We start from the raw sequence: 48,867 nt of genomic DNA, 5'->3' as shown, positions 1-48,867 counted from the left end.
TTAAATTTTAAATTAATTAACCATAAGAACAACTGTTTATCTATATTGAAAACATTAAGGAATAGTTATGAGAATATATAAAAATAAAGAAAAGCCAGAGATAACAAGTGGACTTACTAAAGAATTTGAACCAGGCCATATTCTATATGGCTTAAATACACCAAGGGATGAAGCGGTAAAAGATCTAGAAAAAAAGAAACTTTACCGTAAAGGCCCTGCTCCAGATTCTTCAAAAACATTACTCTCAAAATTCAGGAAGCTTTTAGAGAAAAAAGGAAAAAAAATTATAAAAAGAAATATACTTATACAAAATGATATAACCAATGCTGTCTGGGATCCCTTAGTGAACCCAACAGAATATGCTGATGATGATAGTATCAAAGAAGATTTACATGACTACGATCGTGCTATTGATTTTAGAGAATTTCTATCTAGTCACTCTAAATATAATGTTAAAGATATAATTATAAAATCAGGAATTACAAGTATACCCTCCATGAGTGAGGGAGTGCCTTTTTGGAAAAAAACAAGTAAGGCAGGATTGGAATATCAGTTAATGCAGAGAAAATTACCTGTTCATTTTACATTCAGTGACATTAGCGGTGCCTCTGATAAAGATAATATTACTCAGGCAGCAGACAAAAATGGTAAATATGGTCAGGGCGTAACATCCAGTGAATTACGCTGGTTATATCGCCATAAAAATACTGATGAAGTTAAACAAAATGTAAAATTTTGGCTAGATGGAAAAAGTGTTCCACATAGTGAAGTATTTTCTGAAGAAAAATGGAGTAATTATCAGCCTAAAAACAGGTATCCTAAAATCTCTGAGCAATAAATAAATCTGAATTTAGTTTAAAAAAGGAATTAAAGTGCCTGAGGTACGATCAATGTTTTTTTAAAGAAAATAGAATAGTGGAGTCCTCAGGCTATTTGTTTTTTATTATTGAATTAATTAAATTTAATCACTAAATTCCCATTTTTTATAAAAAAACAGGAAATAATATACCAAATTTTAAACTCTTTGATAATAAAACATAACAACCCTCTTAAATTAAAACAAAAATGCCGATTTTAAATATCGGCATTTTACTGTGAAAGAGAGCGATTGATTTAATGTTTTAACGTTTCAATTTCTTCCTGGCTCAGCCCGGTACTGGTGGCGATAATATCCAGACTGACACCATGCTGTAATAATGCGCGAGCCGTTTCCAGTTTACCTTCTATCTTACCCTGCTCGCGCCCTTTTTGCTCAAGCTGTTCTGCAATAGTCATCAACATCGTTTTATGCTCCGGAGATTGTTCAATGAGTTGATGGACAAATTGTGAGATATCCAGAGTATGCCCATTCAGTAAAATATAGCTTAACACAACATTGCGTTGTTCAACCGTATTATAACCTGCATTCAATAAGGCCACCAATTGGGGGATCCACTCCAGCATATCCCGACAACGAATGTGTTTTTGCACCAACTCCATTAAGGCAATGCTTTTATGCGTCAGGATTTCTTCATCGCTAAACGCAGTGATATCTACCAGTGGAAACGCCTGATGATATAAGCGAGCAGCCTGTTCGGGAAGTGTGAAACAATCCAGCCATCGGTTTGAGTAAGGATATGGTCGAACCTCACCATGATAAAATAGCAAGGGAACCACCAAAGGCAGTTCGGTATGTCCTTTTTTCAGGTGAGCGGCCATTGCTGACATCGCATAATACATCAATCGCCAGGCCATTAAGGGGTCAGGTGTGGATTGATGTTCAATCAGGCAGTAAATGTAACCGTCTCCCTGCGTTGTCTCAACGGAATACAACACATCACTGTGCAACTGGCGTAAATGCCGATCGACAAAACTGCCGGGTTCCAGTTTCAGTGTAGTTAAATCACACAAAGACTGAATCTCACTTGGCAGATAAAGGGATAGAAATTCCTTGGCTGTTTCAGGTTGTGTTAAAAAATGCTTGAATAACGCATCATGGTTAGGCTGTTTTTCTTTTTTTGCCACAACATATCCCTCTGTTTTATCGGTCAGTCACCGGCCTTGATTGTCAGGGCGATAATCTTTATTGAAGGCCGATAAATGTACAATATATTATCGGCTGCTCCAATATCGAAGCCGTTTAGTCAGTCCCGTATTGACTCATGATGATCCCGCTTTCAGAACCTATTTCACTCTGAGCTCAGCAAATCCTGCAAATCCCCCCAGAATTCACTTTGTCTTGCCAGTTGGCGCTGTTCTTCAATCATGTCCTCCAGTATTTCCGGCGTTGTTAGTGGATTTGCCAGCACAACGCGAAAAACAGTCGTTGGTTGTTTATTCCATTGCGCAGGTTTAATGCTGGTACGTGAAACAAATGTTTTTCCGGCAGAGCGCTGCATGGTCTGGATATTCTGATTGAGGGCATTAAGCATGTCCTGTACTTTTTGTCGTATCGACTCAGAACCCTCATGCATCAGTTTAATTGCAGTGGGTGGGGCGTAGCGGTAAGTCAACAGACAAAGCTGCGGTTCGCTGATTAGTTCGAAATCTTCCTGTTGGTGAATGAAGTCTGCAAACTGATGTGCTTTCTCAATGCCTGCATCTATCAGAGCTGCCATTCCCTGTCGCCCAAGCAGGTGAAGGTTACTGTGTAGCATCAGCGACATTGCGCTACGTGAACCTTCCAGAGTATGTCTGCCCAGATCTTTTGATCCCTTACGTAAGATGTAATTAGCATGCTGTTCAATAGCATCGGCCATAGTGGGCTGACGGAATAGCACCATCCCTGATCCCATTGGGACGTACATCTGTTTATGTGCATCAATAGTCACGCTATCCGCCCGCTCGATGCCCTTGAATAAGTGCCGATAGCGTTCTGATAACAGGCTGGCACCTCCCCATGCGGCATCGACGTGAAAATGACACTGTTCCCGTTCAGCGATATCAGCCAGCGCATCCAGCGGGTCGATAGAGCCGGTTTCGGTACTGCCAGCGATGCCGACAATCGCCATCGGTTTGATATTACGTCGGCGCAGTTCCTGTAACTGAATGAGAAGGTCATCAAGACAGATTTTCCCGTCTTTGTCAGTGGCGATTTTAACCAGCGCATCCTGCCCAAGACCCAGCACATCGACGGCTTTTTTCAGCGAATAATGCCCCAGCTCTGATACCAGAATTGCCAGTCCGCTATAGCCATAATGGATTAACCCACGGGCTAAACCTTCACGAGTCAGTCCGGCAAAGTCGCCATCTGCGGGCATAAGCTGATTCCGGCATGCCCATAATGCAGTCAGGTTAGCCACGGTTCCGCCGGAGCAGAAGCTCGCCAGCGCATGATCACCATTGTGAAGCCATTTTTGATAGAAGTTGTCATCACAGTTGTAGACGAGTTTGTGCATCATTCCCAAGACCTGACGTTCCAGCGCGGTCAGGGCGTGGGAGGTTTCCAGTTTGACAACATTTTGATTCAGCGCTGTCAGTATCTTCCCCAGCGCCGGTAAGTGCAGGGGAAGAGCGGATGTCATATGGCCCACAAAGGCAGGTGAGGAAACAGGCATAACCTGATTTAGCACATTTTCGCTCAGATACCGGGTGTATATTCCGGTATCAACCGGGCATTCCGGTATGCTCACGGAAGAGAACTGTTTTTCCAGTTCTTCAAGGCTGCATACCGGCCTGTTTAACCTATCATGACAATAGCTGACCGGGTTATCTGTGATGTCCGCTTCCAGTGCGGACAGCGCCTGCGCACCGATATTTGTCATAAATGGGTTGAGAAAATCCTGCATAGTTTGCCTCTTTAGACTTACCTGATTGTATTTGCCAGTTTCTGCCAGAGTTTACCCACCCAGAGTTTGGTTGATGGAGTGGATAACATGGTCATATGATTGCCGGGTACAGGCATCGCGTCCAGTTTTGCAACATGTGCGCGCCACTGAGTTTCACGGTTTTTTATTTCATCCGGGTTTTCGTCTTCTGCACTAATCAGGTGGACGAGCCCTTCATAACGAGCCCGGGGAATATAGCGGGTGTTCAGGTTAGCCTGCATAACGCGAATGATCCCTTGCAGTAGTGATATTGATGTTTTTGCCCGGAAAAGGCCGGCTTTTATTAAGGCATCGTGTAAAAGCTGGTGCTGCTCATCTTGTGTCAGGTTTTCAAAATCCTGTCGGGTGAGAGAAAGCGGCTGATCTAATATCATATCGTAGATATCAATCAACTCCATTATCGTCTCAGTATGGCTGACAGGCTTATGGATAGAGCCTTGCTGGTTGGGTTCGTCTGTATCAACAAGAATGAGGTCAGCTACCTGTTCGCCCTCGGCCTGTAGTTGTAAGGCGATTTCAAAGGCGATCCAGCCACCAAAAGAGTGGCCTAACAGATGATAAGGCCCGTGAGGCTGAATCTCACGAATAGTCCGGATGTAAGCTCGGGCTGCCTCTTCAACGCTGTTATGCGGGTAATTGTGCTCAGCAGTAAAACCACGGGCCTGTAAAGCATAAATGGGCAGTTGCGACGGGAATGATAACGCCAGTTCAAGCAGGCTGGACGGGCTGGCTCCTGCTCCGGGCATACAGAATAGCGGGGATACTGATTTAGAACCCAGCTGAATGATAACACGCGGGTCGAAAGCCGGAACGGCCTGTATCTGCTCAGTAATTGAATCTGCAATCTGATTAAGGAAAGGAGGCTGCATAATAGAGAAGTGCGTTCCGCCAATGGGGCAGAGTACAGAATGGTGCCCGGCGATATCGCGCCAGCCATGCCAGCGGTCACGATTGTTTGACTCATCTGCGGCATAGAGATGAACAGGCAGGGATGACTTGGGCGGAACATAGTCTTGTCCCAGTCGGGTGATCAGCTCAGCGGTATGAGTACGCGTAAGGATATCGTTCTGCGTGATATTCGCCGGTACCCATTGATGCTCAATGCAGTAATCAATAATCTGCTCCAGACTGCTGAGTTTGTACAGTGCTTCCAGCGCCTGTTCATCATCAATATTCTTCTGAGTACGCAGTGAATCAATGATTAACCCGATTTGTACAGCTGCTTTATCTTCACTTGCCTTGTCTTCATTAAGCGTATTGTTATCAGTATCGCCATTGACATAATTATAGGTGTCAATCATGCCAAGGAATTCCACGACTTCATTGTCATTGATTAACTGTTGAGCGATTTCATAGGCAATCAGGCCACCAATAGACCAGCCAGCCAGACGATACGGTCCCTCAGGCTGAATGCGGCGGATTGCCTGAATATGGCAGGCCGCAAGTTCTTCAATGGAAGTGGGTTGCTGTTGCAGAGAATGAATACCCAGCGCCTGTAGTGCGTAAACGGGAAGCTCAGCCGGCAGTAGCGTTGCTAATGGAGAATAAACCAGCGGATCGCCGGAAGTCTCGTGTATCAGGAATAGTGGAGGTAAAGAGCCAGACGGGCTTAACGGTACTGGGTTTGCATCAAACGGCGATTCTGGTACGGCAAGGTGTTTATCCACAGCGGCAGCCAGCTCACATAATGTGGGGTGAGCAAACAAAGCGGTCAGCGGAGCTTCCATTTCCTGTTCCTTCATTCGGTTTAGTAGTTGTATTGCGAGTAATGAGTGACCGCCCAGTTTAAAGAAATGGTCATAACGGCCAACACGTTTCAGTCCCAATAGATCCTGCCAAATTTGTGCCAGCGCGATCTCAGTTTCACCCATCGGGGCGGCATAATTATGTACTATCATTGCGGATAAATCAGGAGCAGGCAGTGCCTGCCGATCAAATTTACCATTAGGGGTTAATGGGAAAGCCTCCAAAGTCACAAAAGCACTGGGTAGCATGTACTCAGCAAGATGTTGGGCAAGTTGCCGGCGAAGTTCAGCCGGGACTAACTTAGCGCCCATATGTGGTAATAAGTAAGCAACCAGACGTTCTTGTCCGCCAGTTTGTTCATCAACAGTGTTTTTACGGATAATGACGACCGCTTCACGTACTCCATCACATTTTGCCAGCCGGGTTTCTATTTCACCGGGTTCAATTCTGAAGCCTCGTAGCTTAACCTGAAAATCATTACGGCCAAGATATTCGATATTGCCATCCGGCAACCAGCGCCCGAGATCGCCGGTTTTATACATCCGCTCATTCGGATAGGCAGAAAAAGGATCGGGAAGGAAGCGCTCAGCCGTCAGTTCTGGCTGATTCAAATAACCACGGGCCAATCCGGCACCGGCGATATAGATTTCACCAATGACACCAACGGGGATCAGTTGCCTGTCAGGGTTAAGAATATAACAGCGGGTATTGGCAATGGGACGCCCGATGATGGAGACATCTGGGACAACACGTGTAGCATCGTACTCATACCATGTCGCATCACCATTAATTTCAGATGAACCATAAAAATTAAGCAGCCGGATCCACGGATAATTTGTGACTATTTGTCGTGCCAGTTTGGGTGCCAGCTGTTCCCCGCTGCAAATCAGTATCCTGATAGATTTCAGGGCGTGTTCATCATTATTCTGGATTAAGATTTTCAACAGGGAAGGAACGACGACCAGTAAATTCACACCAGTATGCTGTAGGCTTGCGAGGAATCGGACAGGATCTTTCACCTCATGGTTGTCGAAAACCACCAGCCGCCCCCCTGTTAATAGGGTACTCAGCGTTTCTGTTATTGAATCAACGAAGCTGATACTGGTTTTCAGTGCTGTGATAAGCGGAAGTGTCACTCTGTCATGCACAAACCATATATCGTTCACAAACCACAGTAACCGGTTACTCAAGGCTTGGTGGCTGCTCATGACACCTTTAGGAACACCCGTTGAACCGGATGTGTAAACAACATAGGCCAGATGCTGATCTGTTATACCGGATACTTCCGGATTATGTTCTGGTTGTGTATCCATAAACGGTGTCTGGATATCTAAAAGGATGATTGGCAGAGCGTCCGCAGATTCTAAATCGCATAACATATCGGGATAAATGGCCTGATAGATTTCAGACTGAGTCAGTAATGCTACCGGAGCGGAGTCTTTGAGCATATACTTCAGCCGCTCTGCCGGATAGGCCGGATCAAGCGGAACATAAGCTCCACCGGCTTTAAGAATACCGAGTAAACCGATAACCATTTCGGGGCTGCGTTCGAGACAAACCGCAACTCGATCATCAGGGCGTACACCCTCTGCAATCAAGTAATGAGCCAGATGATTAGCCCGGCGGTTAAGTTCACGGTAACTGATGGCCTGATCTTCAAATACTACTGCAATTGCGTCAGGGGATTGCTCTGCCTGAGCTTCAAACAGCCTGTGGATCAGGGCATCTTGCGGGTTGTCTGCTGGTAAGAAAGTAGCCTGAGTTGTATTAAAATCGACCAACAGTTGCTGCTGTTCCAGTTCTGGCAGCATTGGAAGTCTCACAACTGTTTGCCTTTCATCAGCCGCTATTGCCGTCAGTACATTTGTGAAATAACCAGCCATTCGTTCAATAGTTGAATGATCGAACAGGTCAGTGGCATAGGACAGTGCGCCTGCCAGACCAGATTCAGTTTCAACCAGTGATAGAGTTAAATCAAAATGGGTGGTGTGCTGTGTCTGTTCAAATGGAGTGAACTGTAACTCAGGTAAAATCAGCTGCTGAGCTGGTGTGTTATTTAAGGCCAGCATGACCTGAAAAACAGGGCTATAGCTGAGTCTGCGTTCAGGCTGTAAGGCTTCCACCACCTGTTCAAAAGGCAATTCCTGATGAGCAAAGGCTGCCAGCGCACTTTCTCTGACCTGAGTCAGCAAATCCACGACATTAAGTTTTTCATCAAACTGAATACGCAATGCCAGTGTATTGACAAAAATACCCATTAACCCTTCGAGTTCAGGATACGGACGACCCGCAACGGGGGTGCCGATGACAATATCATCCTGACCACTGAGTCGGGCAAGGACAATGCTCCAGCCAGCCAGTACGGTCATAAACAGGGTCGAATTATGGCGCTTTCCAAGGGTTTTCAGTGAAGACAACACGCGGTTATCGAGGTGGAAAGCAACCTGATTACCAACATAGGTTTGTACTTTCGGGCGAGGCCGGTCAGTCGGTAGTGTCAGTAATACGGGAGCATCTTTAAGTTGCCTACGCCAGAAATCACGTTGTTCAGCAAGGACTGTTTCCTGCAATGATTGATGTTGCCAGACGGCGTAGTCAGCGTATTGAATGGGGAGTGGCGGCAAAACGGCAGTCTGTCCATTGAGCGCGGCACGGTAGAAAACCCCTAATTCCCGTACCAGTATCCCGATTGACCAGCCATCGGTAATAATATGGTGCAAGGTGATCAGCAGAATGTGTTCCTCATCTGCCAGTTGCAGCAATTGACCACGGATAAGTGGTCCACAGGCAAAATCGAAAGGCGTCTGTGCTTCACGTTCAGCAATTTCGGCAACCCGCTGGTTTTTCTCGGCTGTATCAAGCAGGCGCAGATCATGGCTGGATAAGTTAAAGCCGATATCGGCAGCATCAATATGCTGATAAGGCTGGTTTCCATTTGAGACAAACCGGGTGCGTAATCCCTCATGACGGGCTACAAGATTATCAAGCGCGGAACATAATGCCTGATGATGCAGTTTGCCGGTCAGGCGTAATGCCGCCGGTAGATGATAAGCAAGGCTGGCGGCAGGATCGAGCTGACCAAGAAACCATAACCGTTGTTGTGCAAAGGATAAAGGCAGCCTCTGGCTGCGATCTGCCACTGCTATCATAGTTTGGTTAGTCGTATCAGCCTCAGCAATAGTCTGTGCTAAATCCATCAGGACTGGCTGGGCAAATAATTGTTGCAGAGGTAACTCGCGTTTCAGCATTTGACGCACGCGGGCAGCCAGTTGAACGGCTAACAGCGAATGCCCGCCCAGCTCAAAAAAGTGATCATATCGCCCAACTTGTTCCAGCCTGAGTAACTCTTGCCAGATTTTCGCCAGAACAGTTTCTGTTTCACCAACCGGAGCTACATAATCACGGGTAGCAATAGCCGATGAATCCGGGGCGGGGAGTGCCTTGCGATCCAGTTTGCCGTTAGGCGTTAACGGAAGCGCATCTAATATCACAAAAGCCGTGGGCAGCATATATTCAGCAAGATGTCGGGCCAGCTGCTGGCGTAATTCAGCAGGGCTCAGGCTCACGCCTTCCTGTGGGCACAGATAAGCGACCAGCCGTTTCTGGTTATTTTCATTAACAACCTCTTCACGGGCAATCACGACAGCTTCCCGTACGCCGTGACACAACATCAGCTGAGCCTCAATTTCACCCAGTTCGATACGAAAACCACGTATTTTCACCTGAAAATCATTACGGTTGAGATATTCAATATTGCCGTCGGGTAACCAACGGGCAAGATCGCCGGTTTTATACATGCGGGCATGGGATTTCATTGAGAACGGATCAATCAGGAAGCGTTCGGCGGTAAGCTCCGGACGATTCAGATAACTCCGGGCAATATTTACGCCCGCAATATAAAGCTCACCGGCGACACCAAGAGGCGCAGGACGGCAATATTCATCAAGAATATAGATCTGAGCATTGGCGATCGGGCGCCCGATAGGCGGCAGAACCGGCCAGTGTTCAATTTCCTTGTCTAAGGTATAGGACGTGACAACGTGACTTTCCGTCGGGCCATAATGATTATGTAACCGACAATGTCCCGCACGTTGCAGAAAACGCTGGATGGTCGGGGTGATACGTAATTGTTCACCGGCAGTAATAATATGGGCCAGACAGGATATATCGCTCTCATGACTATTGCCTGCGCGATGGCTGTCGGCTTCGGCAAGGTGCTGAAGAGCAATAAAAGGAAGAAAAATGCGGTTAATCTGCTTTTGCTGAATCAACCGCAGGAGTTGCAGAGGCTCCCGACGCAGGGTTTCATCAATCAGCACCAGACAACCGCCTTCACTTAGCGTAGTGAAGATTTCCTGAAAAGCGACATCAAATCCCAGTGCCGCAAATTGCAGGGTTTTACCGTTTCTGGTGAGGCATGAATCAGCCTGACGCTGCCATTGTAGTAAATTTGACAGAGTCATCAGTGGCATTTCCACCCCTTTAGGTAATCCGGTTGATCCCGAGGTGTAAATCACATAGGCCAGATGGTGAGGCTTCAACCCCATTGATTGTGTATCTGGATTATGCTCCGGCTGCCCAGTCAGATAAGACTGCGGCTCATCAAGCAATACGATAGTACAGGATGGCGCAGGGTTTAATGTTTCCACCAGTGCCGTTCGGGTGAGTAAAACTGTTCGGGTGAGTAAAATCACCGGAGCTGAATCTTTCAGCATATAGGCCAGCCGTTCAGCCGGATAATTCGGGTCAAGGGGGACATAAGCACCGCCGGCCTTAAGAATGGCGAGTAATCCTACTACCATTTCCGGGCTGCGTTCAAGATAGATTGCTACGCGTGTATCAGGGCGGACACCTTGCGTCATCAGATAGTGCGCCAGCTGATTGGCACGGCGATTCAGTTCGCCATAACTCAGGGTTTGATCTTCGAATTCTACTGCAATTGCATCAGGGCATTGTTCTGCCTGAGTCTCAAACAGCGGATGAATTAAGGCATTTTGTGGGTAACTTACCTGTGTAGCGTTAAAATCCACCAGTAACTGCCGTTTTTCCGGTTCCGATATGATCGGCAGGGTAGCGATGGTTCTGCTTGCATTGCTTACCATCGCTGCCAGTATATTGGTGAAATAACCCGTCATACGTTCAGCCGTGGTGTGATCAAACAAATCAGCAGCATAGATTAAAGCGCCTGCCAGACCGGATTCGGTTTCTGTCAGCGACAGGGTTAAATCAAAATAAGCGCCATGATGAACCTGTTCAACCGATGAAAGCTGTAAACCGGGCAATACCAGTTTCTGAGGCGGTGTATTATTCAGCATCAGCATTACCTGAAAGATCGGGCTGTAGCTGAGGCTGCGCTCCGGCTGTAAGGTCTCCACGACCTGCTCGAACGGTAGGTTCTGATTGGCATAGGCAGCAAGCGATTGTTCACGAACCTGCGCCAGCAAATCTGTCACTTTGAGTTCGCGGCTGAATTTGACACGTAATGCCAGTGTATTCGCAAAGAAACCAATCAGGCCTTCCAGTTCTTTATGCGGGCGGTTGGCAACCGGCGTGCCGATAACAATATCATCCTGCCCGCTCAGGCGGGCGAGTACGATGCTCCATGCGCTCAGCAGGGTCATAAACAGTGTGGTGTTGTGACGCTGACCTAATTCCTTGAGCGATGTCAGTAAGCGGGCATCAAGATGGAGAGAAACCTGCCCACCGGCATAGGATTGTACTGTCGGACGCGGGTAATCAGCAGGCAGTGTCAATAAAGCCGGAATGTCAGCAAGCTGGTGACACCAGAAGTCGCGTTGTGCATTCAGCGTTGCCTGTTGTTGCTGATCGCGCTGCCAGACAGCATAGTCGGCATACTGAATAGGCAATGGCAGTAAGGGGTTATCACTCCCGTCAAGAGCAGACTGGTAAAAATCGCCCAGTTCACGCACGAGTATACCCAGTGACCAGCCGTCAGTAATGATGTGATGCAGGGTGAGTAACAATATATGCTCGTCATCAGCCAGCTGAAGTAACTGCCCACGCATAAGAGAACCCTGCGCAAAATCAAAAGGTGTCCGGGCTTCGAGATCGACAAGTTCAGTGACCCGGCGGGTCTGTAAAGCCGGATCAAGCTGGCGCAGGTCATGGCAGGGTAGAGAAAAACCGATATCAGCGGGATCGATATGCTGGTAAGGATGCCCGTCGATGGAGATAAAGCGGGTACGCAGACTTTCATGGCGGGCAATCAGATGGTTGAGTGCGCTAGTCAGTGCCTGCCGATTAAGTAAGCCGATAAGACGCAGTGCCGCCGGAAGATGGTAGGCGAGGCTGGCAGCCGGATCGAGTTGCCCCAGAAACCACAGCCGTTGTTGAGCAAAAGAGAGCGGCAGAAGCTGATTGCTGTTGGCACTGGGGATAATGACTTGTGTTGTCGTTGCCGCATCAGCAAGAGTATGTGCTAATGCCTCCAGCACTGGCTGGTCAAATATCTTCTGTATGGGTAACTCACGGCCCAGCATCTGACGAATACGGCCAGCAAGCTGAATTGCCAGCAGGGAATGACCACCGAGTTCAAAAAAATGGTCATAGCGGCCGACTCTTTCCAGCCCCAGCAGTTCTTGCCAGATTTGCGCCAGAACAGTTTCAGTTTCACCAACCGGAGCCACATAGTGCTGTGTCACTATCGCGGATGTACCCGGGGCAGGGAAGGCTTTACGATCCAGCTTACCATTCGGTGTCAGTGGGAATGTCTCTAACGTGACAAAAGCACCGGGCAACATATATTCAGCAAGATGCAGAGAAAGCTGCCGGCGCAGTTCAGCCGGGATCAGTTCGGTTCCCTCATGTGGCCGCAGATAAGCAACCAGACGTTGCTGATTGGGTTCATCTTCACGTACCAGAACCACGGCTTCCCGTACGCCGTGACACTGTAATAACTGCGTTTCAATTTCCCCCAGTTCAATGCGGAACCCGCGCAGTTTAACCTGAAAATCATTGCGTCCGAGGTACTGGATATTTCCGTCCGGCAGCCAGCGTCCCAGATCACCGGTTTTATACATTATCTCGTTCGGTTGGGACGAAAAGAGATCGGGCAGGAAACGCTCATCCGTCAGTTCCGGAAGATTCAGATAACCACGGGCTAACCCGGCACCGGCGATATAGATTTCGCCAGTGACACCAAACGGAACCAGTTGCCTGTCAGGGTTCAGAATATAGCAGCGGGTGTTGGCGATTGGACGCCCGATTACCGATACATCCGGTACGCCACGCTCAGCGTTATATTCATACCAGGTTGCGTCACCATTAATTTCAGATGAACCATAAAAATTGAACAATCGGAGCCACGGATAATTTGTCACTACTTGCTGTGCCAGTTCGGGTGCCAGCCGTTCTCCGCTGCAAATCAGTATCCTGACTGATTTCAGGGTATGCTCATTACTATCCTGTATTAGGAGTTTTAACAGGGAAGGCACGACAACCAGTAAATTCACCTCGGCATGCTGTAAACCAGCACGGAAGCGGGCAGGATCTTTGACCATAGGGTTGTCGAAAACCACGAGCCGTCCTCCTGCCAGTAATGTTCCCAGTGTTTCTGTTACCGAATCCACAAAGCTGATGCTGGTTTTCAGCGCGGTGATAAGCGGGAAGGTGACTATATCGTCCACAAACCATATATCGCGTACAAACCACAACAGCCGGTTACTCAGGGCATGGTGGCTGTTCATGACACCTTTAGGCACACCTGTTGAACCAGACGTGTAAACAACATAGGCCAGATGCTGATCCGTCATACCGGATATTTCCGGATTGTGCTCTGGTTGTTCTTCCATAAACGGCATCTGAATATCGAGCAGGACTTTCGGCAAAGATTCCGCAGACTTAGGCAGAATATCGGCGTGAATAACCTGACAGGTCGATAGCTGAACCAGTAATGCGACCGGAGCAGAGTCTTTGAGCATATAAGCCAGTCGTTCAGACGGATAGGCCGGGTCGAGCGGCACATAAGCCCCACCCGCTTTGAGAATAGCCAGTAATCCCACCACCATTTCCAGACCCCGTTCGACACAGATAGCTACCCGGTCATCCGGACGTACACCCAATGCAATTAAATGATGAGCTAAGCGGTTAGCATGGCGATTCAGCTCGCCATAACTGAGTGATTGCTGACTGTGTACCACTGCAATGTCATCGGGGTGATGCATGGCTTTGGTTTCAAATAGCTGGTGGATAAGTGCATTTTGTGGGCTGTCTGTTTGCAGGAAAAGAGCCTGAGTCTGATTGAAATCCAGCAATAATTGCTGTTGCTCAGAAGCCGGAATGACCGACAACGGTAAAATCGGTTGCTGAGGGTTATGTGTCAGGGCATCAGCCAGACCACTGACCGCGGTGAGCAGGTACTGGAGTATACGGTCAGAATCGATTCCGGTTACAGTCTGTGCCTTCAACTGGAAATCTTCGCCTAAGTCATCCACGGTGAGTGTGACAGGGTAGTTAGTCTGTTCTTCCGCTGACAGAACCCGTATGCCTTCCCAGGTTGTACTGACTGTTTCTGTTTCATCACTCTGGCTATGCCGGTAATTCAGTAAGGCGCTGAACAGGGGCATAGGCTGAGCCACGCCACTGCATTGTTGTGCCAGTGATAGCGGAGCCTGTTCATGTTCCAGCAGATGAGTCAGATTGCGATAAGTGGCCTGTACGACTTCCTGAACACTTGCTGTTTTCTGCAAATTGCGGTCAGTCAGGGAAATCCGGACTGGTAGGGTATTGATAAACATCCCCAGTATGCGCTTAACCCCGGATATTCCCTGTAAACGGCCCAGTAATACAGAGCCAAAGACAACATCGTCATGACCGCTGGTATGTGCCAGCACCTGAGCCCATGCAACGTGGAACAGTACACTGGGACTGACACCCAGATGGCGGGCCTGAGTACGGATATGCTTTGCCAGAGCCGGATCAACCGCTAGATGAGACTGATGAATAACACGGTTATCGTTTGGTATTCTGACGATGCCAAATGGCGCAGTGGGTTCAGTAAAATCGGCTAGCTGGGTACGGAAATAGTCCTCATGTACTGAAATTGGCACATTTAAAATTCGGGCGATAAAATCCCGGTAAGGTAGAGCTACTGGTAGTGATTCCGACTGCCCCTGCAATACCTGAGCGATTTCGGCAAAAATCAGTTCCAGTGTCATATGGTCGCTGACCAGATGGTGAAAACGCAGAGACAGCAGCCATTCATTCTGTGCTGCATCATAAGCAATATCAGCAGAGAATAGCGGCGCGAGGTTCAGATTGAGGCGATGATGGTGCGGATCCGTGTGAGCACTTAGCTGTGATAGCACTTCGTTTTCAGTTGTCGGTATGAAGTGATGAATATGCAGTGGTGCCCGACGCCAGACTACCTGAACAGGCTGAGCCAGATCCTGCCAGTAAGCAGAGGTGCGCAGAATATCATGACGATCGATGATGTGCTGCAATGCGGCCAGAAAAGTGTCAAGGCGTTCACGGCTGTCAAAGACCAGCAGGCTTTGCAGCAGGTAATCATCCCCATGAGTCTGCAACAAATGGTGGAACAGAACCCCTTCCTGTAGCGGTGCCAGTGGGTAAATATCCTGTATGTTGCTGACTCCGCCGGGAATGGTTGCGGCAATGGCATCTATCTCTGATTGTGACAGGGAAACCAGTGACAGCATATCCGGAGTAATCGCCGTGCAGTCTGCGGTAATGAGGTTAGGGGGGACTACAAAAGCGGGAGTATCGCGCTGATAGACTAAAATCGCCTGCGCCAGTTCGCTCAGGATAGGGGCTGCAAACACATTCCGTACATCAAGCCGTAACCCAATGTTGTGCAACCGGTCAATCATGCTGACAATCATCAGGGAATGCCCGCCTAGTTCGAAGAAGTGATCATGCCGACCAACTTTTTCCAGCCCCAGCAACGTCTGCCAGATCCGGGCTAACGCGATTTCCATTTCGCCTGCGGGGGCTTCATAGCCTCGCCTGATTACTGCTGACTGATCTGGGACAGGAAGCGCCTGACGATCCAGCTTGCCATTGGGCGTCAGCGGAAAGGCATCGAGGATGACAAAGGCACTGGGCAGCATATAATCAGCAAGATGCTGAGCGAGTTGCTGGCGTAATTGTGCAGGAGTCAGTTCAATGCCATCCTGAGCCAGCAGGTAAGCAACCAGTTGTTTCTGGCTGCCTGTTTTTTCCGCAGATGCTTTTTCGCGGGCGATGACTACGGCTTCGCGCACGCCGTGACACTGCATCAGTTGTGTTTCGATTTCTCCCGGCTCGATGCGAAAACCACGTATTTTCACCTGAAAGTCATTACGACCGAGATACTCAATGTTGCCATCTGACAGCCAGCGACCCAGATCACCGGTTTTATACATACGCGCATTCGGAGCAGGGGAGAATGGATCGGCAAGGAAACGTTCTGCTGTCAGTTCGGGGCGATTCAGGTAGCCACGAGCCACTCCGGCTCCGGCAATATAAATTTCGCCAGTGACACCAGCCGGAACCAGTTGCCTGTCAGGATTCAGAATATAGCAACGGGTATTAGCAATTGGGCGTCCGATGATGGAGACATCCGGCACACCACGCGCTGCATCGTATTCATACCAGGTTGCGTCACCATTAATTTCTGCTGAACCATAGAAATTAAACAGCCGGAGCCACGGATAATTGGTGACGACCTGCTGGGCCAGTTCTGGTGCCAGCCGCTCTCCGCTGCAAATCAGTATCCTGACTGATTTCAGAGCCTGTTCATTACGATCCTGCATTAAGAGCTGTAAAAAGGAAGGAACAACGACCAGTGAATTCACACCATAATGCTGTAGACTTGCACAGAAGCGGGCAGGATCTTTCACTTCGTGGTTGTCGAAAACCACCAGCCGTCCTCCCGCCAGTAAGGTACTCAGAGTTTCTGTTACCGAATCCACAAAGCTGATACTGGTTTTCAGTGCTGTGATAAGCGGGAAGGTCACTATATCGTCCACAAACCACATATCGCGTACAAACCATAACAGCCGATTGCCCAGAGCATGGTGGCTGCTCATTACGCCTTTGGGAACGCCCGTAGAACCGGAGGTGTAAACGATATAAGCCAGATGCTGATCCGTTATGCCGGGTACCTCTGGATTATGCTCTGGTTGTTCTTCCATAAATGGCGTCTGGATATCGAGCATGATGACGGGCACGGTATCGGAATGAATGGCCTGACAGGTTGACGGCTGAACCAGTAATGCGACCGGAGCGGAATCTTTGAGCATATAAACCAGTCGTTCGGTCGGGTACGCCGGGTCAAGCGGCACATAAGCACCACCCGCCTTAAGAATAGCCAGTAATCCCACCACCATTTCCAGACCCCGATCGGCACAGATAGCAATCCGGTCATCCGGGCGTACACCCAGGGCAATCAGATGATGAGCCAGACGGTTGGCGTATTGATTCAGTTCTGCATAGCTGATTACCTGATCCCCGTGAATGATGGCTGTAGTATCAGGGTGCTGTTCTGCCTGAGCTTCAAAAAGCGTGTGGATGAGAGCATTTTGAGGGTTTTCTGTTTGAAACGTTTGTGTTGCATTAAACTCCACTAACAATTGCTGTTGCTCTGAAGCGGACAGCATCGGTAATCTGGCAACGGGTTGCATGGCATCTGCTGTCATTGCCATCAGTACCTGTTTCAGATAACCGATCATACGTTCAATGGTGGCAGCATCGAATAGATCAGTGGCATATTCCAGCTCACCCAATAATCCGGCTTTGGTTTCAGTCAGCGATAAAGTCAGATCGAAATGAGTACTGTAACGTACCTGTTCCACCGGCGTCAGTTGCAGGCCGGGCAGGGTTAATGTTTTTGCCGGTGTATTATTCAGGGCCAGCATAACCTGAAAGATCGGGTTATAACTCAGACTACGCTCGGGTTGTACTATTTCCACCACCTGCTCGAAAGGCAATTCCTGATGGGCATAGGCAGCAAGTGACCGTTCACGGATTTGCGTGAGTAACTCTGCAACTGTCGGGGATTCACTGAATGTGACCCGCAACGCCAGTGTATTGACGAAGAACCCAATTAAACTCTCAAGCTCATTTCCCGGCCGATTGGCGACCGGTGTGCCGATAACGATATCATCCTGTCCGCTCATTCGGGATAGAACGATACTCCAGCCTGCCAGCAGCGTCATAAACAGAGTAGCCTGATGGCGTTGTCCGAATAATTTCAGTGCCTCTGACAGGGATGCATCAAACTGAATCGGTACCTGTCCGGCGGTATAACCCGGAGTAGCCGGGCGTGGGCGATCGGTGGGGAGTGTCAGTAAATCCGGGGCACCTTTAAGCTGACGGCTCCAGAAATCACGTTGTTCCGCGAGAACATCACCCTGTAACCAATTCCGCTGCCAGAGCGCATAATCGGCGTATTGAATGGGCAGTGGCGGGAGTGATGTATCACTATCATTTTCGGGGTCATTATTTTCGGAGTCATTATTATCTGGATCGCATTCTATGCGGTAAAGGGCGCTCAGTTCATGTGCCAGTACACCAATTGACCAGCCATCGAAAATAATATGGTGCTGAGTGAACAACAAGACATGATCGTCATCAGCTAATTGTAATAACTGACCCCGGATCAGCGGGCCTTGGGTCAGGTCGAAGGGAGTCCGGGCTTCAAGTGCGGCAATGTCGGCAATACGCTGCATATGCGTTTCTGAATCCAGCATACGCAAATCCTGATAAGTCAGGGTAAAGCCCGTGTCAGCAGGGTCAATATGCTGGTATGGCTGACCTTCGGTAAGCATAAAACGGGTACGGAGAATTTCATGGCGGGCAACCAGCCGATTGAGGGTGGCGGTCAGGGCATGACGATTCAGTTGTCCGGTCAGGCGCAGTGACATGGGAATATGATAAGCCAGACTGGCCGCTGGTTCGAGCTGGTGAAGAAACCACAGGCGTTGCTGTGCAAAAGATAATGGCAGGGGCAGATCACGGTCAGCGTGCTGAACAGGCGGTCGTTTCTGGTGCTGCTGAGTTTGTAATTGCTCTTTAAGTTTCTTTTTCAAAACAGCCCGTTTCAGATCCTCAAGATTCATATCGCTCTTTATCATTTGTCGCTGTCTCCACCTAACATGGCCATTAATTCCTCTGCGGACATTGAATCCAGTGTGTCCTGAAGGGAGTCAATATTGTTTTGTCCCACCGCTTCCTTTTGTGCTGCGAAAATTATTTCTGCCTGATCCGCCAGTCTGGGGGAAAGGAACAGTGAAGCGATGGGGATCTCAACCAAAAATTCATTCTGAATGCGGGTTGCGAGCTGACCTACCATCAGAGAGTGACCGCCCAGTTCAAAAAAGTGATCAAAGCGGCCTACACGCTCCAGCCCCAGCAGGCTTTGCCAGATTTTTGCCAGTGTTTCCTCTTCTTCATCGTTCGGTGCTTCATACTGGCGCGTAACAATCGCTGACATATCAGGCGCTGGCAGAGCCTGACGATCCAGTTTGCCATTAGGAGTCAGCGGGAAAGATTCAAGCGTGACAAAAGCGCTGGGCAGCATATAGTCGGCAAGGTGTCGGGAAAGCTGCCGGCGCAGTTCAGTTGGGGTTAGTTCAATGCCATCCTGAGCAATCAGATAGGCAACCAGTTGTTTCTGTCCGGCCCCGTCTTCGCGGCTCAGAACAATCGCCTCACGCACACCATGACACTGCATCAGTCCGGCTTCAATTTCGCCCGGCTCAATGCGGAAACCACGCAGTTTGATCTGTTTATCCGTGCGACCGAGGTAATCGATATTGCCATCGGCACGCCAGCGCCCCAAATCACCGGTTTTGTACATACGGGCATCAGGTTCAGAAGAGAATGGATCAGTAATAAAGCGTTCCGCAGTCAGCTCGGGGCGATTCAGATAACCACGGGCAACGCCTTTGCCTGCGATATGGATTTCCCCTGTAACGCCGATAGGTACAGGTTGACCACGTGAATTAAGAATGTAGATCCGGGTACTGGCGATTGGGCGGCCAATAGGAATGGAGTGTGCGACATCAACAGGCGATTTTATCTCATAAGTTGATGCAAACGTTGTGGTTTCTGTCGGACCATAGCCATTAATCAGATGAGCAGGCTGGGATTCAGCCTGTTGTACCTGTTGTATCTTTCCGGGATCAAGCACATCCCCACCAACGAGTAAATTATGTAATTGTCCGAACAGTGGCTTGAGCGTATTAAAGTATTCATTAAACAACCCAGCGGTTAACCAAAGTGCAGTGACTTTTCCTCTAATCAGCGAATCACAGAAAAGCACCGGATCGAGCAGGACAGATTGCGGAATAATATGCAAACGCCCGCCATTCAGCAGGGTGGACCACACTTCCCATGTTGATGCGTCAAATGCAGTATTGGCACAATGAGCAACACAGTCATTCGCACCGATATCCGCATAATGATTATTAATCACCAGATGATTGACATTAATATGTTCAACCATGACCCCTTTGGGCTGTCCTGTTGAACCAGAGGTGTAAATCACATAGGCCAGATGGCGTGATGTCAGCCCCAAAGCCTGAGTATCCGGGTTATCAGTCGGCTGAGTGTCCAATGAGTTTTCTGGCGAATCAAGTACGAATACCGGTACCGTATCAGGCAACTTATCGAGCTGCGTTGTTTGTGCCAGTAATACCACGGGCGTAGCATCTTTCAGCATCAATGCCAGTCGTTCCGCCGGATAAGCCGGATCGAGAGGCACGTATGCACCACCCGCTTTAAGAATAGCGAGCAGGCCAACTATCAGTTCCGCGCTGCGTTCAACACAAATTGCGACCCGGTCATCCGGACGTACACCCAGCGCAATCAGATAATGAGCCAGACGGTTGGCGCGCTGGTTCAGCTCCTCATAGCTGAGTGTCTGATCTTCGTAAGTCAGCGCAACAGCATCAGGACGCTGTAATACCTGAGCCTCAAATAGCTGGTGGATCAGCATATCCTGTGAGAGGTCAGCCTGTCCGGTTTTACAGCTACTCGCGTTAAAATCCACCAACAGCTGTTGTCGCTCGGTTTCCGGCAGGATCGGCACATGCAGAATTAATTGCTGGGGATGATGCATCAAGGCATCAACTAAACCACAGAGGGCTGTTTGCAGATAGTGAGTCATCCGGACAGGGTCGATACCCGCTACCGCGTGGGCGGACAGGCAGAAATCTGAGCCTAAATCATCCACTGACAGAGTGATGGGATAGTTAGTGCCTTCTTTAGCCGCGATAACCCGCATACCTGACCAACTGTTTTTGGGCGTTTTTTCTTCACTGGCCTGAGAGTGGCGATAATTCAGCAAGGTGCTGAATAGTGGTATGGCGTGTTCTACACCGCTGCAACTTTGTGCCAGTGTTAACGGGGCCTGTTCATGTTCCAGCAGTGTGATTAAATCCTGATAAGTATCCTGTACCACAACCTGTACGCTGCGATCTGCGAGGGAAATCCGAATCGGCAGGGTATTAATAAACATTCCCGGTATATGGTCAGCTCCAGCTCCGCCTTGCAGACGGCCTGACAAAACGGAACCAAAAACTACATCATCGCGACTGCTGGTCTGTGCCAGTACCTGTGCCCATGCAACATGAAACAGGACACTCGGGCTGACTTTCAGTTGCCGTGCCAGCGCACGGATGGAACCCGATAATTCAGGAGAAAGCGGAAGGTGTGCTTCCGTAATAGCGTTATTCTGTTCTGCTGCTGGATTTTCGTTATTCGGTATTGGATTTTCGTTATTAGATATTGAAAGCACACCAAATGGCGCAGTTGGAGCATCAATATCAGCCAGCCGGGAACGGAAATAATCTTCATGTTCTGAGACAGGCACACTCAGCGTTCGGGCAATAAAATTGCGGTAAGGCAATACGGCGGGCAAGGCAGTTTCCTGCTTGTGCAAGATAAGTGCAATTTCATCGAAAATCAGTTCCAGTGTCACATGATCGCTGACCAGATGATGAAAACGTAATACCAGCAGCCATTCATTTTGTGCCGTATCATGAGCGATATCAGCAGTGAATAACGGAGCACGGGTCAGATCGATACGATGCTGGCGTGGGTCGGTGTGAGCCAGCAGTTGTCCCTGAATATTATTTTCCGTATTTGGAGTGAAGACGTTAATCTCCAGTGGTGCCTGACGCCAGACGACCTGAACCGGCTGCTCCAGTCCTTGCCAGAAAACACTGCTGCGCAGGATATCGTGACGGTTGATAACTTGCTGTAAAGCAGATAAAAACTGGTTAAGGCGTTCGCGGTTATCAAAAGCCAGCAAACTCTGTAACAGGTAGGTATCCCCCTCAGTCTGCATCAGATGGTGGAACAGAATTCCTTCCTGCAAGGGAGATAACGGATAAATATCCTGTACATTACCAGCGCCACCGGACACAGTTCCGACAATGGCATCAATCTGAGCCTGAGATAATGTCACCAATGGCAGCATCTCAGGAACAATCGCAGTGCAATCTTCAGGGATCAGGTTCTCAGGCACAACAAAAGAATCAGCATCACGGCGAAGAGCCTGCGCCATATCAGCGAGAACCGGCGTGGAGAATACGCTGCGGATATCAAGGTGCCAGCCAGTACGGCGTAGCTCTTCGATCAGGCTGACAATCATCAGTGAATGACCACCCAGCTCAAAGAAATGGTCATGACGACTGATCTGCTCCAGTCTTAGTAGCTGTTGCCAGATTTGTGCCAGCGAAGTTTCTGTTTCCCCTGTCGGAGATTCATAGTGGCGAACCGCGAAAGCGGAAGCCTCTGGAGCAGGAAGCGCATCACGGTCAATTTTTCCGTTAGCGGTCAGCGGGAAATTATCCAGCATGATAAAAGCACTGGGCAACATATAATCAGCAAGGTGTCTGGCAAGCTGCTGACGCAATTCGGCCGGTTCCGGTATCACTCCCTGCTGAGGCTGTATATAGGCAATCAACTGTTTCTGACTTCCTGTTTTAGCGCCTGTTTTCTCATCACCGGCTTCTTCATGGGCGAGAACCAGTGCTTTTTGCACACCATGACACAGGGAGAGGCGGCTTTCAATTTCCCCCAACTCAATGCGGAAACCGCGTATTTTGACCTGAAAATCATTGCGACCACAGTATTCAATATTGCCATCCGGCAGCCAGCGCCCCAGATCGCCGGTCTTATACATTCGTGCATCAGGCTCTGATGAAAACGGGTTAGCCAGAAAGCGTTCAGCGGTGAGTTGCGGACGGTTAAGATAACCACGGGCAACCCCTTCACCGGCAATATAAATTTCGCCCGTTACCCCAAGAGGAACAGGTTGCTTGCCGGAATCAAGAATATAGATCTGAGTGTTGGCAATCGGGCCACCAATGGGAATTTTTATCTCTTTTTCAATCTGTTCAGTATGAAACCTTTCGATAAAGGGGATTTTATAAGCGGTGGCAAAAGTAGTGACTTCCGTTGGCCCGTACATGTGCAATAAATGTTGTGGCGAATGCTCAGCCCATAACTGAATAGCCGAACGGCTATCGGCCTGTTCGCCGCCAAACAAAACATAACGCAGACCCGGTAAGGCTGGGGCAAGCAAGCCTGCATATTGGTTAAACAGGGCAGTGGTAAGAAATAAAGTTGTGATACCTGCGGATGACAGACACTGACCAAAATAAGCTGGCTGTAGCAAGGTATTTTCCGGTATTAGCAGGAGTCTGGCGCCATGTACCAACGTAGACCAGACTTCCCACGCTGCCGCATCAAATGAAATATTGGCGCAGTGGGCAACACAATCATCGGGAGTAATATCGGCAACGTTATTATTGATAAGTAAGCGAATTACGTTGCGGTGCTCAATCATCACGCCTTTAGGCTGGCCCGTTGAGCCTGACGTATAAATGATATAAGCCAGATGATGCGAGGTCAGACCTGGTGTCTGAATATCCGGATTGTGCGTGGGATAGCCAGCCAGAGGTGCTTCCTGCTCACTCAATAAATTATCCAGCAAAACGACAGGCACAAAGGTGTCCAGTTTGTCGTACCATGCTAGCTGCGTCAGCAGAGCTACAGGTCTGGCGTCCTCCAGCATATAGCTCAGCCGTTCAGCAGGGTAATGAGGATCGAGTGGCACATAGGCACCACCCGCTTTCAGTATGGCAAGCAGACCGACTATCAGCTCCGGGCTGCGTTCGGCACAGATTGCAACCGGATCGTCCGGGCGTATACCCAGTGCCAGCAGGTGATGAGCCAGACGATTGGCATGGCAGTTAAGCTCAGCATAACTCAGTGTCTGCCCTTCGTAGCTTATAGCGATAGCATCGCGGCGCTGTAACACCTGCGCTTCAACTAACTGGTGAATGAGCGCATCTTGCGGAAACGCTGTCTGAGTGGCATTGAAATCCACTAATAATTGTTGCCGCTCTGAATCTGGCAACATCGGCAATGTGTTTACGGGCTGGCTATCATCAATCACCATTGCAGTTAATATATGGGTTAAATAACCCACCATACGCTCAGCAGTTGGGTGATCGAACAGATCGGCGGCATATTCTAAATCCCCGGCTAAACCTGTTCCGATTTCGTTCAGTGACAGGGTTAAATCAAAATGCGCACCCCGATGCTTCTGCTCAATCGGTGTGAGTTGCAGTTCCGGCAGTGTAAGCTCCTGAGCCGGCGTGTTATTTAAGGCCATCATCACCTGAAAAATCGGGCTGTAGCTGAGACTACGTTCAGGTTGCAGAGCTTCCACCACCTGTTCAAAGGGCAGATCCTGATGGGCATAGGCCGCCAGTGACTGCTCCTGGATTTGAGTGAGTAAATCAGCCACACTCAGATCGTTATCGAAGGTGATACGTAAAGCCAGTGTATTGACGAAGAAGCCTATCAGCCCTTCAAGCTCACGGTGTGGACGGTTAGCAACAGGGGTACCGATAACAATATCATCCTGCCCACTAAGGCGGCTCAGTACGATACTCCATGCGGTCAGAAGGGTCATAAACAGCGTACTGTTATGGCGTTTCCCCAGCGCCTTCAGTGATGCCAGTAAAGGGGCATCAATATGAAAGGAGACTTTGCCGCCGATATAGCTCTGTACTGCCGGGCGTGGGCGATCAATAGGGAGTGTCAGCAGCGGCGGAGCATCTTTGAGTTGTTCACACCAGAAATCGCGTTGTTTCGTGAGGCTATTTCCCTGCGCTTGTTCATGTAGCCAGACCGCATAGTCAGCATATTGAACAGGTAATGGTGATAAAGAGATATCATGGCCATCAAGGGCCGCACGATAGAAATCTCCTAACTCCCGTATCAGCACACCGGTAGACCAGCCGTCGGTAATAATATGATGCAGGGTCAGTAATAAAATATGCTCTTTATCGCTGAGACGAAGCAGCTGGCCGCGAATCAGCCGTTCCTGAGTAAAATCGAACGGGGTTTGCGCTTCGGTATCAATAAACCCGGTAATGCGCTCGGCGTGCAAAACCGGAGCCAACTGGCTCAGGTCATGATAAGACAGAGTACAGCCGATATCGGTCGGATCAATGTGTTGACAGGGCTTTCCCTCCACTGACACAAAACGGGTTCTCAGGCTTTCATGGCGCTCAACCAGACGGTCGAGTGATGCACTCAGCGCATGGCGGTCAAGCTGACCGCTAAGGCGGAGTATTACCGGCAGATGATAAGCCAGACTGGCAGCCGGTTCGAACTGGCAGAGAAACCACAGCCGCTGTTGAGCAAAAGATAATGGCAGTGGCTGGTTACGATCCGCGGGTTTTATCATTGACTGCTGCTGTTGATAACCCCGTGCTTTCAGTTGCTCTTCAAGCCTTTTCTCCATAACAGCACGTTTCAGATCATCGAGATTCATAGTAGTCCTTGTCATTATTTGTTATCTCCGCCGGTATCTTTTTTACGGGTATCGTTTTCGCCTAAAATTGCCATTAACTCTTCGGCAGACATCGCATCAAGATCGCTTTGAATTGATTCAATGTCGTTGTCGCCGATTGCACTCATTTGTGCTGCAAAGATGATGTCTGCCTGTTCCATTAATTTGGGTGAAACAAACAGGGAGGTCAGGGGAATACTGACCATAAGCTGACTTTTTATGTGGTTTATCAGCCGGATAACCATCAATGAATGACCACCCAGTTCAAAGAAATTGTCATGACGACTAATGCGTGTCAGCCCTAACAGTTCTTGCCAGATTTGTGCCAGTGCTGTTTCTATCCTTCCCTGTGGCGCTTCATATTCATGTGTCACTACCGCAGAGAGTTCAGGCTCTGGCAACGCCCGGCGATCCAGTTTGCCATTCGGTGTGAGAGGGAAAGCGGTCAGCACGACATAGGCACTGGGCAGCATATATTCCGCCAGATGTTCTGCCAGCTGGCGGCGCAGAACCGCCGGCTCAAGTTCAGCGCCGTTTTGGGGCAGCAGATAGGCAACGAGGCGTTTATGTTCAGGTTTATCTTCACGAAGGATAACCACCGCTTCACGTACACCGTGACACTGTTCAAGCCTTGTCTCGATTTCACCCAGCTCAATACGGAAGCCCCGTATCTTGACCTGAAAGTCATTGCGGCCGAGATATTCGATATTGCCATCCGATGACCAGCGGCCTAAATCGCCGGTTTTATACATGCGCATACCGGGTTTACCGGAGAACGGATCGGGCAGGAAACGTTCGGTAGTCAGCTCAGGGCGGTTCAGATAACCACGGGCAACACCTGCTCCTGCAATATAAATTTCGCCTGCAACGCCCAGTGGCACCGGCTGACCATAAGCATCAAGGATATAAATGCGTAAATCATCCAGAGGCTGCCCAATCAGGCTGCCATGCTGTGCATGGATATCCGTTTCCGTCAGTTCACGATAGGTCGCATGTACGGTAATTTCCGTGATGCCATACATATTCACCAGACGGGTCTGTTCGGTAGGAGTGCGTTCAACCCACGGGGCAAGGGTATGCAGCTCTAATGCTTCACCGCCGAATATAATGCAGCGCAGTGTGTGCTGTTCATGCGGCATCATCTCCTGAGCCGCAATCAACTGGCGGAAGGCACTTGGAGTCTGGTTCAGAATAGTGACCTGATTCCGGCAAAGCAGTTCATAGAACATCTGAGGTGAGCGGGCACATTCAGTCGGGATCACCACCAGCTTGCCACCGTAAGCCAGCGCTCCCCACAATTCCCATACCGAGAAGTCGAAAGCAAAAGAGTGGAACATCGTCCAGACATCGTTGTTATCAAACCGGAACCGTGCCTGTGTCGCCGCCAGCAGACGGGTAACATTGGCGTGTTCAACCATCACCCCTTTGGGTTTACCGGTAGATCCGGAGGTATAAATCACATACGCCAGATGGTGTGGCATCACTCCCAGTGCCCGGGCATCCGGATTATCGGCTGGCTGTTCCGCCAGTAACGATGCCTGAGTGTCCAGTTCCATAATCGGGACAGTTATCACCGATGTAGAGAGGAACAATTTTTCCGCTTGTGCTGCCTGAGTCAGCAGGATCTGCGGGGATGAATTTTCCAGCATGTAGGTCAGTCGTTCTGCCGGGTAAGCAGGGTCCAGTGGGACATAACCCCCGCCAGCCTTGAGAATAGCGAGCAGGCTGATAATCAGCTCCGGACCGCGTTCGAGACAGACGGCTATCCGATCATCCGGTTGCACTCCCTGCTTAATCAGATAATGAGCCAGCTGATTAGCACGACAGTTCAGCTCGTTATAACTCAGTGTTTGTTCGGCAAATATAATGGCAGTGGCGTCAGGCGCACGGGCTGATTGTTCCTCAAACAACTGGTGTATCAGGATGTTGTGTGGGAATTCCACCTGATTAGCATTGAAATCGGTCAGCAACTGCTTGCGTTCTGTTGCAGGCAGGATTGAGATATCCCGCAGCAAATATTGTGGGTTATGTGTCAGCGCATCAATCAGGCCATTAATTGCGGTTACCAGATAAGCGGCTATCCTGTTCGGGTCAATGCCGGTTATTGTTTGTGAAATTAGCCTGAATCCGGTGCCTAAATCGTCCACTGACAACGTGACTGGGTAGTTGGTGCGTTCTTCTGCGGTCAGAATGCGAATGCCCGTCCATACAGTGTCAACCGATTCAGCAGTCTGACTATGGCGATAATTCAGCAGGGTGCTGAACAACGGCATTGACTGCGGTACACCGCTGCATTGTTGTGCCAGAACCAGAGGTGCCTGCTCATGCTCCAGCAGCAGCATTAAATTGTGGAAGGTATCCTTAACCGCTTCGTGAACGGTGCAATCACCGACAGAAACCCGCATTGGCAGGGTGTTGATGAACATCCCTAATACCTGCTCGGCTCCTGCACCTCCCTGAAGCCGTCCCAACAGGACGGAACCGAAAACCACATCATCACGACCGCTGGTTTTTGCCAGTACCTGCGCCCATGCCACATGGAACAGGACACTCGGACTGACTCCCAGATGTCGCGCCTGAGTGCGGATCGCCGCTGCCAGTTCTGGGGCAATAGTGAGACTGGATTCAGCCACAGTTTCGCCGTCGGTCTGAACTTTCAGGATACCAAACGGCGCGGTTGGCTCGTCGATATCAGCAAGTCGGCTGCGGAAATAAGTCTCGTGTTCCGGTTCCGGCACGTGCAGTGTCCGGGCGATAAAGTTGCGATAGGGCAGAACAGCAGGCAGTATTTTCGTATTTCCTGTCAGGAACAGCGCAATCTCTGCAAAAATCAGCTCCAGCGTCATATGATCACTGACCAGATGATGGAAGCGCAGTGCCATCAGCCATTCATTGTGTTCTGGATCGTGAGCAATATCTGCGGTAAACAGCGGTGCACGATCCAGATTGATACGGTATCGGCGTGGATCGGTATGCGCTCTGAGTTGGGTAACAATATCGATTTCAGTGGCTGGCGTGAAAATATTGATACTCAGAGACGCCTGACGCCAGACAACCTGAACCGGCTGAACTAAATCCTGCCAGTATGCCGCTGTTCGCAGAATATCATGGCGATCGATAACCTGTTGCAGTGCGGACAGAAACGCATCAAGACGTTCGCGGGAGTCAAAAGCGAGCAGGCTTTGCAGCAGATAATTGTCACCCTGTATCTGTAACAGATGGTGGAACAGGATCCCTTCCTGCAACGGTGACAACGGATAGATATCCTGTACATTGGCAGCGCCGCCGGGCACGGTAGCGACAATGGCATCTATTTCTGTCCGGGACAGCGCAACCAAAGGCAGCATGTCTGGTGTGATCAGCTGACAATTTTCAGGAATGCCGTTAGGCGGCACGATAAATGTATCGTCAGTATCACGCTGAATAGTCTGTGCCATATCGGCAAGGACAGGAGAAATAAATACGCTGCGCACATCCAGTTGCCAGCCGATGAGACGTAACTCCTCGATCAGGCTGACAATCATCAGGGAATGCCCGCCTAATTCAAAGAAATGGTCGTGACGACCAACACGCTCCAGTTTTAACAGGCGTTGCCAGATTTGTGCCAGTGCGATTTCTGTTTCACCCATTGGCGACACATAGCGATGTGATACCACGGCTGATGAATCAGGGGCAGGCAATGCCCGCTGGTCGAGTTTTCCATTTGCTGTCAACGGGAAAGAATCCAGTGTGACAAATGCACTGGGCAGCATATAGTCGGCAAGGTGTTGTGCCAGTTGCTGACGCAATTCTGTCGGATTCAGTATGGCATCAGGCTGTGGCCGCAGATAGGCCACCAGCTGTTTTTGATGTGTTCCGTCCTCACGGGCGATCACGACAGCTTCACGGACTCCGGCGCACTGTTCAAGTCTGGCTTCAATTTCCCCCAGTTCAATGCGGAAACCGCGTATTTTGACCTGAAAATCATTGCGGCCGAGATATTCGATATTGCCATCAGGTAGCCAGCGCCCTAAATCACCGGTTTTATACATGCGTGTATCGGGTTTACCGGAGAAGGGATCAGACAGGAAACGCTCTGCGGTCAGCTCAGGGCGGTTCAGATAGCCACGGGCAACCCCTGCTCCTGCAATATAGAGTTCGCCTGCAACGCCCAGTGGCACAGGCTGACCATAGGCATCAAGGATATAGATGCGTAAATCATCCAGAGGCTGCCCAATCAGGCTGCCACGTCTTGCGTGGATATCCGCTTCCGTCAGTTCACGATAGGTCGCATGTACGGTAATTTCCGTGATGCCATACATATTCACCAGACGGGTCTGTTTAGTAGGATTGCGTTCAATCCACGGGGCAAGGGTATGCAGCTCCAATGCTTCGCCGCCAAAGATAATGCAGCGCAGCATGTGTGGTGGCAGATCGTACTGAGTCATATTCTGAGCTGCAATTAGCTGGCGGAAGGCGCTGGGTGTCTGGTTCAGGATAGTGACCTGTTCACGGCACAGTAGCTCATAGAACATCTGTGGTGAACGGGTACATTCAGTCGGGATCACCACCAGCTTGCCGCCGTAAGCCAGCGCTCCCCACAATTCCCAGACTGAGAAGTCGAAAGCAAAAGAGTGGAACAGCGTCCAGATATCGTTGTTATCAAACCGGAACCGCGCCTGTGTCGCTGCCAGCAGGCGGGTGACATTGGCGTGTTCAACCATCACGCCTTTAGGTTTACCGGTAGAGCCGGAGGTATAAATCACATACGCCAGATGATGGGGGTTCAGCGCTGATTTTTGTACATCCGGGTTCCCGAACTGTTCATGATCGGGTAATAAGCCACCGGATAATAAATTATCCAGCATAACATTATCCAACATAACTACAGGCAGGGGACTGATGAGTTTTTCGGCCAGTGTTGCCTGAGTCACTATGACCACCGGATTTGAATCCTCCAGCATATAGGCCAGCCGTTCGGCAGGATAAGCAGGGTCAAGCGGGATATAGGCTCCTCCGGCCTTGAGGATAGCCAGCAGACCGACCACCATTTCCAGACTCCGTTCGACACAAATTGCTACCCGATCGTCCGGACGTACACCCTGCGTAATCAGCTGATGAGCCAGATAATTGGCACGTTGGTTGAGTTCACCATAGCTGAGTGTCTGCCCTTCAAATACCACGGCAACTGCATCAGGAGATTGGTCTGCCTGAGCCTCAAACAGCTGGTGGAGCAACGCATTATCGGGGAAATCAGCCTGATGCGCATTGAAATCCATCAGCAATTGTTGCCGCTCTGATTGCGATAACATAGGTACAGTGGCAGCCAGTTGTGATTCATCTGCCACCATTGCGTTCAGTACATTGGTGAGATAACCCACCATTCGTTCAATGGTTGCTGCATCAAATAACGCACTGGCATAGGTCAGCTCGCCTGTCAGACCTGCATCGGTTTCGGTTAATGACAGGGTTAAATCGAAGTGGGCACTGTGGTGTATCGGTTCCATCACCGTTAATTGTAAATCCGGTAATGTCAGTGTCTGTGCTGGTGTGTTATTTAACGCGAGCATAACCTGAAATATCGGGCTGTAACTCAGGCTGCGCTCAGGTTGTAACGCTTCCACTACTTGCTCGAAGGGCAGATCCTGATTGGCATAGGCCGCCAGTGTCTGTTCCCGAATCTGTCTGAACAAATCGGCCACACTGGCAGAACCATTCAGCCTGACACGCAGGGCCAGCGTATTCACAAAGAAGCCGATCAGCTCTTCCAGTTCGCGATGCTGACGGTTGGCAACCGGTGTACCGATGACAATATCATCCTGCCCGCTCAGCCGCGCCAGCACGATACTCCATGCTGTCAGCAGGGTCATAAACAGGGTGTTGTTATGGCGTTGTCCGAGTGTTTTCAGCGAAGCCAGTAATTCCGCATTAAAATGAACGGGAACTCTTCCTCCGGTAAAAGTTTGTGATGCGGGACGAGGCCGGTCTGTCGGAAGTGTCAGCAAAGCAGGCGCATCGCGGAGCTGGTGACACCAGAACTCCCGTTGTCTGTTAAGCGCGGCTTCATGCAGATTGTCACGCTGCCAGACCGCATAATCGGCATACTGAATGGGTAGGGGTAGTAACGGGTTTTCCTGATTTTCAAGAGCAGCCCGATAGAGAATGCTCAGCTCACGTATTAGCACACCGACAGACCAGCCATCGGAAATAATATGGTGCTGGGTGATCAGTAATACATGTTCATCATCAGCCAGTTGCAGTAATTGACCACGGATCAGTGAACCCTGAGTAAAATCAAACGGTATTCCGGTTTCGGTGGTAGCAATTTCTGTAATTCGCTGGGTTTGTTCATCGGCAGTTAATGTGCGCAGATCCTGATAAGACAGCGCAAATCTGCTGTCAGCCGTTGCAATTTGCTGGCGGGGCTGGCCTGCCACCAGTACAAAACGGGTACGCAGGATCTCATGTCGGGCGACCAGATTGTCGAATGTTTGGCGCAGGGCATGGTGACTGAGTTCTCCGCTCAGACGCAATACCAGTGGAATATGGTAAGCCAGACTGGCAGCCGGATCGAGTCGGTCTAAGAACCACAATCTTTGTTGAGCAAAGGAAAGCGGCAGCGGCTGGCTACGGTCAGCGACTGGTATTGTCATTTGAGAGGTTGTTGCAACATCAGTCAGTTCCTGAGCTAAATCCATCAGCCGTGGTTGATCAAATAGCTGTTGCAACGGTAATTCTCGCTTCAGTACCTGACGGATACGGGCTGTAAGCTGAATAGCCAGCAGTGAATGCCCGCCCAGTTCAAAGAAATGGTCATAGCGCCCGATTTGCTCCAGTCCCAGCAGATCCTGCCAGATCCGGGCTAATGTGATTTCCGTTTCACCGACAGGCGCTGCATAGTCACGGGTTGCTACTGCCGATGAATCCGGTGCAGGAAGTGCCTGACGATCTAATTTGCCATTAGGGGTCAGCGGGAAAGTTTCCAGCATAATAAACGCACCGGGCAGCATATAATCAGTAAGATGCTGAGCAAGCTGGCGACGTAGTTCTGCTGGCTCGAGTTCAGTGTCTTCCTCTGGTCGCAGATAGGCTACTATCCGCTTCTGATTGGGTTCGTCCTCCCGTATCAGAACTACCGCCTCACGTACCCCATCGCACTGTACCAGTCTGGCTTCGATTTCCCCCAGTTCGATACGAAAGCCTCGCAGTTTGACCTGAAAGTCATTGCGACCGAGGTATTCGATATTACCGTCCGGTAACCAGCGCCCCAAATCCCCGGACTTGTACATACGTGCATCAGGTTCTGAAGAGAACGGATCGGGCAGAAAACGCTCTGCGTTCAGTTCCGGGCGATTCAGATAACCACGGGCAATGCCTGCACCGGCGATATAGATCTCACCGGAAACTCCGACAGGAACAGGTTGAGCCTGTTTGTCCAGAATATAGATTCTCCGGTTACCGATAGGGCGACCAATCGGAATTTTGATTTCACCTTCACCGGTTTTTTCTGGCATGAGCGGCATTTCATAAACAGTGGCAATTGTTGTGGCTTCTGTAGGCCCATAGGCATGCAGCAAATGCTGCACAGGATATTCCGCCCGGAAACGAATGGCGGTATGGGCGTTGGCCTGCTCACCGCCGAACAGGAGGTAACGCAGATCCGATAACGCAGGAGCAATCAGGCTGACATACTGATTAAACAGCGCCGTAGTCAGGAACAGTGCACTGACTTTCTCTGCTGACAGAGATTGCGCGAATTGGTCAGGTTGTAACAGTACTTTTTCTGGGATTAGCAGAAGTCGTGCGCCATGTGTCAGCGCAGCCCAAACCTCCCATGTCGCCGCATCAAATGAGACGTTGGCACAATGGGCAATGCAGTCATCCGGCCCGATATCAGCAAAGCCGTTATTGATAAGCAGGGAAATGACATTCCAGTGTTCAACCATGACACCTTTCGGCTGACCGGTTGAACCGGAGGTATAAATAACATAGGCCAGATGGCGTGATGTCAGCCCTGAAGCCTGAATGTCAGGGTTACGCGTTGGGAACGATGCGGAACTGTCTGACTTATCGTCCAACAAGATAACAGGTAAGGCGCTGTTCAGTTTTTCATGCCACTGAGCCTGTGTCAGTAAGGCAACCGGGGAAGCATCCTCAAGCATAAAGTTAAGCCGCTCAGCCGGATAGTTAGGATCAAGTGGCAGATAAGCGCCACCGGCTTTGAGAATGGCCAGCAACCCAATAATCATTTCCGGACAGCGTTCAATACAAATAGCGACCCGATCATCCGGGCGTATGCCGAGTGTCAGCAGGTGATGTGCCAGACGATTGGCTCGCTGATTCAGTTCACGATAGCTCAGCGTCTGATTTTCATAGGTGACGGCAATAGCATCAGGACGCTGTAATGCCTGAATTTCGACTAACTGGTGAATTAGCGCATTTTCCGGGAATGCGCTTTGCGTTTCAGGAGCATTAAACTCCACCAACAGCCGTTGCCGCTCTGATCCCGATAAAATCGGAATATCCAGAATCGGTTGCTGAGGATGATCAATTAAAGCTTCAACCAGCCCTTGAATCGCAGTTATCAGATAGCTTGTGACCTGATCAGGTGAAATTTCAGTCACAGTCAGCGCTGTGAGCTGAAAACCGTCACCTAAGTCATCCACGGACAGGGTAATGGGGTAGTTAGTTCGCTCTTCGGCTGCGACCACACGCATACCCGCCCAGATGGTATCCATTTCAGCCTGAGTCATCTGACTATGGCGATAATTCAGTAAGGCACCGAACAACGGCATCGGCTGTGCCACACCACTGCACTGTTGTGCCAGCGCCAGCGGAGCCTGCTCGTGTTCTAATAGCGCGGTCAGACGGTGATAGGTGTCCAGCACGGTTTCCTGCACACGACGACCGGCCAGAGAAATGCGGATTGGCAGAGTATTAACAAACATTCCCAGCATTTGCTCTGCCCCGGTGATGCCCTGCAAACGACCCAGCAGCACGGAGCCAAAAACCACATCATCACGACCGCTGGTGTGTGCCAGCACCTGTGCCCAGGCAACATGGAACAGGACGCCGGGAGTGACGCCCAGACGACGTGCCTGAGAACGGATAGTGTTTGCCAGATCGTTATCCAGTAAAATACGGGCTTTGGCGACGGGATTGCTGCTATCCCGCAATTGACGATGATCAGGTAAGGCGCTGATCTTCGGCATTTTAAGCACATTAAAGGGTGCCGTAGGTTCGTCAATATCTGCCAGTTGCTCGCGGAAATAATCTTCGTGTACTGAAACCGGTACATTCAACGTTTGGGCGATAAAATTGCGATAGGGCACTGAAACAGGCAGTGCATCTGCATTCTCCTGCCGTATCCGGACAATTTCGGCGAAGATCAGATCGAGTGTCATATGGTCACTGACCAGATGATGGAAACGCAGTGCCAGTAACCACTCATTTTGTGCCGTATCGTGTGCAATATCAGCCGTGAACAGGGGCGCACGAGTCAGGTCAATGCGGTGCCAGCGCGGATCGGTGTGAGTGCGTAATTGGGCCGATATATCGTCTTCTGTTTCTGGCGTAAATTCCTTGATACATAACGGTGCCTGACGCCATACCACCTGAACGGGCTGTGCCAGATCCTGCCAGTAAACCGAGGTGCGCAGAATATCGTGACGGTCGATTACCTGCTGCATGGCGCTCAGGAAACTATCAAGGTGAGTTCGGGTATCAAAGGCAATAAGGGTATGTAATAAATAGTCGTCACCCTGTGTCTGTAACAGATGATGGAACAGAATGCCTTCCTGTAATGGTGCCAGCGGATAGATATCCTGCACATTACCCGCTCCGTCAGAAACACTGGCAGTGATAGCGTCAATCTCTGACTGGGACAGTGAAACCAGCGGCAACATATCCGGTGTAATAGCCTGACAGCCATTTGGAATAAGGTTAGGTGGGACGACAAAAAACTCTGCATCACGCTGAGCGGCTTGTGCCATATCGGTAAGCACAGGCGTAGCGAACACATGGCGGACATCAAGCCGCCAGCCGTGGTTATGCAGTTCTGCAATCAGACTGACAATCAGCAGTGAATGCCCGCCCAGCGCAAAGAAGTTGTCATAACGGCTGACCTGTTCCAGACCTAGTAGTTGTTGCCAGATTTGAGCCAGCGTTATTTCTATTTCGCCAACGGGGGCTTTATAGCCCTGTATTGCCAGAGCGGACAGATCAGGCGCAGGTAGTGCCTGACGATCCAGTTTGCCATTGGGCGTCAGCGGGAATGTATCAAGGATAATAAAAGCACTGGGCAGCATATAGTCAGCGAGGTGCTGAGCCAGTTGCTGACGTAGTTCAGCCGGAACCAGTTCAGTGCCTTCTTCCGGTTTCAGGTAGGCAACCAGCCGTTTCTGACTGTGTTCGTCTTCCCGGATCAGAACCACAGCTTCGCGTACACCATGACACTGGGCCAGTCTGGCTTCAATTTCCCCCAGTTCGATACGAAAACCGCGTAATTTGACCTGAGAATCATTGCGACCGAGATATTCGATATTGCCGTCAGAACGCCAGCGACCCAGATCCCCCGTTTTGTACATACGCGCATTTGGCTCAGAAGAAAATAGATCGAGCAGGAAACGTTCGGCTGTTAGTTCAGGTCGGTTCAGATAACCACGGGCAACGCCGGCACCAGCGATATAAATCTCTCCGGTGACCCCCACAGGAACAGGTTGAGCATTGGCGTCAAGAATATAAACCTGTGTATTGGTAATGGGACGACCAATCGGCGGCGGTGTGTTTTCCTGACTATCACACGGATAAAGCGTTGCACAAACGGTAATTTCCGTCGGCCCGTAGGCATTGAGCATCTGCCGTCCCGCTGACCAGCGTTTGACTAAACCCGCTGGACAGGCTTCCCCGCCGACCAGTAATGTCTGAAGGGTATCGGGCAGAGAATCCATTGCCGTCAGCGCAGTAGGTGACAGGAGTACATGGCTGATAGCATGGGTTTCCAGATAATCTGACAGGATCGCACCGGGTAGAAGGTCGGCACGTTTTGCCAGATAGAGGCTGGCTCCCGTCAGTAGCGCCATAGCGCATTCCCAGACAGAGGCATCAAAACTGCCGGAAGCAAATTGCAGAACCCGACTCACAGGCGTGAGGGCAAGGACATTTTGTTGGGTGGTTACCAGATTACATAGGCTATGATGCTCAACCATCACGCCTTTCGGCTGACCCGTTGAACCGGAGGTATAAATAATGTAAGCCAGATGATGGGGTGTCAGCCCCAATACCTGAGCATCCGGGTTATCCGTTCGTTGTGTTGTCGGAAACTGTTCAGGGTGATTGAGTAAAATAGTCGGTAATGTACTGGTAAGCTGGTCTGCCAACTCAGTGGTGGTTAGCAAAACAACCGGAGCGGCATCTTCCAGCATAAAGTTAAGCCGTTCCGCCGGATAAGCCGGATCGAGGGGAACATAAGCCCCACCGGCTTTCAGTGTGGCAATCAGACCGATGACCATATCCGGGCTGCGTTCAGCACAAAGGGCAACCCGATCATCCGGACGTACTCCCAGCGCCAGTAAATGATGAGCCAGCTGATTGGCTCGCTGGTTCAGTTCGTGATAACTCAGCGTCTGGTTTTCATAAACCACGGCAATAGCATCAGGGCACTGCGATACCTGAGTTTCAAACAGCTGGTGGATAAGTGCATCTGGTGTGAAGCCGGGCTGTGGTGAATCACTCCGGATAGCATTGAAATCTACCAGTAATTGATGCCGCTCCGATGCGGGTAGCATAGGCAGAGTGGCAATACATTGCGTATCATCAGTGACCATTGCTGTGAGCACATTGACTAAATAGCCAGTCATGCGCTCAATGGTTGCGGAATCGAACAAATCTACGGCATAAGTCAGTTCACCTGTCAGACCATTTTCGTTTTCGGTCAGAGACAGGGTTAAATCAAAATGCGCGCTGGGGTCTGTCTGTTCTATTAGTGTACAGCGGATATCGGGCAGGTTTAATGCCTGAGCAGGAGTGTTGTTTAAAGCCAGCATCACCTGAAATATCGGGCTGTAACTGAGATCACGTTCCGGCTGTAACGCTTCCACCACCTGTTCAAAAGGCAGATCCTGATTGGCATAGTCATCCAGCATCTGTTCACGGATCTGAACCAGTAGGTCAGCAACACTGTCGGAATCGCTTATTCTGGTACGCAGGGCTAATGTATTGACAAAAAAGCCGATTAATCCTTCCAGTGTATGGTGAGGCCGGTTGGCAACCGGTGTACCGATGACAATATCATCCTGCCCACTCAGCCGGGCGAGGACAATACTCCATGCCGCCAGCAGGGTCATAAACAGGGTATTGTTATGGCGCTGCCCCAGTTTCTTCAGTGAAGCCAGTAGTTCGGCATCAAAATAAACAGGAACTCGACCGCCGACGAACGACTGCACCGTCGGGCGGGGTCTGTCAGTCGGCAGAGTTAATAAAGCCGGAGCATCTTTAAGCCGGGAAGACCAGAAATCACGTTGTGCAGTCAGAGCCGATTCCTGCAACCAGCCACGTTGCCAGACGGCATAATCGGCATACTGAATAGGTAATGGCAGTAACGGGTTGGCCTGATTTTCAAGAGCCGCATGATAGAGAACGCTTAGCTCACGCATTAGCACACCGACAGACCAGCCATCGGAAATCATATGGTGTTGGGTGAGCAGAAAGATATGTTCTTCATCAGCCAGTTGCAGCAAGTGACCACGAACCAGTGGCCCCTGTGTGAAATCAAATGGCGTCCGGGTTTCAAGAGCGGTCAATTCAGTAATACGGTCAGTTCGTTCTTCAGGCGCTAACGGGCGTAGATCATGGTAAGACAGCGCGAAACCGGTATCAGCCTGATCAATGTATTGGCAGGGATGACCTGCTACAGAGATAAAGCAGGTACGCAGGCTTTCTTGCCGAGCCACCAGATTATTCAGTGCCTGACTCAGTGCGTGGTGACTGAGTTGCCCGCTGAGATGTAATGTAACGGGAATATGATAGGCCAGACTGGCGGCCTGATCGATTTGTGCCAGGAACCATAACCGTTGTTGTGCAAAAGAGAGTGGCAGTGGCTGGTTTCTGTCAGCAACAGGGATCTCGATTTGGCTAATAGTTGTAGTTTCAGTGAGCAGTTGTGCCAACTCAGCCAGAACTGGCTGGTCAAAGAGTTGTTTTAATGACAGGTTTTTTGCCAGTTCCTGACGAACGTATGCGACAAACTGAACCGCCAGCAGGGAATGTCCCCCCAGTTCAAAGAAATGGTCATAACGCCCGACCTGCTGCACACCGAGTAATTTTTGCCAAATCTGAGCCAGTGCAGTTTCCGTTTCACTGATCGGTGCTTCATAACCACGTGTCACTATTGCTGTCAGATCAGGTACCGGAAGCGCCTGACGATCCAGTTTACCATTGGATGTCAGCGGGAAAGTTTCCAGCATGACAAAAGCGCTGGGCAGCATATAGTCAGCAAGGTGTTGTGAGAGTTGATGACGTAGTTCAGCGGGTATTAACGATAGGCCATTGTGTGGCTGCAAATAAGCGACCAACTGTTTTTGCTTTGATTCGTCTTCACGGGCAATTACGACAGCTTCACGCACACCGTCACACTGCATCAACTGTGCTTCAATTTCCCCCAGTTCAATGCGGAAGCCACGGATTTTGACCTGAAAATCGTTGCGTCCGAGGTATTCGATATTACCATCAGACAGCCAGCGCCCCAGATCCCCTGTTTTATACATGCGCGCATCAGGCTCTGAGGAGAAAGGACACTCAAGAAAACGTTCAGTAGTCAGCTCAGGCAGATTTAAATAACCACGGGCAACACCGGCTCCGGCAATATAAATTTCGCCGGCAACACCAACAGGAACAGGCATCCCTTTGGGATCAAGGATATAGATTTGCGTATCGGTTAATGGGCGGCCGATAGGAATAGAGCGAGTGATATCAATGGGGGATGTTATTACATAGGTGGCTGCAAACGTGGTGGTTTCCGTCGGGCCATAGCCGTTAATCAGATAGGCAGGCTGAGATTCAGACGAGAATACCTGCCGGATCTTACCGGGGTCGAGAACATCACCACCGACCAGCAGGTAACGTAGCTGCCCGAACATCGGCATAAGAATATCAAGGTAAGCATTGAACAGACCGACAGTCAGCCAAAGCGCGGTCACTTTCCCTTCGATGAGTGAATGACTGAAATGCACCGGATCCAGCAATACAGTCTGGGGAATGATATGTAAACATCCGCCATTCAGCAGGGCTGACCAGATTTCCCATGTTGAGGCATCAAACGCAATATTGGCACAATGAGCAACACGGTCATCAGGGCCGATATCCACAAGACTGTTATTGATAATAAGGTGAAGCACACTACGATGCTCAACCATGACTCCTTTGGGTTGTCCGGTTGAGCCGGAGGTGTAAATCACATAGGCCAGATTTTTTGATGTCAGGTGAACCGTGGGGTTATCGAGCTGTTGTGTTGGCAGGCCGGTTTCCTGTTCATCCAATAATAAAGTCAGAATGTGGTTTTCCGACAATTTATCCGCATGAGCGGTATGAGTCAGTATGGCGACGGGAGCAGCATCCCTAAGCATATACTGCAATCTTTCCGTCGGATAAGCCGGATCAAGGGGTAAATATGCGCCTCCGGCCTTAAGAATGGCGAGCAAGCCAATAATCAGCAGAGGGCTGCGCTCAACGCAAATCGCGACACGATCATTGGGGCGTACACCTTGCGCAATCAGATGATGCGCCAGATAGTTAGCACGTTGATTCAGTTCGCCATAGCTAAAGGAATTACCTTCAAACACTATAGCGATGGTGTCGGGGCGATGTGCGGCCTGCTCTTCAAATAATTGGTGGATCAAACCCGGCTGGGCATCTTCTGTTGGCGATAAGGTTGCTTGAGCTGAGTTAAAATCCACCAGTATTTGTTGCCGCTCTGTGGCGGGCAGGATGGATAACTCCTGAATCAGCTGCTGCGGATTGCGAGCCAGTGACTCAGTCAAGCCACGAAGGGCAGTTTCCAGATAAGTGGTAATGCGTGCCGGATCAATGCCTGATCCCGCCAGAGCTGTCAGACGGAACCCTGCTCCCGTATCATCCACGGATAGGGTGATTGGGTAATTTGTCCTCTCCTCCGCCGTGAGAATACGCATACCCAGCTGGGGCATCTCAAAAATATCAGCTTCATTGAGCCGGGTATGGCGATAATTAAGTAGAGTACTAAACAGTGGCATTGGTTGCGCCACGCCGCTGCATTGCTGTGCCAGTGCCAGCGGTGCCTGTTCGTGCTCGAGTAAGGTAGTCAGATTGCGATAGGTAGCCTGTACGGTATCCAGCACACTCTGGTCTGTCAGGGAAACCCGTACCGGCAGGGTATTGATAAACATACCCAGTGTTCGGGCTGTTCCTTTGCCACTCTGCAATCGGCCTAATAACACTGAGCCGAATACAACATCATTACAACTGCTGGTTTGTGCCAGTACCTGTGCCCAGGCGACATGAAACAGTACTCCCGGGCTGACGCCCAGACGACGAGCCTGATGGCGGATATTCTCCGCCAGAACCGGATCGAAGGTGAGGCGCGCTTCAGCAACAGGTTCATCATCCGATAGGGAGAGCACGCTAAAAGGAGCGGTGGGCGTGTCAATATCAGCAAGTTGTTCACGGAAATAGGCCTCGTGTACCGATGTTGGTACGCTTAACGTCTGGGCGATAAAGTTACGATAAGGCTGAGCAGCGGGTAATGTTTCAGGTTGTTCTTGTTGTTTCTGGATAAGCTGTATCAGGGCAATTTCGTCGAAAATCAGCTCCAGTGTCATATGATCAGCGGTCATATGATGAAAGTGCAGTGCCAGCAGCCAGTTATCCTGCACCGGATCATAAGCGATATCTACCAAAAATAGTGGTGCATGGTTTAGCTTAAGACGGTGTTCACGCGGATTATTGAGCGCTCTGAGCTGAGCGGGAATATCATCTGTTGTGGACGGAATGAACTCATTGATCGTCAGCCGTGCCTGACGCCAGACCACCTGAACCGGTTTGACCAGCCCCTGCCAGCAGGCGGCTGTACGCAGAATATCGTGGCGGTCGATAACATACTGAAAACCGGACAGGAAATCATCAAGGTATGCGCGGGTATTGAAAGCGAGCATACAATGGAGCAAATAAATATCACCTTGTTCCTGTAATAGGTGGTGAAACAGAACGCCTTCCTGTAACGGTGCCAGTGGATAGATATCCTGTATATTGCCGGCTCCGCCGGGAGTAACTTCGACAATCGCATCAATTTCGGCCTGTGAAAGTGAAACCAGCGGCAGCATATCCGGTGTAATGGCTGTGCAATCATCCGGGATAAGGTTAGGCGGAACAACAAAAGTATCGGCATCTCCCTCAATCGCCTGAGCCATTATCATCAGGACAGGCGCTGAGAACACACTGCGAACATCCAGTTTCCAGCCAAATTTGTACAGTCGTTCAATCAGGCTAACAATCATCAGCGAATGACCGCCGAGTTCAAAGAAGTGGTCATGGCGGCTGACCTGCTCTAATCCCAGCAGCTCCTGCCAGATGCGTGCCAGTGCGGTTTCTTTCTCCCCTATGGGAGCCTGATAACTGCGGGTTATCACTGTCGAAATATCAGGCTCAGGCAGAGCCTGACGATCAAGTTTTCCGTTAGGGGTTAACGGGAAGGTTTCCAACACAACAAAAGCACTGGGCAACATATATTCAGCAAGGTGTTGAGCGAGTTGCTGGCGCAGTTCTGCAGGGGAGAGTTCAACACCTTCCTGTGGACGTAAATAGGCGATCAGCCGTTTATGTTCACCTGTTTTTTCCTCAATAGCCTGTTGATTAAAAGTATCTTCACGGGCGATAACCACGGCTTCACTCACACCGTGACATTGCATCAGCTGTGCTTCAATTTCCCCCAGTTCAATGCGGAAGCCGCGAATTTTGACCTGAAAATCATTACGTCCGAGGTATTCGATATTACCATCAGGCAGCCAGCGACCGAGATCACCGGTTTTGTACATGCGGGCATCGGGTTCTGAGGAGAAAGGATCGGCGGGGAAACGTTCCATCGTCAGTTCAGGACGATTCAGATATCCCCGCGCTACACCCGCTCCGGCAATGTGAATTTCACCGACAGTGCCTATGGGGACAAGCTGAGCTGATGAATCAAGGATGTAAATCCGGGTATTGGCGATCGGGCGTCCGATATGGTTGTGAAAGCCCATTGTCCGATCCATACGTGTCCACGTTGAATAAACGGTCGTTTCTGAAGGGCCATACAGATCGTATATATGCCGGATATTAGTGTGTGCAAATAACTGTTTAACTATATGTGGTTTCAGCGCCTCACCGCCGAGATTGATGGTTGCGATATTTGCAGGTATCGCATTGGCTTCAATCAGTTGCGGGATAGCCGAGGGCACGGTATTGATCAGGCTGAGGTTCTGTTTTGTAGCGATAGACCTTGTATTGATCAGCGATAACACATCAGGGACAAGATGCACCGTACCGCCAGAAATCAGAGGCGTAAAACATTCGTATACAGATAGATCAAAATTCAGTGACGTGGAAAAAAGAGTGTGTGCCAGCTCTTGTTGGCTGAATGTTTTCCGCGCCCAGTTCAGGAGATTGACGGCATTACGGTGCTCGATTGCCACACCTTTCGGCAGACCGGTTGAACCGGAGGTGTAGATGACATAGGCCAGATGGCGTGAAGTCAGCTCCAGTGACTGTGCGTCAAGGTTGTGATCGGGCAGTTCTGCCATAGAGGAGGAGCTGATATCGAATATATTGTCGAGCAAAACAATTGGTATAGAGCTGTGTAGCGTGCCAGCCAGTGTTGTCTGAGTCAGAATGGCTGTCGGGGCTGAGTCTTCCAGCATATAAGCCAGCCGTTCGGCAGGGTAAGCCGGATCGAAAGGGACATAAGCTCCGCCCGCTTTCAGGATAGCCAGTAAGCCCACAATCATTTCGGGGCTGCGCTCGACGCAAATGGCAATTCGATCATCCGGTTTTATTCCCCGCTTAACCAGATAATGAGCCAGTTGGTTGGCATGACGATTAAGTGCGTCATAGCTCAGGGTTTGTTGTTCGAAAACGACAGCGATAGCAGCCGGAGTCTGTGTCACCTGTTGTTCAAACAGTTCATGGATTAGGGCGGATTGTGGACTGTTTATTTCTGAAAAAGTGTCTTGAGTGGCGTTGAAATCCACCAGCAACTGCTGCCGTTCTGCCGCGGACAGCATAGGCAGGTGCGTAATGGCCTGTGTTTCATCTTCTGCCATTGCTGTCAGTACATTGATGAGATAACCCACCATGCGTTCAACGGTAGTGGCATCAAACAGATCAGCGGCATATTCCAGTCCACCAGTCAGACCTGTATCACTTTCGGCCAGTAACAGCATTAAATCGAAGTGGGCACTATGACCCGCCTGCTCAAGCCGGGTGATTTGCAACTCATGCGATGTCTGATCCTGAACCGGCGTATTATCCAGCGCCAGCATGACCTGAAAGATGGGGCTATAGCTGAGACTACGTTCAGGCTGTAAGGCTTCAACGACTTGCTCAAAAGGCAGATCCTGATGAGCGTAAGCAGCCAGTGCCTGCTCCCGCACCTGAGCTAACAGGTCAGCGACAGAGAAATGATTATCGAGCCTGATCCGCAGAGCCAGTGTATTAACAAAAAATCCCATCAATCCTTCAAGCTCAGAGAGTGATCGATTGGCGATGGGGGTGCCGATGACGATATCATCCTGACCACTCAGCCGCGACAGCACGATACTCCAGCCAGCCAGAAGCGTCATAAAAAGGGTGGTATCGTGGCGTTTTCCGAGTGTCTGAAGTGATGCCAGCACCTTGTTATCAAGATGGAAAGGCACCTGACTGCCAATGTAGGACTGGATTGCCGGACGTGGCCTATCTGTCGGGAGTGACAGTAGTGCCGGTGCATTCTTAAGTTGTATACGCCAGAAATTTTGTTGGGCCGTGAAGATGTTTTCCTGTAACCATTCACGTTGCCAGACAGCATAGTCGGCGTATTGAATGGATAAGGGTGACAAAGAAATATCATGATTGTTAAGCAATGCATGATAGATAATATCCAATTCACGCATGAATACACCGATAGACCAGCCATCAGTGATGATATGATGCAGAGTGATCAGTAACAGGTGCTCTTCATCGGTCAGTTGCAGCAGATGACCACGAACAAGTGGCCCGTGGATAAAATCAAAGCTCGTCTGAGCTTCAAGTGCTGTAATCTCTTCAATTCGTTCAGTACGTAGCGCCGGATCTAAGTTGCGTAACTCATGGTAGGACAAGGTAAAGCCGGTATCAGCAGGATCAATATGCTGGTAAGGCTGGCCTTCAACCAGTATAAACCGAGTGCGCAGGCTTTCATGGCGGGCAACCAGATGATTGAGTGTACTGGTCAGGACATGATGGTTAAGTCGACCTGTCAGGCGCAGTGCTACCGGAATATGGTAGGCGCGGCTGGCAGCCGAATCGAGCTGGTTCAGGAACCATAAGCGCTGCTGGGCAAAGGACAGCGGGAGTGGCTGGCTGCGATCAGCCGAAGGGATAACGGCCTGCGTGGATACCGCTGCTTCAGTAATAACCTGAGTTAACTCCATCAGGACTGGTCGGCTAAAAATCTGTTGCAGAGGGAGTTCTCGCCCCATGATCCGGCGTATACGGGCCGCCAGCTGGACAGCCAGCAGGGAGTCACCACCCAATTCAAAGAAATGGTCATGGCGACCAACCTGTTCTAATCCTAATAAATTCTGCCAGATTTGCGCTAAAGCCGTTTCTACTATTCCTTGTGGTGGTTCATATTCATGCGTGACTACCGCCGATTGTTCAGGTAACGGCAAGGCACGGCGATCCAGTTTGCCATTCGGGGTAAGAGGAAACGCGGTAAGTACCACAAATGCACTGGGCAGCATATATTCTGTCAGATGCTCTGCCAGTTGGCGGCGCAGAACCGCCGGAACCAGTTCAACACCATTCTGCGGCAGTATGTAGGCGATTAGACGCTTATTTTCTGGTTCGTCTTCACGAAGGAGAACCACGGCCTCACGTACACCGTGGCACTGCTTAAGTCTTGCTTCAATTTCCCCCAGCTCAATGCGGAAGCCCCGTATCTTGTACTGAAAATCATTGCGGCCAAGATATTCAATATTGCCATCCGGCAACCAGCACCCTACATCCCCGGTTTTATACATGCGCTCATCTGGATTACCGGCGAACGGATTGGGTAGGAAACGTTCGGTAGTCAGCTCAGGGCGGTTCAGATAGCCACGGGCAACACCTGCTCCTGCAATATAGAGTTCGCCTGCAATGCCCAGTGGCACCGGCTGACCATAAGCATCAAGGATATAGATGCGTAAATCCTCCAGAGGCTGCCCAATCAGGCTGCCATGCCTTGCGTGAATATCCGCTTCCGTCAGTTCACGATAGGTCGCATGTACGGTAATTTCCGTGATGCCATACATATTCACCAGACGGGTCTGTGCGGTAGGATTGCGTTCAACCCACGGGGCGAGGGTGTGCAACTCTAATGCTTCACCGCCGAATATAATGCAGCGCAGTGTGTGCTGCTCATGCGGCATCATATCCTGAGTCGCAATTAACTGACGGAAGGCACTTGGAGTCTGGTTCAGAATAGTGACTTGCTTCCGGCAAAGCAGCTCATAGAACATCTGGGGCGATCGGGCACATTCAAGTGGAACAACGATGAGTTTGCCCCCGTAAGCCAGCGCTCCCCACAATTCCCACACTGAAAAATCGAAAGCAAAGGAGTGAAACAGCGTCCAGACATCGTTGTTATTAAACCGGAACCGCGCTTGTGTCGCCGCCAGCAGGCGAGTGATATTGGTGTGTTCAACCATCACGCCTTTGGGAAGACCGGTTGAACCGGAGGTATAAATAATATAGGCCAGATGGTGCGGCATCAGTCCTAGTGCCTGTGTATCCGGATTGTCAGCCGGTTGTTCTGCCAGAAATGAAGGATCGGTGTCGAGTATATTATCGAGCAGAATTGTTGGTACGGAGCTGGTCAGTTTGTCAGCCAGTGTTGTCCGGGTCACTATGAGCACTGGCTCTGAATCTTCCAGCATATAGGCCAGTCGTTCGCTAGGGTAAGCCGGATCGAGTGGCACATAGGCTCCGCCCGCTTTCAGAATAGCCAGTAAACCCACAACCATCTCCAGACTGCGCTCAATACAAATCGCGACTCGTTTATCTGGTCTTACACCCCGTGCAATCAGATAATGAGCCAGACGATTGGCCCGGCGATTGAGTTCGTCATAACTCAATTTTTGCCCGTTAAACTCGACGGCAATGGTATCGGGGAACAGCTCTGCCTGAGTCTCAAAAAGCTGATGAATTAAGACATGTTGCGTAAAGTTCTGCTGAGTGGCATTAAAATCCACCAATATTTTTTGCTGTTCAGCCGGCGACAGCACCGGCAAGTATCGGGTCAGGGTTTCCGGAGCAGAGACCGCGGCTTCTATCAGGGTAACTAAACGGGATTGAAGTGCTGTAACCTCAGTGTGATTCAGGTAATCGGGAGAGTAATTAAACTCCAGTGTCACCGGTTTTCGGATATCTTCACTGTTCGTTGTAAAAGCATAATGATGGATTGCAACAATCAGAGGAAACGGGTTGCCGCGCTGCATTTTGACACATGTGAGTGAAGCTTCCGGCAGGCTGGCATTCATTTCGATCTTCTCATATGACAGTATGATATCGAACAACTGATTCTGGCCCGTTTTCTGACGGGTTTGTAAATGTCGGTTTAACTCTGCAATGGGTAAGCGTTGGCGCTTATAACAACGTCGCAACTCGGTTGCTACTTTTCTCATAACATCAAGAAAAGAATCATGTGGATCCACGGTAATACCTACGGGGATCACTGAGGTAAACATCCCGACCATACGTTTTTGTTTGATGTTTTTACGGTTATGTACGGGGATGCCAAAAACAATTTCCTCTGTGCTGTCAGTGCGTGAAAAATGCGTTGTACGGAAAAAATAACAGGCCAGAACGGCATACATAAAATGCAGCACGGATAACCCGTTTGCCGCAACCAGCTCTTCAATACGCTGAAAAAGCGTCCGGTCAAATTGATAAATTAAAGGCTCAGGGGGCTGGTGTTCTGTGGTTTTGCCTGAACTTGATGGTTTAAGTAATGCAGGGGGGAAATTTTCATAGCGTTCCAGCCAGAATTGCAGATCCTGTATATAGCGTTTTGAATTCAGATAGGCGATGTCTTCATCCACAAAGTCGATATAAGAGGGGGCGCTTTCAGTGATTGTTTCACCTCTGGCCAATTGGCTGTAAGTGTTGGCTATTTCTTCAGTAATCAGCCCTAAAGTGGTTCCATCCCCGATAAGATGGTGACAGAAGAACTGCCAGTTCCAGCGTTTATGACCCAGCCGGAACAGCTCAAAACGGAATAACTCATTATTTAAATCGTACGGGCGTAAAAAGGTTGTGCGGAAATGCTGTTCAGCCAGCTCTTCTGGGTTGGCATGCCCGGAAAAATCATCCACTGTTACGCAAACAGGTAAAGTATTATCAATTTTTTGCAGGGGTAATTCTTGCGTATCAATCAATCGTAAACGGAGTGCATCATGACGCTCAATAACATTTTTAAAAGCCTGAATTAACAGCGCTTCATCTAATTCTCCCTCAATGAGAATCACTGAACCGATATTGTAACAGGTATTATCAGGGCGAAGGATTTGATCAAGCCAGACAACCTGTTGTGGAGAACTGAGTGAGAATGTGCAAGAGGAAGATTCAGAAGTATTCTCATATGAAGGCTGGGCTTCGTTATTGATACGATTGCACGACATAGGCATTACTTAACTCCTGCTTGTTAGGCTTATTGATTAGCCTAATGATTGAATATGATTTATTTAACCCAAAATAATGAATAAAAATTAATGTGTTATAGTTAAACTTCTTTCAATACTCTCTGAGCGAGGGCAATTAAACTGGGGCTGTAGAATGGGGATGGGATGGAGGATTTGAGCCAAACCAGATAATCTGCTGTAGAGAGTTGGTCGAAAATTTGCAGTCAGAAGATAGGAATACGTAATTTACCTCATATGCAGGCTGATTTTCGTTATTGAGACGAGAGCACGACATAAACATTACTTAACTCCTGCTTGTTAGACTAATAATGAGTCAAATATTAAATACTTTTTATTCGATACAGTTTCTCGGGAAGGAAATTGAACAGATAACCTTTATAAGGTAGATACTTTATTTTTTTAATCCCCTTTCTAAAAGGGGTAAGGCTTATCTATTTTTTGATAGGCAGTATTAAAATTACTGATGAACTATTCGTAAATACAGGCGTTATTAAATTTGATGATGGGCCATTTATATTGATTATCCCATTATGAAATTATAAAAATTGTTATTTTGATGGTTATAAATATTGATTTT

Annotated in this window: 5 protein-coding genes and 3 pseudogenes; 1 reads left to right on the top strand and 7 read right to left on the bottom strand. The window is 49.6% G+C overall.

The features are described from left to right. The first annotated feature begins 67 nt into the window (after positions 1–67). Entirely contained in the window at positions 68–838 is a 771-nt protein-coding gene (locus AACX38_RS08885) for a hypothetical protein (protein WP_228864068.1), read from the top strand. A gap of 275 nt (positions 839–1,113) precedes the next feature. On the opposite strand, the gene AACX38_RS08880 is transcribed toward AACX38_RS08885, so the two are convergent. From AACX38_RS08880 to AACX38_RS20755, 7 genes and pseudogenes are all read right to left on the bottom strand, one after another. Then, entirely contained in the window at positions 1,114–2,004 is an 891-nt protein-coding gene (locus tag AACX38_RS08880; protein ID WP_228864067.1) for an Rpn family recombination-promoting nuclease/putative transposase, read from the bottom strand. Positions 2,005–2,168: 164 nt separating this feature from the next. Continuing rightward, positions 2,169–3,767, bottom strand: a complete 1,599-nt coding sequence (gene panP / locus AACX38_RS08875; protein WP_228864066.1) for a pyridoxal-dependent aspartate 1-decarboxylase PanP — start codon at positions 3,765–3,767, stop codon at positions 2,169–2,171. Between the two features lie 17 nt (positions 3,768–3,784). Then, positions 3,785–18,646 (bottom strand): non-ribosomal peptide synthetase, encoded by a 14,862-nt coding sequence (locus tag AACX38_RS08870; RefSeq protein ID WP_228864065.1) that lies wholly within the window; start codon positions 18,644–18,646, stop codon positions 3,785–3,787. Then, positions 18,643–25,386, bottom strand: a pseudogene (locus AACX38_RS08865) (non-ribosomal peptide synthetase); the annotation flags it as partial. The pseudogene AACX38_RS08865 and the gene AACX38_RS08870, both read right to left, overlap by 4 nt. Continuing rightward, entirely contained in the window at positions 25,386–41,807 is a 16,422-nt protein-coding gene (locus AACX38_RS08860; RefSeq protein ID WP_445327111.1) for an amino acid adenylation domain-containing protein, read from the bottom strand. The pseudogene AACX38_RS08865 and the gene AACX38_RS08860, both read right to left, overlap by 1 nt. Further along, positions 41,805–46,724 (bottom strand): annotated as a pseudogene (locus AACX38_RS20760) (amino acid adenylation domain-containing protein); the annotation flags it as partial. The gene AACX38_RS08860 and the pseudogene AACX38_RS20760, both read right to left, overlap by 3 nt. Before the next feature lie 87 nt (positions 46,725–46,811). Further along, positions 46,812–48,269, bottom strand: a pseudogene (locus tag AACX38_RS20755) (condensation domain-containing protein); the annotation flags it as partial. Between the last annotated feature and the right edge of the window lie 598 nt (positions 48,270–48,867).

Source organism: Xenorhabdus sp. PB30.3 (genome assembly GCF_963895965.1).
GTDB classification, from domain to species: Bacteria; Pseudomonadota; Gammaproteobacteria; order Enterobacterales; family Enterobacteriaceae; genus Xenorhabdus; species Xenorhabdus stockiae.
Note: the sequence above shows the minus strand (reverse complement) of the source record. Positions and strands in the feature narration are given on the sequence as shown.

Excerpts from the sequence above, each read along its gene's own strand:
- panP (WP_228864066.1), bottom strand. The coding sequence starts at position 3,767 with ATGCAGGATTTTCTCAACCCATTTATGACAAATATCGGTGCGCAGGCG.
- AACX38_RS08870 (WP_228864065.1), bottom strand. The coding sequence starts at position 18,646 with ATGATAAAGAGCGATATGAATCTTGAGGATCTGAAACGGGCTGTTTTG.
- AACX38_RS08860 (WP_445327111.1), bottom strand. The coding sequence starts at position 41,807 with ATGGCTCAGGCGATTGAGGGAGATGCCGATACTTTTGTTGTTCCGCCT.
- AACX38_RS08885 (WP_228864068.1), top strand. The coding sequence starts at position 68 with ATGAGAATATATAAAAATAAAGAAAAGCCAGAGATAACAAGTGGACTT.